Genomic DNA, 52,658 nt, shown 5'->3' with positions numbered 1-52,658 from the left:
GGACAGCCCCGCCGGGTAAAGGATCGGCGCATGCTGGCTCAGCCACGCAAGCATCAATGCCCAGGTGTCTGGCTTATCTGGCATGTTCGGCATCTCAGGTTCCTCCCTTTCGGGGAGTGAATAGATCAGCTCCAGCAACACTCCCAGCTCGGAGCAATGCGGTGGTGGAGCTGAAAACGAAAAAGCCCCGGCAATTGCCGAGGCTCTGGTGTTTGGTTGACTCGCTCTTCAGTTATGCAGTGACTTCAATTTTTCCTTACCTGACTGGGTCAACCCATTCATAAGGTAATGCGGATGAGGAAACCCGTCCTCCTCCCCAACCGAGCCTGCTGCGTCGATGTAACCGGCTTTAACCAGATAATCAACGGTCAGCAGGTAATGCGCTGTCAAGCCGAACTTGACGCCTCTGGCCTTGAGCTCATTGTACAAGCCGCCGGAGTCAATATCCTGCCTTGTGCCAGGGACTAAATCGTTTAGCCCGGAGAGAATCGTCCTACTCAACGCCCAATCAATTTCCATTTTCGCCCCTCAAGATAGCAAACATGCTAAGTGCTGAAGATACACACCTCGTCGCATGATTAGGAGCGATGGAACACAGCCTGTTAGCAGAAAGCAAAAAGCCCAACTCTAAGGTCGGGCTTTGCTCGCGGAAAAACCGCAAAGTAACTGAAATCTATATGAAGGGACCGGGGCTGTCAAGCTGCCTGACGCCGGATATCTAAAGCCCCATCAATCCAGGCAATACCGGCCTTCCAAAGTCCACGCGTCTTCTCTTCGCCGAAGCCCATTTTCTTGCCAACCTCCATCAGCGAACTGTCGCGGGTGGTGTAGTACTTCATCAACACCTGGCCGCATTCGGGATAGCGCTTGAGCAGACGGCCCATCAGCCCATCAATCAGCAGCGCGTCGTCATCAGTGATCATCGGTGACAGGACGGTGTTCTCGCGTGACCCGCAGCAAGACACGCCCGATCCAAGGACCACCCAGCGGCCCCAATGCTCCAGCAGATCCTCGGCGGTGCGCTCTTTAAATGTCGGTGTGAAGGCCATGGTTCAATCCCCTGTGAAGTTGGTGCCGCCGGCGCCGCAGCGGTTGTTCGCGTTGTATTGCGCTTCAGCACTGGCAGGCTTGAAGCAGTTGAATTGCGCGATCTGGTGCTCAGCGGCCTGGAGACGAATGCTCAACTGCGTCACCAGCACCTCCAGCGGCAGAGCCTCACCGGTTTCGGCGGTGACCCAGCCCGATGCGTTGCACTGCACGCAGGCCAGTTCATGGAAGACGCCCTTGATCACCGCGCGACCACGGCATGCCGGGCACTTGGCCAGGTCGAGCTGGGCGGCGCGGAATGCTGGGCCGAGGGACTTTTTAACCTGATCTTTCATGACGGCTCACCGCTGCCCATGGCGGTGTCGATACCGGCATCCACATCTTCTTTCCGAAAGCGGATACCAGAAAGCCACAAAGGGACGCTCAGATAGAAGCTGTGCCCGGATTCGCTTTTATCTCTAAGCCAGCGATACCTATCGGCCTCCTTGCGCAGAGCCTGGATTTCGGAGATCAGGGCCAGCACCGCGGTCGAGTTAGCGACGTCCATGAATTCCAACTCTGCCTTATCCCAGGCCTCTGCAAGTTCGTCTCCGCCAGATTTGCACAGCTCAGCAAACGTGTTCTCGGCGGCCTCGGCCACGCGCTTAAGGTTGGCCAGGTCGGGAATTTGCGCTTGATTTACCATTTTTAAACCTCGCCTTTTATGGTTTCTGGATTTGGCTAGAGGCCTCGCCATTCAAGGCCTCGGCGTCATTGTGCGAATTTCCGCTTCTAGTCATGGTCGAGCGGTGAATGAGGTTAAAACCCTTCCCGTCTAACCAGTCGTGCCACTTCACCAATGCCTCGCGCTTGAGCAACTCAGCCGAGGTGTGGATGTAGGTCTGCACGTTGCGGGTCAATGTGTGGTTCACCAGCATCTCGCCGATGAGGAAGTCGACGCCCAGGTCAGTCCACCCGGTCCGGGCCACTTTGCGCAGGTCATGGCTCGTCCACTCACCCTTGCCCAGCCTGGTGAACACTGCGCAGGCCTGGCTGTCACTGATCGGCCCACGGCCCCGCGCCGGGAACACGTAGGTGCCCTTGTAGCCTTTGGCTGACTGCCAGTCCCGATACCGCTCCAGCAGCGCGCATACCTGATGGGTCAACGGCAAGTGATGCTCGCAGCGGGTCTTGGTGTTCTCGGTGGGAATGAACCACTCGCCCTGCTCACCCAAGGTGAAGTGGGACCACTGCGCTTGCCTTGTCTCGCCGGCGCGGGTCCCGTGGCACAACATCATCAGGGCCAGCATGCAGTCCTGTGGATGCTGGTCGAAGCCGGTGGCCAGTTCGCAGATCACTTCCTCGAGCTGCACGGCACGCAACCGTGACGGCTTGGGCTGGATTCGGGCCTTGGTGAAGTCAGTGAACTTGAAGCCGGCGATGGGGTTGGCGGTGATCAGCCGCAGCTTCTCGGCCTGGCGGAACGCGACTACCAGCACTCCCCACATCAGACGGACGTAGGACAGGGACATTTCAGCCTGCATCGGCCACATCACCAGCTTGTCGAGCGTCGACCGGTCAACGTCCTCCACCACTAGGGTGCCGAGTCGTGGTTTCAGGTGGCACGAGATGATCGAGGTGTTAGTTGATCGGCGCTTGGACGATAGACTGCGGTCAACGGCTTGGCGGGCGGTGAACCAGTCGAGCAGCTCGCCAACGGTCTGCAACGTGCCGGCGGCGGCTGATGCTTTGGGGTCGGCGGCCAAACGCTCGCGGATCTTCGGCAACGCGACGATCAACCCCTTCGCAGGCAGCTGAGGAAACGCGGCGATCTTGTCCCACTTGCCGCCCGACACCAGGTACCAAGTGCCGCGATCGCGGTTTCGATGGAAGCGGAAGTACACGCCGGGATATCGCGCGTCACGCAAGTCGCGGACTGCTGCGTTGCTGGCCTGGCGGCGAATCTCCGCATCGCTGAATGAAGTGAGCATTGTCTGGGTCATGCAGCCGCCCTGGTTTGAGGTTGAAGTAGGTAGGCCCTGATGGCCTCAATGGCGTCGACGTGCCCACGGCAGACGATGGCCAGGTATCCCTGCTCGGTAAGCGCCTGAAGGTATGCGTCCTGGGCCGGTGACACGGCAGCGTCATACGGCGCCCGGGCCTTGAATTCGATGTACAGCCCGAAGTACCCGCCGCGCGCCATCGGCAATACCAGATCGGGAACACCGGCCTTCACACCCTGCTCTTTCAGCTTGATCGCTACCAGCTTGTGCCGGTGCCCACCGTTCGGGACGTGGTAGATCAGCTTCGCCGCCGCCGGGTAGCGCAGGCCGATCTCTTTCATCAGCGCTGCCTGCTCCAGGCCTTCTCGGTCGACAGCTTTGGCCCGCTTCGGCGCGGGGTTGAATGGCTGCACGGCGAACGGCTTCAAATTTTCACCTTCCCTTCACGGATCAGGATGTCCTGGGTGCGCATGACGCCCTCGGCGAGATACAGCCGGACCTCTTCACGGGTCAGTTGTATCGGGGCTCTGAGTCGGCCATCCGCAATGTCGTGGCAGTAGCCGCAGGCCCATGCACCCTGAAAATCATTTGGTTTCATGCCTACGCCGCAGGTACCGGCCAGCCGGTAGTGAGCGAGGACGGTTGTCGATGGCTCGCAGGAACAGCCAGGGAAGCGCACTTGGCAATCACGGTCACGCGCTGCGTTGGTGAGCTTGCTCATCGCGGGACTCCTGCACGCCGTGCTCGCAATTCCGCCAGTGCCCTGTTCCCGACATCCGGGGTCATTTTTGGCGAGGGACGTGGCAACTCAGCCACCGGGACAGCTTCGAGTTGCTCGCCCTTCCAGATGCGGCGGCACTGGTTCAGGTACTGCTTTTCAAAGCTGGCCAGGCCAAGTTCGCGCGACAGAAGCGGTAGGCTGTGGAAGCCCGCAGCGGCGGTCGCGTGATAGACGGCCGGGTGATACCACTTCGAGCAGTTGCGCATGGCGGGATGACAGTTGCGCAGCGCTTGGGCGTAGGCAGACTCGACGCTGGGCAGCCCAAGCCCCTCTGGCGCAAAGCACCAACTGACGAATACCCCAGGAGCTGGCACGAACGCGGATTTGCTCGCGCTCACAACCCGCATTCCGTGGTCAATCTGCTCCATCCGGGTAATGCCAGAGCGCATGAACTCGCCGAGCCATTCAAGCTTTGAGGCGTTCATGACGGCTTCGGTTGGCCAGGACTGGCGCCAAGCGCCACAGGCACCGCGAAGACGCAGGAACAGATCGTCGATTACCGCTTGGGTCGATGGGTCAACGGCGACCACCGCCGGCGATTTGTCAGGTCCTTCGTAGGACGGATCGGCGCGGCGGCGTGCGACGAGCTCACTGGCGGCCACCGGTTTGCTTGAACGGTTCACAGGCGAACTCCTTTCGATGCCCAGTCATTGCCGCCCGACTCACCTTCTGGCTCAGCACTCGACGCTGCGGCGGCGCGCTCCCGCTTGATCCAGCCGGCGAGCTTGAAGCACCAACCAGCGGCGGTATCGAGTACGGATGTTTTGGCGACGAAGAAACCCTTGAAGCCCGACAGCAGTTCAGCGGTCAGGGAGTCAGCCGGCAGTCCGGCGATTTTCAGTTGAGTCTGCAGCGCGTCTTCCGGCGGCACGAAGTCGGCAAACATGGCGAAGCGCTGCCGATCATCTTGCTGATCCAGCGCTTGGCGATCCTGCTCAGCGATCAAATCGGCAAGCTCGCGCTGCTGCTGCTCTTCGGTTCCTTGATGGTTAAGTGATGGATTGGGTGCAGCCGCTGCACCCCGTTCTGTTCCAGGCTGCACCCCGCTCTGTTGTGAATTGCACCCCGTTGCGTCATCTGCACCCCGCTTTGTACGGGGTGCAGGATTTGCACCCCGCAATATTTGAAGGTCATAAACGACTGGGCGGCGGTCATGGCGATCAATGTGCACCGCTGCGATAGCCTGATTGCCCTTCTTGATCAGGCCGGACTGCTCCAAATCGTCAAGCTTGTAACGGACTGTGCGCTCGGAAAGCCCGGTGTCTTGGGCCAGGGTAGATGCGGACGGAAAGGCCCCAGCACCGTTTGAACCGGCGTAGTTGGCCAGGCACAGCAGCACATGGCGCGCGCTGGAGTCTTTGAGGGTTTGCACAGGCAAAGAAAGCGCCCATGACATAGCTTGAACGCTCACAGCGAGTTTCCTTGGAGTTGTTCGGCGAGAGTGGTGATGCCTTTACGGGTGACCATGACCTGCTCCACCACCTTCAGGTCTACCTCGGCGCCCTTCCCTACCGTGACCAGCTTGTGTTCGAGCAGGCCCGCAGTCAGCCTTGGCTGGTAGGCCGACCAAGCGGCAAAGGATGCGCGGCGGTAGATCCAGCGGTTGTCGCTGAGCCACTTGAAGAGCTTTAGCGGGCCGATGCCAAGTTGCTTGGCAGCGGAGGTTATGCAGATCGAGCCTTGGGTGGCGGATAGGCGCTCAAGCGCTTGAACCTTCGGCGCCTGCTGCTCAATGACCTGGTGCAGCGAAGCATTCTGCTTGGCCTGATCGGCGGCTAGCTGGAGAGCTTCGGCGAAGTTGGAAGGTATCGATACAGCGTGTCGCGACACCTTTTCGAGCTCTCCGAGTCGTGTCACGACACGATGACGAAGTGGAATGCTGTAACCTGTCAGAAGCGTCTCAGTGAGTACGCGGTCAAGGAGGAATTCGGCGGTGTAACCCCTCCCGTCCTTCTGTTCCTGAAGATGGCGCAAATCTGCGCCATCCTTGAGCAGAGCCTCGCGCATCACCCGGATATCACGAATGACGTCCTTGTGCTGTTTACCGGTGAGATCGGCGATCTCCCTACTAGACATGCTGACCGTATTGCTTGGAGCAACAAGTGTGTTCATAATGGCCCCACAGTGTTTTACGTTTTGTTGAAAGGACCGCCCTGCCAGGCGGTTTTTTTATGTCTGCGATTTGAGTGCTGGATGAATCAACAGCTAATCCAAATCACTTTTGCCGATTTCTGAATCAGGGGAAAATTCACCCAACCAGAGCACTGCTTTGCGATGGAAAAGGTCGTATCTCCTCAGCAGTGAATGTGCCGTCCGAGTGCTCTTGAACCTGAATATCTCGTTCGGCTCGGAGTGCTTTTGAGATGGCAGGAGAGCTGACGCCGAGTGCTTTGGCGACAGCGGTCTGCCCGATCCTCTCTACCAGCTCTGGCAATGGCGTCTTCTTCATTTCTTGGTCCAACAAGGATGATGTGTGCTTGCGATATTAACCGGCGGTTAGGTTTCAGGCAATACCGGCGGTTAGCGCAAATAACTTAACCAACGGTTAAATTTCACGAATGACCAAAAAGAAAGAGCTGTCCCCAGAACTCAAGGCTGAGTGTGAAGCGGCAAAATCCCTCTTCGTCTCGAAGAAGAATGCGCTAGGCCTAACTCAGGCCAGCTTGGCAGAGGCGGCTGATATATCGGCCGCAGCAGTAGCTATGTATTTGAACGGAACGAACCCGCTCAACGCGAAATTCGCAGCCGTCCTATCTAGGCTGCTCGGTGTGCCAGTAGAGCGTTTCAGTAAGCGCCTAGCAGCTGAGATTGCTGGGTTGACGAGTATCAATCATCAAGATTCCGGCCTGTCAGCATCCGAAATGGTTCGCCAGATGCTCGCAGCAAAAGGAAAAGGTCTTTCAGAAGTCGCTCGCGCAAACCTCCTAGCGGCTGCCGAGCAAAGCGATTTGGGGAGCGTGGTCCCCGTCGACTTCTCTCGCCCTGGCCAAGTTGGTGACGAGGTTTGGATTGCGCACTACGACGTACGCGCTGCGATGGGCGGCGGACAGATCCCGCACGAATATCCAGAAATGCTCCAAGACATCAGGGTCAGCCCAAAGCATCTACGCGACCTGGGCGTCACCTTCAAAGAGCACTTCCATCTCAAGATGATCACCGGGTGGGGTCAGTCCATGGCGCCGACGATCAAGGATCGCGACCCGCTGCTCGTGGACATCACGATCCGGGAGTTCACCGGGGACGGGATCTACCTCTTCTCCCACGACGAAATGTTGTACGTGAAGCGCCTGCAGAAGAAAGGCAGGGACCGATTCAAGATGATCTCGGACAACAAGCACCATGATCCCGAGGATATTCGTGTTGATGACACCCATATCCTTGCCCGGGTGCTCTACGTGTGGAACGGACAACCGGTGTGACGCTATGTCCCTGAACAAGCCAAACCAAGACCTCAAGCGCGACCTGCAGGGCGTCGCCTCAGACCTCAAGTGGTCCGCCGTGGAGCTAATGAGGATTGCGGAGCGGCTGAGCCTGGCAGGTAACGAGGCGGACGCCCAGGCCGTGCTGAAGATGTGCACGGTGCTTCATGCGGGCGAGGATCGGCTGGCCGGGTATGCGGATGAGGTTAAGGCGGGAGGGATTGTGCGGGGCAAGATTGAATAGTTGGCCGCGCCGGGTTAGATGGTCGTGATGCGCTTATAGGAATCAAACAAGGAAAGATGATGAGCGACGATGTAGAACACCTGAATGTTGGAAGCATCCACGATCTCGATTACTGGTGCGAGCCAAAAGTAATTTTTCAGTACCTGGACATGGTTTCACCTGGAACGGGCTCTAAATTCAAGTGCTCGGTTTGCGCAAACGATCAGTGGGGGTGCGCTGCGTCAGACATGGTCCTTCCTGATGGGACCACGCGCAATAATGTAGTCGCGCCATGCGATATGCCCTCGATGGCTCCCGATGGGAGCAGATTGATGATGGGGGATAGGCCTTACCCAAATTACCATTACGCAGTCGTGTGTCTGACGTGCGCAAATACAGTTTTCTTGAACGCCGCGATGGTTCAAGGGCGCCTTAAGGTCGTCCAAGGCATAAAGCATGGCGAGTGAAAAACTATTCCATGATTGGCACCTGCCGGAAGGCATGACCCTGGTACCAAACGCCAAAGACGAGTTCGATTCGCTCGCAAAACTCGCAGAGGAAATTCTTCGGCGGGATCTAAAATCTTACGAGGTGCCTGAAGACCTAGACTATCTTGATGTGCCAAAATTTCTAAGGCGGCAGCAAGAGAGCGCAGGTGACAAGCCCAAGAAGGCTGTCCATACTGAACCCATGAACGACATTACTCGCGAAGAATTCAACGCAAAGCTCGAGACCATCGAAGTCAAGATGGATGCTCGCGTAGAATCCGTGTCTGCGAAAATTGAGAGCTTCCTAGCATCGCAGGCAGAGCGAGATAAAGCACAGCTTGAGCGTGATAAACGCTTCGAGCTACTTGCTGAGCGCGTCACAAAGGCAGCTGAAGGCGCCGAAGACGCAGCCAAGCAGGCAGCTACAGTGAAGTCTAATTACTGGGCGGCAGTAATTGTCCAGCTTTTAGCCGTGGTGGCAATTTTGGTTGGCGCGTATTACGCCAACCAAGCCAACGTCTTAGGCGCCATGCAGACGACCATGTCCGCGTTCCAGGCTGGGAAATCCGAGTCCACAGACGCCCAGCCGCCCACCGCTCCGTCGAAGTAAGAAAAATTAGGCCCGGCCCAGCGCCGGGCTTCTTGTATCTGGAAAGCGTACTCTCATAGTCTATCGATCAGCGGTTGTGCCCCACTCCGCTCTACTTGACTAAAATCAGGCCAAGCTATGGAGCGATCGCCTATGGATATGCCGAAGAGCGCTGAAGAGATCCGGGAGCTGCTACTCAGTCAGCACCCAGATCTGAAAGATGATCTTGCGAAGATTTCAGACTTTGAGCTGCTGCAGTGCTTGCTATGTGCCTACGAGTGCGCGATTGAAATCAAAGAAGCTGAGCTGATGGAGGCAGACGCCCAACTGGACGCAGCCGCCCGGGCGATCTTCTCTCCTGTGCCCCACTGACTTCATCGGAGTTATTCATCAATACGGTTACGTGTTTCTGATCTGCCCGATCTGAAGACATAGCCCGCCAATGGTGGCTGTACGCCACGAATGGTAAAGTGCTGACTCAATTACGGGAGGGATACCATGCGCTTGAAAACCTGCACTCTGCTTGCTGTTTTAACGATGACGTTGGCTGGCTGTGTGGCGCCACAACAAAAGACGTCGGCCTCTTCGCCTGCACCCAAGGCTCCGCACGTGTTTAAGCCCATTGATTTCAAGTACGACCCGAAATCTCCAGAGGCTATTAACTTTTCTCGCCAGCTAGACCTCCCGGCATGGCAGTGCGACCTTGAGGCAACGACAGGTAGCTATGCGGTTCGGTACAGCAATCGCCCACTGATTGCCGAGTACAGCAATTCGCTTATGGAGTGCTTCAAGCACGCCAGGGCCCAGGGCGACGAGGCTGTGACTCGGCTTAAAGCAGCCAAAGTGCCGGCGAAACAAGCAGAGTTGAGCAAGGACCTATACGCGAAATGGTCAGCCTATCTCACTACGATGAGTCCGTATCGCACTACAGACCAGCAAGCTAAATCTGCGTACCAGGCGGCAAAAGAAGCACTGACTACCGAGGTGAAATTTTCTAACTAGGTCTGCCGCCGATATGTAGCCCGCCCAGCGCGGGCTTTTTCTTGCCAGTCAGAAAGGCGCCGCCTCTTCTTCTGGCTCAAAAGCGACCTCCCCCCTTCCCGCCGCCTCGACTTCCTGCTGCTCCCACCTCACCGTCACGCTGCCGTCGTCATTGAGTGTCAGCTCAAGTTCGTCGGTATCAGCGATCACGCTCAGCACCTCCTCCCACTCCCGATCCCCATCCGTGTCAAGGCGATGAATCGTAACCCAGCGCTGCGCCTGGGCGACGGGGTGATTGATCATCGATGAGACCCGCAGCGCCAGGCGCTCCATGCCGCTCATTTCTGTTTTTTGTTCTTGATTCTTCTGTGCGCTGACCATCTTAACCCTCCATCAAGCACTGTATGTACATACAGCATACAAAGATCTTACCCCACCAGCACGCAAAATAAATTAACCGGCGGTATTGACTGATACATAAACCGCCGGTTAACTTAAGTCATCGCCGGATAACAACCGGCCAGATGGAAGGCAGCGATGAACCGGCCTCAACGGTTCAGAGGGTTGGCAACTGACCCGGGCGTGCAGCGTAAAGCGCCAAGAACAGTTATCCAGCGGGAGAACAAGCCGAAAGGCCCGCGGCTGGAGAAACATTTGATTCAAGCCGGTGACCGACGCCAGTAGCGGGTCAAGGCACGCTCCATAAGATTTGAATTAGCGGGCCCGATAGCTTCGGCTGGGCGCGCCGGACCTCATGCACCCTGCCCCACTCAATCAGGGCACTCAGAGCTGTAGCGTGCATGTTGTAAGGACCTGTGATCCACGGCGAACAAATGCTGTTTGACGCTGTGAGTAGGAAGCTCGAAGCCCACCCACGAAGACGAACGGCCAGCCCTGCAATCAGCAGCGGGCAACGGGCCACACCGCTGACGCAACAACCCCGGCCTGTCGCCAGTAGCGAGGCCGGGGGTTTCACCGATAGGCCTTGGAAACAGGGCCTGACGGGAAACCAACCGGGAGTCAAAGCGATGGACGAAATCATCAGCGGCGTATGGAAGGGTCACCTCGGACGTGGCCTTGCGCCAAAAGAACTGCATTACCTGCTGGGCGCCGCCCAGGGCATGACGGCAAAGGAGATTGCCCGTCAGTTCGACGTGGCAGCCTGCACCGTGGCCAAGCGTCTTTCCTGCGCGATGTTCAAGCTCGGCGTGACCCGCCAGACAGCGATGATCGCCGAGGCCATGCGCCGCCAGATCATCTCGCCGATGTGCTTTGTCCTGGCAGCGCTGATCGCCATGCACGCAATGATCGGTGATGAGTCGATGCGTCGTGATCGCCGGGTGCCGGAACGTCGCACTGCACAAGTCAGGATGGTGCGCCGCGCCGAACAGCCGGTGTTGCTCGCCTGATCAAACAACTGCCAGAGCGAGTCGCCGCAATTGCAACCCTGCACGGAGGATTGGCAGCCATGTAAAAACAAAGATACCTGCACGGCCCCAAAGGGCTCTGCTGACCTGTCACGCACGGAGGCGTTTGTGACAGAACGAAAAGCCCGGTTCCGATCGGGCTTTTTTACGCCTCGCCTTTACCCGTCAGCACCCTCCCCTGCGCCCAACGGCAAACAGCAGGCGGTCAGGTTGCTGACGAATAAACGCAACCCACTGAGGTATTCGCCATGCACGCATCAATTCAACAGCGCGTTGACGGGGTTGCGGCCCTGCACTTGCGCTCCCGCATTGCCACCGACAAGTTCTACGCCCTGATTGGCAAGGAGCAGCCCGTGCAGAAGATCCGCTTCCAGATCAAGAACGTCGGCAACGCGTACCACATCGTGGAGCTCTCCACCGGCAAGGTGAAGGGCTTCCGCTGGAACTGGAAGGAAGCCAGCAACCTGGCCCAGGCGCTGGAATCTCGTGCCGATGGCGTGAAGGTGACGCTCTCAGGCTGTGCCCAATGATCGGCGAGCCAATGCCCAACCCGCGTGACTCGATCATCGACACCTTGAACCAGCAGCTGGATGCCTTCTTTGGCGCCGGGCGCAGGGTGCAGGAAGTCGCCCAAGGCGTAAGCGGCGTGAAGGACGGCACCTATGGCGGCGGGCACAGCAGCAAGTTGCGCGCCGAACGCGACAGGCTGGCACCGGGGCTCAAGCAACGGGCCGAGAGCGGCATGTCGATCAACAAGGCAGCCGCTACGCTCGGCATCGACCACAAGCGCGCCCGGCTCATTGCCAGAGAGAACGGCTTCAAGTTCGCTGAAACCCCATGAGGCGAATCAGCAAGATAAGCGCCGCGCGGCGCAGACCAGCATGCTTGGCACTGCCGGCCAGCGGAATAGAAGAGGTAGGCCATGGCCAAGACTGTTCAGGAACGATCGGCCAAGGCAGCGCAGAAGCGTCTGGCGGTCGCCGAGAAGGAATTGCGGCACAAGGTCAGGCCTGGCATAGAGCAGGCCATGGAGCGTATTCGGCTGCGCGGCCAGGTGCCGATCATCAGCGAGGTCCTGCAGATCGCCATCATGAAAATGGATCTGATGGGCGACGACGAGCTTGCGGACTTCTTGAGCTATCCGCGCCACGAAATCGTGATTAGCGCAAACGTGGCGCGAGCCTTTCATAGCGAAAGTCTGCGAGAATTACGCAACGATCCAGGCGACGAATATTTTTCGCCAGCCTGAGCTCATAAGCGGATCATTTCGTTATTTTGAACCCCGGGTTACTGCTAGGGTCGTGATTTATAAAGGGCGAGACGCCCCGTCAGGCCTAGAGCCATAGAATCTTGTGCGTGCGGAGTGGACGATGACCAGTGACAGTTTCGACTTGCCGGTCGCAGCGCTGGGGGCTGCTGAAAAAATTCTCAGAGAGATCGAGACTGCTGGATCAATGATCCTCGCAGTGAAGTACGGCGCGAAAGCTCACGGCTTTGTAATCGGCCTGACTTGCGCAGGCATGATTACTGAGGATCAAGCTGACACCGCTCAGACAAAATTCGATTGGGCCACGGAGCGGAAACTCAAAGAGTTGTCGCTGTTCGGCTAATCCAACTTAGTTTCTCAACCAGCAGCTCTGCAGACGTCGCTGCTCTGCGACTTGCTCATGGCCGCGTAACCCACCCTACTCGCTGCATCCGGTAACGGAGGGCGACAGCTGTGTGAAATTGTCACTTTGGGATGTAGCTAGACCTTCACTGCGCTCTTGATAATCCAAACACCAACCAGAACAAACACTGCTGATTTAGCCACGGCGAACAGAGAGTCTCTTCCCGCAAATAACTCGAATGCCGAAAATAGTAGTGAGATCGTTCCTACTACCACCAAACCATAGCCAACCGGACGCACGTACTTGGGGAACATCTATTCATCTCCATGATAAAACAGAAATTGTAAATTTCCCCACCCAGTAACGCTATCAATCATTCCGCCTCCATCCGATATCACGGAGGGCGGCGCCTGACTGGAGATAATCCATGAGCAACATTCCTCCACGCCCGAAGGCTGATAAAGCAATGATCCTCGCGGCTTGCACCGTTGTTGCTGAAAAGATAAATGGAGATGCCGACACCATCGCCCAGCACTACCGCCGCCACATGGACGGTTTTGAGCTGGCAAAGGAACTCGATAAGTATGCGTCCTGGGACACTACGCGGGATGACATGGAAGCGCTGGACGAGGTCGACTATCTCGTAGATCGGGCCGAGGACCTGGCGGTTAAGGCGTGGGCTGAAGAGTTCAAGCCCGAGCCGCCGCTGCCTATCGGCACCAGGGTCAAACAAGGCGTTATCACACGGATCTACGAACACACCCCGGCCACGTACTGCGTCAAAGAAGACGGCTGCACCAACGACACTCGCAGCCTGCTGATCAAATTCGAAGACGCCGTAGCCGCCTGATCCGACTCCATGCCGGTCACCCGTAATACCCCATATCAACAAACTGTGCCAGCAGGCTCGGTAGTCGATAAGGTCACGCCACCGGGCCAGGTCAGCGATCAGCTTGAGCCCCAGGCGCACCTCGGCCTCAAGCCTTTCCTCTGGAAGGCTGAGCAGCCGCACTACCTCATCGTCGATAAGGCGTATCGCTTCCACATCGGTTTTCGCGCTCATAGCTGCCACCGTTTGGCTGTGTCGGGTGCAAATCAATAGACCAAACTAACGAATCACGCCAGCCGGCGAAACATGCGCACAGATAACGCATGAGCCACTTAGATCTCTACTGCCTCAATCTGATATCCGTCCAAGGCCCTCATAAATCGGAAGTAATAGAAGCTTGCTTCTGCGTCTGACTTTGTCTGAAAGGCTTCCGCTTGAGCCGGAGTGGCACAACGATATCGAATGCCATCGCGATCGATAGCTTCACCATAAAATCTGTCGCCGCCGGGACTTGTAAGCACAACTACCCAGGCCATATCAGTTCCCCTAACGGGCCGAATGTCCGAAGTACATCAATACCCCCTTTAAACGAATCACGCCAGCCGGCGAGGCAGGCGCACGCTTGGAGATAACCCATGCAAGCAGTCATCTACGCTGGCCTGCGCAACGGCGAGCGCGATCAGCGAATACACGACGCCTTGGTCTATAAGCACGTCGTTGAGGTCGCCAAGGAATTCCAACTGGCCCCGAACACCATCCGCGCGGCAGCAAAACGCATTCAAAACGCTGCTGTGTTCGATCTCTGTCTGCTAGGGGGGGGGGCAGCCAATGCCTATTGGCAAAGTTGTCGCGGACTGTTTCAGGAAAGCGGCGCTCGGCGCCTACCGCAATTACCACGGCACCTTCCGAAATCTTGAACTGCCGTGCTGGGTGATCACCGACGGCACCAACCGCATCGAGGTTACAGAGCTCCGCAAGATCGACACCGGCGAAGCATCGCTTTAACTCTCCACTCCACAGCCCGGGCATGGCCCGGCAAGGACTCCCCGTGATCAACTTGCTCTGGCGCATTGTCGCCAAGCTGCTTGCGCGCCCGGCGGTTGCCGCCTGGATCATCAAACGCGCCCAGCAAACCCCGTACCTGCACATCATGTCCGCCGACTGCGCCGAGATGTACATGAGGCGCTGGTGGCTTTTCAGCGCCTGCTGCTGCCGAACATTCGAGGCAACGCCGCTCGCTAGGGTGATTCAGCAATAAGACGACGCTTGGCATCTAATGAAAGGAGTATGAAAAATGCCGTGTGGGCAACTGCGAAGTAGATAATGCCAGTTGGGCTAATTGCATGGCTTCCCGCAACGCCCTCTCCCAGAAGAGGAAGAATGACCGCGGCATTGATGATCCAAACAAATGTTGCTGCGATAAGGCCCGCAGACCAGGCATATCGCTCTAAATATCCACCCGCGAATTTCACGAACACCACTGCCATGAGTAAGCCCACAACAAAATGAAAAGCAGCCTGAAAAACAGGTGTGCCGGTGAAATCTATCAGCCATGAAGCAGCCTGAGCTTCCCCGTATTGACTCATTTGCGCGACCAGAAAATTCGACGCCAACTTGAGAAGGCCGCCTCGAGCGGTGACTAGTCCAAACTTATCAGCCACTGCCAGCATGGCCATATTTACAATGATTGCTATGGACCCAGCCCTCAACGCAATCGCAAGAACCTGAGCATTGCGAAGACTCAAGAAAATTGGCTTCCTCATAAAGACTTCCTACCACTACCGGCTATGAAAATATTGCGTATGACGCAGCTGAGCAGCCGTTATTCCATCGCAAACAAGCGTTACGCACTGAAACACGTCAATCCCTCGCTGTAGCCCTCCCCCTTCAAAGTCAGCCGCTATAGCGGCAAGGACGAAGTCATGCCTGAAGAAATCAAATTGATCCAGTCAGCCCCGGTCGTGCGCGATGAATACGGCATGTTCGCTCACCCAGATATGCCGCCCTTCGACGAGGGCGACGGTGATAAGGTCAAAGCCTGGGTTGCCGAGCAGTCGTTGGAGGTGCAGATGGTGAGCCTCGAATACCACAGCGACGAAGCGGTCTCTGAGCGCTATTTCGAAGCTGGCGACCCGGACTGCAGCTACTGGGAACCAGATCGCCCAGATGGTGAAGGCTGGTTCTGCCTCGCTATTCATGACACTGACGACGGCCCGGTCTGCTGGTGGGCGCGCCGGGAGGTGGCACCGTGAACGTCAAGGAGCGTCCCATCCTGTTCTCGGCGCCGATGGTGCGCGCCATCCAGGAAGGCCGGAAGACGGTCACGCGGCGGCCAGTGAAAGCGACCAAGGCGCACGCCTACGGCTTCAGCATGCTTGACCACGGCAACGACTGGTGGCCATACAACGCATTTGGCGACTTCACGTCTGACCATGAGGGCATGGAATACCCAATTGCCTGCCCCTACGGCAAGCCCGGCGACCGGCTGTGGGTGCGCGAGACTCACGCCGATATCGGCTGCCGGCTGACGTATCGCGCCGACACCGACGACGGCGCGCACTGCCAAGTGAAGAAGTGGACACCTGCCATTCACATGTTCCGGCGGCACAGCCGCATCCTGCTGGAGATCACCGACGTGCGCGTCGAGCGGTTGCAGGATGGCGATGGGGAGACCGCGTTCGAAAGCCGCTACATCGCCGAGGGCATCAACCGAATCCACCAGGGTGACGGTGATTACGCTTTCCATCCCTTCAAATCTGAACCAGGCCCGGGCAGATGGACTGACCCTTTCGACGCTTGGCGCGAGTTGTGGGTGGGGATCAACGGCGCCGAGTCGTGGAACGCCAACCCGTGGGTCTGGGTGGTCGAGTTCAAACGGGTGACGCCATGATCGCCACCCTTATTACCTAATCGCCCTATCGCTTTTGAACTAACCAAACACCATAAAGAGAGCTAGGCCTCTTTAAGAATAATCGATAATGAAATAACTCAGATAGAAAAGCGAACACTATACCACCGGCAACCACCCATATAGTTGATCTCGCACCTAGATCAAACAACCAAATAATAAATATTAAGGAATACATATTTATGGAATTTGTGTATCCGTGGCGAACAAACCAATCCACAGGCGTACCCCAAAGCTCCGAAAGCTCAGGGCGTGAATCTGAAATCAACCTGTACATCAGCGCAGTGGTAACGAACTGAATTAAAAATGTTGGTAAACACACAGCTACAGAAAGCATTAGCAACTTGAAAAAATCTAGCCGCTCGAAAAGCGCAGGGCTGTGCAAGTACCAAAGTAAAAAACCCGGAACGATAAAGCCTATCAATATAATCGTAAGATTTGACGCTATTGAAAAATTTATCTTTTCGATGTTCTGAATATCCATATTGTTCTTGCCTTTCTGATGTGGATTCCTATTGGAATAGTAAACCCTGCTTGATAGACATTACAGGTCTATCGCCTCAATCCCCCCCTACATGCCGGCCGGTGAGCGGCGGGCGAGGTATTCCTATGCGCGAGAAATCACCTATCCAAGACCTGAACGGCGCCGACTTGGCTCTCTGGGCGGCACGCGCCCAGGGAATAGAGGAACGCCGGAAGATCAAACTCTATGCCTCGGGGCCTTGCTTGTACCGGGATACCGGACCAGGAGGTGAGCCCTTCCCTTTTCGACCGGACTCGCACCTCGGTGACGCAGCGATTCTCATCCAAGAGATGACGCAGGCAGGAATCTTGACCATCTTCGCGCACGGCGCGCAGTTCGAGGCCAAAGGGTTTGGACACGTTGGTTTTACCGGCTCGCCCTCCGAAGCGCTGACCCGCTGCTACCTCGCCTGGAAGCTCGGCATGCAATTCATGGCCACGCCAACCAACTGAACCCACCTTCTGCCGCCCAGCGCGGCAAGGACACCATCATGGAAATGCAGAGCGAAACACTTGCCGAGGAAGAGCTAGCGGCAATCACTGGCTACATGATCCCTTCGGGCCAGATCGCTTGGCTCAACCGAAACGGTTGGAAGTACGTATTGACCCGGGCGCGTCGGCCAGTTGTTGGCCGGGTTTATGCCCGGATGAAGCTGGCAGGCGTGAAGCCGTCAGCAGAAAACGTTGCGGCTGAAGCCTGGTCGCTGGATCTATCAAAAGTAGGGTAAGTCGATGCGAGCAAAAAAGGCGGCAAACAGGGACCTGCCGCCGCGAATGATTCGGCGTGTACGCACGCTGAAAGGCGGTAAAGAGTGGGTTGGTTACTACTACGACGGGAGGAATGAGGACGGGAAGCGGGTGGAGATCCCGCTCGGGGGTGATTTAGATATCGCCAAGGCGGAGTGGGCAAAGCTCGATTGCAAGCCGGTGCCGAAGAAGAACGCCCTACTGGGCCAAGTGTTTGATCGGTACGAGCGCGAAATCATTCCAGGCAAGGCCCCCAAGACACAGAGCGACAACCGCTTGAGCCTGAAACAGCTGCGTAAAGCGTTCAGTGATGCGCCTATCGATGCGGTGACTCCACAGATCATTGCGCAGTATCGCGACAGCCGTACCGCCAAGGTGCGCGCCAACCGAGAAATCTCTCTGCTGTCACACATCTACAACATCGCACGCGAGTGGGGACTAACTGAAGCCAACCCGGCCGCCGGTGTGCGCAAGAACAAAGAGGCGCCGCGCGACTTCTACGCCAACGAGGAAATCTGGGGGGCTGTATATGCGGTGGCAGCCCCAGAACTGCGCGACGCGATGGACCTGGCTTACCTGACCGCTCAGCGCCCAGCCGACACGCTCTCGATGCGGGAGGCCGACGCGGTTAACGAATTCCTGCAGGTATCCCAGGGCAAGACGTCCAAAAAGCTGAGAATCCGCCTGACGGCCGCCGGCACACTGAATGATTTGGGCGTACTGGTTGAGCGCCTGATTGCACAGAGGCGCGCCCGCGGAGTTCGAAACCCGTATCTGATCGTCACCGAGGATGGGAGGCAGGTGACCAAACACATGCTGAGATTGCGTTTTGACGATGCGCGAGACAAGGCAATTGTCATCGCCAGAGAGTCAGGCGACGGCGTGCTGGCAGCAAGCATCCGACAGTTCCAGTTCCGTGACATACGACCAAAAGCCGCCAGTGAAATCCTGGACCTGGGCGATGCCAGCCGCCTGCTGGGGCACACAGACAAGCGGATAACCGAGACTGTTTACAGGCGTGTTGGGGAGATCGTGAAACCGACCCGCTGACATCGAGTTGCGGAAACGGCCTGAAATCATGCGGAAACGATCAGGCCCCAAGTTGATCGACGCACCAATCCCCAGAAACGCAAAAGCCCCGCAATCGCGGGGCTTTTGTGTAAATCTTGGCGGGAAACCAGGGATTCGAACCCTGGAGACGCTATTAACGTCCGCCGGTTTTCAAGACCGGTGCATTCAACCACTCTGCCAATTTCCCTTCTGCTTCACAGGATTATAGTAGCCTATCCCGTCTCAGCGGGCGCCATAATACCCGAATGAAACACACTGTCAAACTCTCGCCATAGCTTGTTACAGAGCGTCTGTTATGATCTTTGCGACTGAACGTTTCAAAACTGAAGGAGTGTCGCCATGCGCGAACAGAATTACGCAGTGAATGGCAACGCGCAGGCTGAGCAGCTTGAAGTCAGCCGCGTGTTGCGCAACACCTATGGCCTGCTCGCCCTGACCCTCGCATTCAGCGGCGTGATGGCGTTCATGGCTCAGCAGATGCACGTGCGCTACCCGAATATCTTTGTTGTGCTGATCGGTTTCTACGGTCTGTTCTTCCTCACCAACAAGCTGCGCGACTCGGTATGGGGTTTGGTGTCGGCGTTTGCACTGACCGGCTTCATGGGCTTCATCCTCGGCCCGATCCTTAACCGTTACCTCGGCATGGCTGGCGGCGCGGAAGTGGTCAGCTCCGCATTCGCCATGACGGCCCTGGTGTTTGGTGGTTTGTCGGCCTACGTGCTGATCAGCCGCAAGGACATGAGCTTCCTGAGTGGCTTCATCACCGTGGGCTTCTTCGTGCTGCTGGCCGCAGTGGTTGCCAGCATGTTCTTCCAGATCAGTGGCCTGCAGTTGGCGATCAGCGCTGGCTTCGTGCTGTTTTCCTCCGTCTGCATCCTGTTCCAGACCAGCGCCATCATCCACGGTGGTGAGCGTAACTACATCATGGCGACCATCAGCCTGTATGTATCGATCTACAACCTGTTCATCAGCCTGTTGCAGATCTTCGGCATCATGGGTCGTGATGACTGATTGTCAGCGGCATAAAAAATGCCCCGTATCGCAAGATACGGGGCATTTTTATTGGTGGGGATTCAGTACCGGTTGGGTTCCATTTCCAGATCAACCTTGAAGCGCTCTGCAATGTCCTGCTGGATACGCTGCGCCAGATTGGCGATGTCGTGCCCGGTGGCGGCGCCATAGTTGACCAGCACCAGCGCCTGAAGCTTGTGCACCCCCGCGTCGCCCTCACGGAAGCCCTTCCAGCCAGCCTTTTCGATCAGCCAGCCGGCAGCGAGTTTCATCTGCCCGTCGGATTGTGGATACGCCACCAGGTCCGGATACAAGGCTTGCAACTCACTCGCCAGCCCTTGCGACACCAACGGGTTTTTGAAGAAACTCCCCGCATTGCCCAATTCGGCAGGGTCCGGCAGCTTTTCCCGGCGAATGCTGCAGATGGCGCGGCTGACATCACTGGGCGTTGGCTCGGTGATCCCTTGAGCGGCCAGGCGCTGCTGCACCGGGCCATAGTCGAGTTTCAGCTGGCTGGCCCGGCTCAAGGCGAAACGCACGCGCAGTATCAACCAGCGCCCGGTTTCGTGTTTGAACAGGCTGTCGCGGTAAGCGAACTTGCATTCCTCCAGGCTGAACTCACGCAGTTCACCGGTCTGGCGATCCAGGGCGGTCAAACCGGAAAACACATCCTTGATTTCTACACCATAGGCACCGATGTTCTGCATGGGGGCAGCGCCGACGGTGCCGGGGATCAGGCTGAGGTTTTCCAGGCCGCAAAAGCCGTTTTCCAGGGTCCACAGCACGAATGGATGCCAGGCCTCGCCCGCTTCGGCTTCGACCACTGCGTGCACGCCGTCATCCTTCAGTACACGAATACCCCGGGTCGCCATGCGTAGCACCAAGGCAGGGACATCCTGAGTCAGTAACAGGTTGCTGCCGCCTCCGATCACCAGCAGCGGTAGCGCCTTTGCCGCCGAATAAGCCAGCGCTTCACGCACATCGGCGTCGCTGTGGGCCTCAGCGAACTGCTGCGCGCGCACGTCAATGCCAAAGCTGTTGAATGGCTTGAGCGAAACCTGCGCAAGCACCTGCAAGGTCATAACCGCCCCTTCAATTCGATCACCAATAAATCACAGGCCTGCTCGATCAGGTCCAAAACCCGTTCGAAACCCTGCTCGCCTTCGTAGTAAGGGTCCGGCACCTCATCCACTTCTGCGCCAAAACGGCGCAGGAACAGGTCCAGCTCTGCCTTGCCCTGCGCAGGCTGGAGGGCCTTGAGGTTGCGCAGGTTGCTGTGGTCCATCGCCAGGATCAGGTCATAACGCGCAAAATCGGCACGGGAAACCTGCTGTGCACGCTGGACCGACAAGTCATATCCCCGTGCCAACGCAGCCTGCTGGCTGCGCCGATCGGGAGGGTTGCCGATATGCCATTCGCCCGTTCCGGCAGACGCCACTTCAATCTGGCTGGAAAGGCCCGCTTCGCGCAGCTTGTGGCGCAATACGCCCTCAGCCGTCGGCGAGCGGCAGATATTGCCCAGGCAGACGAACAGAACCTCCATCAAACCCCCAGCAGGCGACGGACGCGCTCAAGGTCTTCCGGGGTGTCGACACCCGCCGGCGGTGCCTCCAGCGCATCCCCCACGTGGATCCGTACGCCGTGCCACAAGGCCCGCAGTTGTTCCAGGGATTCGGTGTTTTCCAGCCAGCACGGGCCCCAACTGACGAAGTCATGCAGGAAACCCGCACGGTAGGCATAGATGCCGATGTGCCGGCGATACGGCACGCCCTCCGGCAACACGTCGCGGCTGTTGGCGAAGGCGTCTCGCGCCCACGGCAAGGTCGAACGGCTGAACGTCAGCGCCAGACCATTGATGTCGCTGACCACCTTCACCACGTTGGGATTGAACAGGGTGTCGATGTCCTCGATAGGCTCGGCCAGGGTCGCCATGCGCGCTTCGCCATGAGCGGCGAGGTTGGCGGCGACCTGGTCGATCACGCTTGGCGGAATCAGAGGCTCATCGCCCTGCACATTGACCACAATGGCATCCGGCGCCAGGCCCAGTTGCGTAGCGACTTCCGCCAGGCGATCGGTGCCGGAATTATGGTCTTCACGGGTCAGCACCGCTTCGGCGCCGAAGCCCTTGCAGGCTTCAATGATGCGCGGATCATCGGTGGCCACCACGACCCGCTCGGCGCTGCTCTTGCTGGCCTGTTCCCACACCAGCTGGATCATCGGCTTGTTGCCGATCAGTTGCAGCGGTTTGCCCGGCAAGCGGGTCGATGCGTAGCGCGAGGGAATGACAACGGTAAAGGCGGTGGTCATTTATCCAGGCGCTCGTCGGTAGTCAGGGTACGGGCTTCGCTTTCCAGCATGACCGGGATGCCGTCGCGGATTGGATACGCCAGGCCGGCGCCCTTGCTGATCAGCTCGGTTTTGTCGGCGCTGAGCTTGAGCGGGCCTTTGCAGATCGGGCAAGCGAGGATGTCGAGCAGTTTGGTGTCCATGAATGTTTCCTGGAAAAAACGTTTTAAGGCAAAAGACGGGCGGGCAACAGGCGCATCAGCTGTGTGTCGAACCAGGCGACAAACGCCGGCGACGGCACCGCATCCACCGCAAGGTACCACCAGTCGGGCTGGGCGAAGGCGCGGCACTTCACCGCGTCCTTTTCGGTCATGACCAGCGGCAATGACGGTGTAAAACTCAGGACCTCGGCGCTGTAGGGCGCGTGATCGGCAAAAGCATGGGGTATGGGCTGCCAGTGTAGCGTTTCAAGGGTGTTGAAGAAACGTTGCGGGTTACCGATACCGGCGACGGCGTGGACCTGCTGGCCGACCTGAAAATAATCCACGGGCTGGCGCTCGGCGGACCTCAGGTTGACCAACGCCGTGGGCATCAAGCGAAACGCGAAGCCATCCTCACGATCGGACCCGGCGCCGTTGTAAAGCAGCGCATCGACACTCTGCAAACGCTCCATCGGCTCACGCAGCGGCCCGGCAGGCAGGCAGCGCCGGTTGCCCAAACCGCGTGCCGCATCGATCAGCACCAGTTCAAGGTCACGCGCCAGGCGATAATGCTGCAAACCGTCGTCGGACAGGATCAGGTCCAGAGGCTCGCTGGCCAGCAACGCTTTCACGGCGCGGCTGCGATCAGGGTCGATCATCAAGGGCACGCCACAGCGTTGAACAATCAGTAACGGCTCATCACCGGCCACCTCGGCGCTGTGGCTGGCTTCCACCCGCCATGGGAACTGCGGCGGCTTCGCGCCGTAGCCTCGGCTGACAACCCCCACGCGCAAGCCACGACGGCGACAGTGCTCGATCAACCACAGAATCAACGGCGTCTTGCCGGTGCCGCCCACCGTGATATTGCCGACCACCACCACCGGCACCGGTGATTGATAAATGCCGCCCTCACCCGCCAAAAAACGCGCGCGCTTGCACTGCACGACCCGGCGATACAACGATTCCAGCGGCCGCAGGAGCGTGAGCGCAGGATGGCCTTCGTACCAGGCTTTGAGCAAACGATCGGACATGGCCATCAGGGTGGGCCCGCCGCCTCGACGGTGGTCATGCGCAGATGGGTGAAGCCCAGCTTGCCGGCGGCGTCCATTGCGGTGATCACGGCTTGATGTTGGGTCTTGCCGTCAGCACTGATGGATAGCGGCAAGTTGACATCACCGCCGGATTCTTTCTGCAAGGCATCCATCAGGCTCGTGAGGTCATTCTTCTCAAGTAATTGGTTGTTGACCGAAAACACCCCGTCGGCGCTGATGGCGATGTCCAGTTGCTTGGTTTCCTGATCTTCGGCCGGCGAGCCGCTGACCGCTTCGGGAAGGTCCACACGAAGCTGGGTTTGCCGGGTAAACGTGGTGGTCACGACAAAAAACAGCAGCAGGATAAACACCACGTCGATCAGCGACGCGAGGTTGATATCAACGTTTTCCCGTTGCTTGCGGCGAAATTTCACGCTCGGCCCTCAACGAAATCGACATCCCGATCGCCCTGCACCACTTCCACCAGCTTGATGGCTTCCTGCTCCATGCCGACCACCAGTTCATCGATGCGGCGCTGCAGGAAACGGTGGAAAAATACCGACGGAATACCGACCATCAGGCCCGCCGCCGTGGTGATCAATGCTTTGGAAATACCACCCGCCAGCACCGCGGCGTTGGTGGTCATGCCCGAGCCCATGAAAGAGCTGAAAATATCGATCATGCCCAGCACCGTGCCCAGCAAACCGAGCAATGGAGCCATGGCGGCGATGGTGCCGAGCGCATTGATATAACGCTCCATTTCATGGATGACCCGCGCGGCGGCTTCTTCAATGCACTCTTTCATGATCTCGCGACCATGCTTGGAGTTGGCCAGGCCCGCAGCGAGGATTTCACCCAGGGGCGAATTGGCGCGCAGCTCCTTGAGTTTTTCCTTGTCCAGCTGCTTGTTCTTGATCCAGCCCCAGACCTGGCCCAGCAGATGCTCAGGCGTGATACGGCTGGCGCGCAGGGTCCACAGGCGTTCGGCGACGATGCCGAGTGCGGCAATGGAACTCAAGATGATCGGCAACATCATCCAGCCGCCGGATTTGACCAATTCCCACACAGTGAATGTCCCCTCGAAAAAGTGCGCCACTTTACCATATAGGTTCAGTCGCGGGGTTTGCCGGGCGTAGACCCGTCCGTCGCCCCCCCGGCCTTTGGTAACGCTGGATTACGGTAACGCTTCGCGCCAGAAACGACGTTGACTGCGCGCAGTAGTCGGTGGTTTGAACGCCCCCAGTAGTACACGCACGGCGCCCTGCTCGGCGCTGTCATGAATTTGGCTGCCCAGTGCCTGATAGCGCGCCAACACTTGCGGATGGGGATGGCCGAACGCATTGCCGCGCCCCCGTGAAATCAACACCGAGTCGGGGGCAAGCTGTTGCAGGAAAGCGTCGGATGAAGAACTGCGACTGCCATGATGAGGCGCTTGCAGCCAATCGGTGCGAATGGCCAGCGGTGAAGCCAGAAACGCCTGTTCGGCAGCGCGATCGATATCACCCGTCAGCAGCAGACCTTCGCCATTGGCCTCGATGCGCAACACACAAGACCTCGGGTTGCTGCTAGTAGCCCCAGGCCACTGCCACAACTCAAATGTCACCCCGTCCCACACCCACCGCTCGCCACTGGAGCAGGTTTGAGTGTCGAGAAACGCCGGCAAACCCTCGGTTTCACCACCGATGACCCGCTTGACCGGCAGCCCGCGGGCGACTGCCGCCGCTCCTCCAGCGTGATCGGCGTGGGCATGGCTGAGTACCATCAGGTCCAGCGCCCCTGCCCCGAGTTTTCTCAACGATGGCAGTACCACGCGCGCGCCCAGGTCAATCGCCCCCGAGCGCGGCCCCGTGTCGTACAGCACGGTGTGGTGGCGGGTGCGCACAATCACGGCCTGCCCCTGACCGACATCCAGCTGCACCACCTCGGCCTGCCCATGGGGCACCTGCTCTCGGGGTGGAAAAACAGACAGCAACAGCATCGGCCAGCCCAGCAATCGAAACGGCACGCCCTTGGGCAGCAGCAACAACACCGCGCCTGCCAGACTTACCCACCAGTACCCCAAGGGCACCTCGGCCGGAACCCAGGCCGGCGAGCGCTCGGCCAAGAGCGCCAGCAGCGCGAACAGCCCATCCAGCGCCCCGCCGGCCAACCACAGCAAGCCTTCACCCAGCCACGGCACGGCAAGCAGAGCGGTACCCATCAACGCCAGAGGCAACACCACCAGGCTGATCCACGGCACGGCAAACAAATTGGCCAGCGGCGCGCTGAGACTGACGGGCAGCCCCAACACCAGCAGGACCGGGAATAGACCGATCGCGATCAGCCACTGTGGCCGGGTCCAGACCTGCCAGATGCTCCACGGCCCCAGCCGCCCGCCGAAAGCCAGTACCAGCACCGCGACCGCCGCGAACGACAACCAGAACCCCGGCTGCAAGCTGGCCAATGGCTCAAGCAGCAATACCCCGTTGAGCGCCAGCAACCACGGCAGCCAGACGCCCAGGTGCCGAAAACGCAGGCGCCAGAGCAACACCAGCCCGACCATCACACACGCCCGCTGCACCGGCACGCCAAACCCTGCCAACAGGCCATAGCTCAATGCTGCAGCAAACGCGAGCCCACACGCCCACGGCAGCCAGGGCAACGTGCGAGGCCAACAGCCATACCGTGCAAGCCCTGCGACCACCCCGTAGATCAGTCCCGCCAGCAGCCCGATATGCTGGCCGGAAATCACCAGCAGGTGCACCGTGCCGGTGTCTTGCAGGATTTGCCACTCGTCGGTTCCCAGCCCGGAGCCGTCCCCCAGCACCAAGGCCGCCAGTGCGACTTCACGCCCTTGCGCATCCACGGCCATCAAGCGCTGACGAATCGGGTCGCGCCAGGCATTTCGGGCGCTTGCCAGTCGCTCGCCATCTTTCACCGAAGCCGTTGCACCGATGCGCTGGGCCAGCAACCACGCCTCATAGTCAAAGCCATGAAAATTGAGCAACCCCAGCGGCCGCTTAAACGTCAGCGCCAGGCGCCAGCGCTCGCCGCTTTGCACGGGCGGGCCTGCATGCCAGGACACCCGGATACGCTTGGGTAAAACAGCGTTGCGAGACCGGCTGTCCGCCAATTCAAAGCGCACGCCCGTCCCCGTTTGCTGCGGTAACCCGACCACGCGCCCTTCCACCCAGCGTGTCTGCCCCTCCAGTGCCGGGTTGAGCCGCTCCTCCAGCGCCGATTGCGCACTGGCACACGCCCAGCTCAAACCCAGCAGGAAAAACGCCAGCGGATGGGTGCGAAAAGGCAACAGCATCAATGCCAGCACCGGCATGGCCAGCAGCCAGCCCAACGGCGGCAGTGCGGGCAAGAATCGCAGCGAAAGCAAGCCAAGTCCGAGCGCGAACAACCCTGTTCTCATGAATCATCCTTTTCCAGTGATCCACTCAGTCTTAGCCGGACGTCACAGGCGGCCTATGATGTTTTGTCACAAAGTCTGAATTTTCTGTTTATAGAATGCGGGCATACTTGCCCCTCGAATTGACCTGGACCCCTTATGCCCCGGCGCTTATTCAAACGGTACATGCCCGATCCCAGCAGCATCCGGGAACACAAGTCATTACAGTTTCTCGGCACGTTGCTGCACGACCCCAACCTCTGGCACCTGAACCGGCACTCGGTCGCACGCGCCATGGCGGTGGGTTTGTTCGCGGCATTCATTCCCATTCCATTGCAAATGCTGTTGGCGGCCGTGCTGGCAATCACCGTGCGTGCCAATATGCCCATCGCCGTCAGCCTGGTCTGGCTGACCAACCCGATCACCATGCCGTTCGTGTTTGTGGGCACCTACCTGACCGGTGCGTGGTTGATGAATGTACCGCCTCGCAGCCTGCCCGACGACCTGACCTGGGAATGGATCAGCGGGCAGTTGAGCACACTGTGGCAGCCCTTCCTGCTGGGCTCTGTGGTGCTGGGGTTGGTGTTGGGTGCACTGGCCTATTGCCTGACCATGGGTTACTGGCGCTGGTGGGTTGCCCACCAATGGAAAAAACGCAAGCAGCGCCGCGCCTGAGCGCTAACGGGCCAACAGTTGCAGGTGCACCCGCAGGCCCTGGCCGGTGTTTTCCGCCCAGAGGCGGCCACCCTGACGCTGCACGGCGTTGCGGGCGATACTCAAGCCAAGACCGAAACCGCCGTCTCCGGGCCGCGATCCTTCCAGGCGGGTAAACGGTGCGAAGATCCGTTCCAGGTCCTGCTCATCAATGCCGCCGCCCCGATCCTCCAGCCAAAGGTGCCAATAATCACCTTCGCGGCATCCGTCCAGCTTCACCAGCCCGTGCGCGGGAGAATGGCGAATGGCATTGCGCAGGATATTTTCCAGAGCCTGGGCCAACGCATTCAGGTTGCCGCGTACCCAGCAATCGGCCGATAACAGACAAGGCAGGCGCGATGCCGGCCAGTCACTTTCATAGCAGGCGTTTTCCCGCAGCATGTCCCACAGAGCCAGTACCTGAATATCCTCGCTGGGCAGCGGCGCACGCTCGCTATCGAGCCAGGCCAGTTGCAGGCTGTCTTCCACGAGGCGTTGCATGGCGTCTATTTCACGACTTAAACGCTCGCGCAACTGCGCAAGATCTTGCTCGCTGTCACACGCCACACGCAGGCGACTCAACGGCGTACGCAGTTCATGGGACATATCGCGCAACAGTTGTTGCTGCAACACCACCGTCCCCTGCAAGCGCTCGGACATATGGTCAAACGCCCGCCCCAACTCGCCCAGCTCATCCTTGCGGCTGATGGCCTCGCGAGACATGCGCGCATTCAAGTGGTCGGCGCGCCAGGCATTGGCCTGCTCGCGCAACTGGTTGAGCGGCATGATCAGCAACCGATACAGGCCGATACACAAAAACAGAGTGAACAGGCCGGGAATCACGCCGTTGGTGACCATTCGCCAGAACAGTTGATAACGCCCCGGCATAAAGCGTTTTGGCAGTTCGATCACTAGTGAGCCGGCACTCGGGTCCATGGGGAACGGGATTTTCAGCCACGGCAGGCCTTTGGCATGCCGGCTGACCGGCCACTCAAGGCCGCGCAGGAAAGTCAGGCGCTGGCTCTCCCTGTCACTCAGCGGCGCACTGCTGAGGGATTGCAGGTCATTGCCGATCACGCCGACCCAGGTGGTTTCGCGCTGGGCCATCACGTGCAACCACGCGTCCACCCCGGCGCTGCCCTGGGTATTCCAGGCCAGTTCGGCCCCGGCGGCGTAACCGCGCAGGGTCTCCCGCGCCTCTTCAGAGAGGTAGGCATTCTGCTCTTCCATGTACCGGCCCCAGGACCAACTGAGCCAGACCATCAGCAAGCAAAAGGCGATCAACAGACAGGCCAGCTTCCAGAACAACGAATGCCTGCCGGGCAGTCGTTTAAAGCCCTTCATCATGACCGCTCAGCACATACCCCTTGCCCCATACCGTCCGGACCTCGCGTTCGGTGTAGCCGATGGCCTTGAGTTTGCGGCGGATCTGGCTGATGTGCATGTCCAGGCTGCGGTCATGCAGGGCATAACCGCGCTGCAATACATGCTGATAAAGAAAGGCTTTGCTGAGCACTTCGTCCGTATGGCGGTGCAGGGTTTCCAGCAGGCGGTATTCGCTGCGAGTGAACCCGGCGCAGTGCTCCTGATAGAACACATCACACAATGGGTCGTCAAAACGCAGTGCGCGGGCTTCATCGCGTACCGGTGAACGGTTCGGCAACGGCCGGCGGTCCAGGGCCACGCGGCGCAGGATGGCTTCGATGCGCACCCGCAACTCGATCATGCTGAACGGTTTGGGCAGGTAATCGTCGGCCCCGAGGCGAAACCCGCTGATACGGTCCGCTTCAGCCCCGAGGGCGGACATCAGAATGACCGGGATCGAATGGCTCTGGCGCAAATGGGTCAGGATCGACAGACCGTCCAGCCCCGGCAGCAGAATGTCCATCAACACCACGTCGAATGCCTGGTCGCGGGCCATTTGCAGGCCCTGCTGGCCGTTCTGGCACCAGGTGACCTGAAAGCCGCAACGTCCCAGATGCTCATGGACATAGGCGCCCAGCACAGGGTCATCTTCGATGGTCAGGATACTGGGCAAGCCAACTGCTGCGGGATTCATTAGCGTCTGCAAGTCATTCTCAATCGCTGATTATTCAAGATTAAGCCGTGCCAGGCAATCGCCAGCCGGCGGCTAATGGCCCGAAGATTGCCCCGTGTCATTAATTTGCAAGATTCCGCACCGCGCAAATGGCTACACTGCGCAGGTGGCGCGGGCCGGATGCCCGCGCGGGTCATTGAAAACAATGTGGTAGCAGGAGAGTGGCGTGCTTAGAAGAATGGGGATAAAAGGCCGCGTACTGTTGCTGACCTTATTACCGACCAGCCTGATGGCCTTGTTGTTGGGGGGCTATTTCACCTGGATGCAGCTCTCGGAGTTGCAGACCCAGTTGCTGCAGCGCGGCGAAATGATTGCCGAGCAGTTGGCGCCGTTGGTGGCTCCTGCCCTGAGCACGCGTAACACCGACCTGCTCGAACGCATCGCCACCCAGTCCCTTGAGCAACCGGACGTGCGCGCCGTTTCGTTCCTCGCACCTGACCGTTCGCCCCTGGCCCACGCGGGCCCGACCATGCTCAACCAGCCGCCGGTGGGCAACAGTTCGCATTTGTTGCAGCGTAGCGGCAATGACGCCACCCGCTATCTGCTGCCGGTCTTTGGCCGCCACCGTAATCTTGCCGGCGAGCTGATTCCCGATGAGGCCGACCGCCTGCTGGGCTGGGTCGAGGTGGAGCTTTCCCACAACGGCATGTTGCTGCGCGGCTACCGCAGCCTGTTCGCCAGCCTGCTGCTGATCGCCATCGGCCTGATCTGCACCGCAGCCCTGGCGCTGCGCATCAGTCGCACCATCAACTCGCCGATTGGCCAGATCAAGCAGGCCGTGGCCCAGCTCAAGGACGGCAACCTCGAAACGCGCCTGCCGCCCCTCGGCAGCCAGGAACTGGATCAATTGGCCTCGGGCATCAACCGCATGGCCGAAACCCTGCAAAATGCCCAGGAAGAATTGCAACACAGCATCGACCAGGCCACCGAAGACGTGCGCCAGAACCTGGAAACCATTGAAATCCAGAACATCGAGCTGGACCTGGCGCGCAAGGAGGCCCTGGAGGCCAGCCGTATCAAGTCGGAATTCCTGGCCAACATGAGCCACGAAATCCGCACTCCGCTCAATGGCATCCTCGGCTTTACCCACCTGCTGCAGAAAAGCGAGCTGTCGCCGCGTCAGCTGGATTACCTGGGCACCATCGAAAAGTCCGCCGACAACCTGCTGGGCATCATCAACGAGATTCTCGACTTCTCGAAAATCGAAGCCGGCAAGCTGGTGCTCGACAGCGTGCCGTTCAACCTGCGCGATTTGCTGCAGGACACCCTGACCATCCTCGCCCCCGCCGCCCATGCCAAGCAGCTCGAACTGGTCAGCCTGGTGTACCGCGACACGCCGCTGGCGCTGGTGGGCGACCCGCTGCGCCTCAAGCAGATCCTGACCAACCTGATCAGCAACGCGATCAAGTTCACCCGCGAAGGCACCATCGTCGCCCGCGCAATGGTTGAGGACGAAGAAGAAGACAGCGTACAACTGCGCATCAGTGTGCAAGACACCGGCATAGGCCTTTCCAATCAGGACGTGCGCGCGCTGTTCCAGGCGTTCAGCCAGGCCGACAACTCGCTGTCGCGCCAACCCGGCGGCACCGGTTTGGGTCTGGTGATTTCCAAACGCCTGATCGAGCAGATGGGCGGCGAGATTGGCGTCGACAGCACGCCAGGCGAAGGCTCGGAGTTCTGGATCAGCCTGAACCTGCCCAAAACCCGCGATGACGTTGACGATTTGCCTTCTGCGCCGCTGCTGGGCCGTCGTGTGGCGGTGCTGGAAAACCACGAGCTGGCGCGTCAGGCCTTGCAACATCAGTTGGAAGACTGCGGCCTGGAAGTCACGCCGTTCAACACCCTCGAAAGCCTGACCAACGGCATCACCAGCACCCATCAGACCGAACAGGCGATTGACCTGGCGGTACTCGGCGTCACGGCCAACGACATCCCGCCCGAACGCCTCAACCAACACTTGTGGGACCTCGAACACCTGGGCTGCAAGGTCCTGGTGTTATGCCCGACCACCGAGCAAATGCTGTTCAACCAGTCGGTGCCGAACCCCAACAGCCAATTGCAGGCCAAACCCGCGTGTACGCGTAAATTGCGTCGCGCCCTGGCTGACCTGATCAGCCCGCGCCCGTTGCGCAGCGAACCCGGCGAGCCACTGTCCAGCCGGGCACCGCGCGTGCTGTGCGTGGACGACAACCCGGCCAACCTGCTGCTGGTGCAAACCCTGCTCGAAGACATGGGCGCCAAGGTGCTCGCCGTCGAAAGTGGCTATGCGGCCATTGATGCGGTGAAGCAGGAAACCTTCGATCTGGTGCTGATGGACGTGCAAATGCCCGGCATGGACGGCCGCCAAAGTACCGAGGCGATTCGCCAGTGGGAGAGCGAGCGCCACGGCACGCCACTGCCGGTGGTCGCCCTCACCGCCCACGCCATGGCCAACGAAAAACGCGCGCTGCTGCAAAGCGGCATGGACGACTACCTGACCAAGCCCATCAGCGAACGGCAACTGGCCCAGGTGGTGCTGAAATGGACCGGCCTGGCCCTGCGTAACCAGGGCCCCGAGCGCGGCAATGACAACCTCGGCCACGGCGTGCAACTGCTGGTGCTGGACCACGAGGAAGGCCTGCGCCTGGCGGCGAACAAGGCGGATCTCGCCGCCGATATGCTCGCCATGCTGCTGGCCTCCCTTGAAGCCGACCGCTTGGCGATTACTGTCGCCCGCGAAGCCAAGGACAACAATGCGCTGATCGAACGCGTCCACCGCTTGCACGGCGCTACCCGCTACTGCGGCGTGCCGCAATTGCGCGCCGCCTGCCAGCGTGCCGAAACCTTGCTCAAGCAGGATGACGCCAAGGCCATGGCCGCGTTGGATGAGCTGGACATGGCGATTGCGCGGCTGGCCAGTGAGGCTCGCGTCAACGCGTAGCTTTTCTGTGGGAGCTGGTTTTTCTGTAGGGAACTGCGTTCCTGTGGGAGCTGGCTTGCCTGCGATGCAGGCGACTCGGTATGCCTGCCAGACCGAGGAGAGGCCATCGCAGGCAAGCCAGCTCCCACACAAACCAGCTTCCACAGGGGTACACGATCACCTTTAACCGTGCAGGGAGCCTTTCAATGCGCGTCATTCTTTTCAGCAGCCAGACCTACGACCGCGACAGCTTCCTCGGCGCGCCGCAGCCCGCTGGCGTAGAGCTGCAATTCCAGCCCGCCCGGCTCAACCTCGACACCGTGGCCCTGGCCGAACACCACGACGTGGTCTGCGCCTTTATCAACGACGACCTCAGCGCACCGGTGCTGGAACAATTGGCCAAAGGCGGCACGCGCCTGATCGCGTTGCGCTCGGCCGGTTACAACCATGTCGACCTCGCCGCCGCCAGGCGCCTGGGCCTGACCATCGTGCGGGTTCCGGCCTACTCGCCCCACGCGGTGGCCGAACACGCTGTTGCGCTGATCCTGGCCCTTAACCGCCGCCTGCACCGTGCCTATAACCGCACCCGCGATGGCGACTTCAGCCTGCACGGGCTTACCGGTTTCGACTTGGTGGGCAAAACCGTCGGCGTGGTGGGCACCGGGCAGATCGGCGCCACGTTCGCCAAAATCATGGCCGGTTTCGGCTGCCAGTTGCTCGCTTATGACCCCTTCCCCAACCCGCAGGTCCAGGCCCTCGGCGCACGTTACGTAAGCCTGCCGGAGCTGCTGGCCCAGGCGCAGATCATCAGCCTGCATTGCCCGCTGACCGCCGACAGCAAACACCTGATCAACGCCGCCTCCCTGGCCCGCATGCAACCGGGCGCAATGCTGATCAACACCGGGCGTGGCGGGTTGGTCGATACGCCGGCGCTGATCGAAGCCCTCAAGGACGGCCAGCTCGGCTACCTGGGCCTGGATGTGTATGAAGAAGAAGCCCAGCTGTTTTTCGAGGACCGCTCCGACCTGCCCTTGCAGGATGACGTGCTGGCGCGGCTGTTGACCTTCCCGAACGTGATCATCACTGCGCACCAGGCCTTTTTGACGCGCGAGGCCCTGGCAGCCATCGCCGACACCACCCTGGCCAACATTGTCGCGTGGGCCGAAGGCCAGCCGCAGAACCTGGTCGAAGGATGATCAGCGGTCATATACCAGGCTCATGATGAGCCGGCACCCGTGATAGGATGCCGCGCCTATTTGGAGGACCCATGGCCGAACACGATTTCCGCTTCAGCTTGCTGAGCCCGCAACACACCCTGATCGAATGCCGCGCCCTGGTGCCGGGCCGTTACCAGATCACCGGCAACGGTGGTTCGATCAAGCACGGCGACGTACTGATCGTCACCCTGCGCGGCAGTAAAACCCTGTCGATGCGCCTCACCGTCGAAGGTGACGCACGCTACTCCATCCGCCCGGCGGGCCAATGGGTCGCCATGGCCCAGGGGCCGAAATTCGGCGAGCTGGAGATTCACACCTGGAAGGTCAACTGCGACAGCTGCGACACCGTGCTCGAATTTGAATTCGCGGTGGAAACCAAGCTGACCAAAGAGCCCCTGCAACCGGCCGCCAACGCGCGTATCCAGGAGCTGGGCTGGGCCAACATGGGCGACCAGCACCGCTGCCCTAAATGCCAGCAGGCCGCGCAATGAAAGGCGCGCTTTTGCTCGCCGCCCTCGGCGTCGGCCTGACCGGCTGCGCAGGTGACGCGGTGAAGCTCAAGCAGGACCACAGCTACGTGGTGGAATGGATCGGTGAGCGGCCGTTGATGGACTACGCCCACCTGACCGTCACCCTCGGCGCCGATGGTCGCGCCTATGGCAATGGCGGCTGCAATCACTGGTTCGCCCCCTACACCGTCGAGGGCGACAAGCTCAGCTTCGGCAAGGTGGGCAGCACCCGCAAGCTCTGCGCCGAAGCCCTGATGGAGCAGGAACACCGCTTCTTCCAGGCGCTGCAAGGCGTCGAGCGCTGGGACATCTCGCCGATCGAGCAAACGCGTTTCTGGCCCGCCGAAGGCAAGCCGATTCGCCTGTGGCTTGAAGAAGGCTGATGGCTTTTCTTGGGAGCTGGCTTGCCTGCGATGCTGCTGACTCGGTGTGTCAGGTACATCGCAGTGATGCCATCGCAGGCAAGCCAGCTCCCACACTAGCCAACCCTCACAGGTTCAACCGCGCAAGGCCTTGAGCTTGGCCAACACCCCTTCCGCCGTCTGCTCGCCCATCAACTGCTCGCGCACCTTGCCCTTGTCATCGATGATGTAGGTCACCGGCAACGCCTCGCTGCGCGGAATATCGAAAGTCTCTTCCGGGTTTTGCGCCAGCACGGTGAACTTGATGCCCAGCTTTTCACTGGCGGCCTTCAATTCTTCACCCTGCACGTTATCGAAGTTGACCCCGAATACCCCCACGTTCTGCCCCTTCAGTTGCTCGGCCAGGGCATTGAGCTCGGGGATTTCCGTGCGGCAAGGGCCACACCATTCGGCCCAGTAATTAAGTACAACCCACTGTTTATCCAGGCGCTCGGCCGCTACTTTCTTGCCATATTGGTCAACGCCGTAATCGTTACCGCAGCCGCTGAGCAGCAGGGTTGTGATGATCGCCAATGCACCGATCAGTCGCCTTGTCATGGGGTAATCCTTCGTAAAAATGAACATCGGCTGCGACCTATCGCCTCTTACGGTTTAAGGACGCGCCACAGCCCGGGTAGAATACCCGCCACCTTACGCAAGATGCGACCCGCACATGACCGATCTGACGCTTTATCACAACCCGCGCTGCTCGAAATCCCGTGGTGCGCTGGAACTGCTCGAAGCCCGTGGCCTCACGCCCACCGTGGTGCGCTACCTGGAAACCCCGCTGAACGCTGCGCAACTCAAGGCCCTGCTCGGCAAACTCGGCATCGGCGCGCGCCAGCTGCTGCGTACCGGCGAGGACGAATACAAAACCCTCAACCTGGCCGACGCCAGCCTCAGCGAAGCGCAACTCATCGCCGCCATCGCTGAGCATCCCAAGCTGATGGAGCGCCCGATCCTGGAAACCGCCACCCAAGCCATCATCGGCCGCCCGCCGGAAAACGTCCTGGAGATTCTGCCGTGAGCGCACCCTATGTGCTGGTGTTGTATTACAGCCGCAACGGCTCGGTGAGCGAAATGGCCCGGCAGATTGCCCGGGGCATCGAGCAGGCCGGGCTGGAGGCGCGCCTGCGCACCGTTCCGGCGATCTCCACCGAGTGCGAAGCCGTGGCGCCCAGCATTCCGGACGAAGGCGCGCTGTACGCCAGCCTTGATGACCTGAAAAACTGCTCCGCCCTGGCCCTCGGCAGCCCGACGCGCTTCGGCAACATGGCCGCGCCGCTCAAATACTTCCTCGACGGCACCAGCAACCTGTGGCTCACCGGCGCCCTCGTCGGCAAGCCGGCCGGTGTATTCACCTCCACCGCCAGCCTGCACGGCGGCCAGGAAACCACGTTGATGTCGATGCTGCTGCCGTTGCTGCACCACGGCATGTTGATCACCGGCCTGCCCTACAGCGAACAGGCCTTGCTCGACACCCAGGGCGGCGGCACGCCGTATGGCGCCAGCCACCACTCGGGGCCGGACGGCAAGCGCATGCTCGATCCACATGAAATCAGCCTGTGCCGCGCCCTCGGCCTGCGCCTGGCGAAAACCGCGAGCCTGCTGGAGAACGGCCGTGGCCAGGAAGCCTAAGGTCCTGCCACCAACGGCTTGGCTCGCGCCACGGGTCAAGACCGCGCGGGCGCTGAGCCTGCTGGCGTTTTTTGGCCTGGTGGGCTTGCTGAGCGGTTACTACCTGTTCGTGGCCGACCTGCACGGCGCGCGCCCGTGGGTGATCCTGCTGATCGAACTGGTGCCGCTGCTGATACTCGCGCCGGGAATGCTGATGGGCAGCGCGCGCGGGCATTCGTGGATGTGCTTTGTGGTGAACCTGTATTTCATCAAGGGCGCGCTGGCGGCGTATGACCCCAACCGGCAGTGGTTCGGAGTGCTGGAGATGCTGGCGAGTCTGGCGGTGTTTTGTACGGCGCTGCTGTATGTGCGGTGGCGGCATCAGCTCAATCGGCGGCTTGCTGAGGCCTGATAGACCTGTAGTGCCTGTCAGGCACCCTTCGCGGGCCAGCCCGCTCCCACATTTGGTTGCATTCCAAAGTTGGAACTCGGTCAAATGTGGGAGCTGGCTTGCCTGCGAAGGCATCACCTCGATTTCAATGATTCACCGTGTACGCCAACATCATCGACAACTGGCACATCGGCCGCCCGCTCTCGGCATGCCACTGATTGAAAGCATCCTGCACAATCGCCAAATCCCGCAGGCTGGTCGGCACCTTATCGACGATCTTCTGCGCATTCAGCGCCGCCACCACGTCATCACTCGGCACAAAGGTATCCTTGCCGACCATGCGCAAAAAGCGTGGTGCCGACAGCCCGCCCAACTGGTGGCCGTGCTTGCTCAGGTACTTCCACAGGCCGACGATTTCCGTCACCGGCCAGTCGGCGATGAACGCGCCGAAACTGCCCTTCTCCTGCTCGATATCCAGAATCATCTGCGCATTGCGCGGCACGCTCTTGAGCTTGCCCAGGTGGCGGATGATGCGCGTGTCCTGCATCAGGCGCTCCAGGTGCTCGGCGCCCATCAGCACAACTTTCTCCGGGTTGAAGCCGAAGAAGACTTCTTCGAATGCCGGCCATTTGGCGTCCACCACGCTGTGCTTGAGCCCGGCGCGAAACACTCGCAGCGCCAGGGTCGACAGGTAGCGATCATCGCTGATCCTGCGCAGTTGCGCCGGGGTCTTGGGTACAGCCAGGTGGGCGTCCAGTTTGGCAGCCGAACCGAAACGGTTCAGACAGTATTCGTGCAGCCACTTGTAATCGCGCATGCCCTCTCCTGGCAATTGAATGGAAAACGGCGCCCGCAAGCGCCGTGTGTCAGAGCATTGAAGTCGCTTAGAGGTTCACAACGTTGACGAAGCGCGACGCGGCCGTCTCGTCGATCTTCAAGCTGGTGAAATCGAACAGGTTGCGATCCGCCAGCTGCGACGGCTGTACGTTCTGCAACGCGCGGAAGATGCTTTCGGTACGGCCCGGCGTTTTGCGCTCCCAGTCCACCAGCATTTCCTTGACCACCTGGCGCTGCAGGTTTTCCTGGGAGCCGCACAGGTTGCAGGGGATGATCGGGAATTGCTTGAAGTCGGAGTAGGCCTGGATGTCTTTCTCGTTGCAATACGCCAGCGGGCGGATCACCACGTTGCGGCCATCATCGGCGCGCAGCTTGGGCGGCATGGCCTTGAGGGAGCCGTTGAAGAACATATTCAGGAAGAAGGTCTCGACGATATCGTCGCGGTGATGCCCCAGGGCCATCTTGGTCGCGCCGATTTCGTCGGCAAAGGTGTAGAGCGTGCCACGGCGCAGGCGCGAGCACAGCGAGCAGGTGGTCTTGCCTTCCGGAACCAGCTCCTTGACCACCGAATAGGTGTCTTTTTCGACGATGTGATATTCCACGCCCAACTCTTTGAGGTAGGCCGGCAGCACATGCTCGGGAAAGCCCGGTTGTTTCTGGTCCATGTTGACGGCGACGATCTCGAACGTGATCGGTGCGACCTTCTGCAGGTGCAGCAGCACATCGAGCATGGTGTAGCTGTCTTTGCCGCCGGAGAGGCAGACCATGACCTTGTCGCCGTCCTCGATCATGTTGAAATCGGCGACCGCTTCACCGGCCAGGCGACGCAGGCGTTTTTGCAGTTTGTTCTGGTTGACCGTAAGAGTGCCCATGGCGCTTGGATCCGCTAGAGGTGTGTGACGAAAAGCGCAGCATTTTACGCAAAAATACTTCAATGGGCGACGCCGATCCAATGTGGGAGCTGGCTTGCCTGCGAAAGCAGTGGGTCAGCCAGCTGATTCGTTTCTGACCCGCCGCTATCGCAGGCAAGCCAGCTCCCACATCGACCGTGGCAGTCCAGACAGACCTCGCCGCGATTAAGCCCGCTGTTTACAGCGCAATTTGCTCTAAAGCCCTACAGTTTTTCAGGTCATCACTTCCTATACTGCGATTTGAGGTCCCACATCACTATCCAGGACCTTTGAGGCCAATTGGCCCGTGGGCGCTCCGATGGGGGGCGATGGTAATAACGACAGGAGTGACTGGCATGATCCATCACGTCGTGGGGCTGTTTACCCATCCCGACCAGGAATGGCGGGAAATCCGTGGCGATAAGGAAGAAAGCATCGGCCACATGTACCTCACTCACACCCTGATTCTCGCGGCGATCCCCGCCGTTTCCGCCTTTATCGGCACCACACAGGTCGGATGGGTTATCGGCAGCCGTGCTCCGGTGATGCTCACCCAGGAAAGCGCCTTGTGGATGACCCTCATGTCGTATGCCGCCATGCTTGGCGGCGTGGCGGTGATGGGTGCGTTCATTCACTGGATGGCCCGCACTTACGACGCCAACCCCAGCATGGCGCGTTGCGTGGCCTTTGCCACTTACACCGCCACACCACTGTTTATCGGCGGGCTGGCGGCACTCTACCCGCACATGTGGTTGGGCATGATCGTGGGCACGGCGGCCATCTGTTACACGGTCTACCTGCTGTATGTGGGGCTACCGACCTTTATGAACATCGACCCGGACGAGGGTTTCCTGTTTTCCAGCTCGGTACTCGCCGTGGGGCTAGTGGTGCTGGTGGCGATCATGGCCTTCACCGTGATCGTCTGGGGCCTTGGCGTGGGGCCGATTTACACCAACTAGCCGCTTTCAGATCGCAAGCAAGGCCACCGCAAGGTGGCTTTGTGCGTTATGCATGACCATTCGGCGCCTGACAGATTCGGAAACACTCGGCTTTGCGGCATACTGGTGCTCTCTGGAGATATGTACAGCATGCCCGAGCAACTCAATACCCGCGTCGAAGATTGTTTCCTGCAAGCCGAATCCTTTTTCAAACGAAGCTTCAAACGCCCCCAAGTCAGCCTCAAGCTGCGGGGTCAGAAAGCCGGTGTCGCGCATTTGCACGAGAACCTGCTGCGTTTCAACCCACAGTTGTACCGAGAAAACACCCAACACTTCCTGAAACAAACCGTTGCCCACGAAGTGGCGCACCTGATTGCCCACCAGTTGTTTGGCGAACGCATCCAGCCCCATGGCGAGGAATGGCAATTGATCATGCGCGGGGTATACGAACTGCCGCCGGATCGCTGCCACACCTATGAAGTGAAACGCCGGCAGGTGACCCGCTATATCTACCGCTGCCCGTGTGCGGACAGTGATTTTCCGTTTTCGTCACAGCGCCATGCGCTGGTGGCTCAGGGAAGGCGGTATTTGTGCAGGCGGTGCCGGCAGACGTTGGTATTTACCGGCGAAACCCGGGTGGAGTGAAAGCCTCATCACAGGCAAGCCAGCTCCCACATTTTGATAACCGCCGCGTTCAAAATGTGGGAGTGGGCTTGCCCGCGATAGCGCCCGATCAGTCACCCCACTACTCCAGCCTGCCGCAAATCTGCAATTCGCTGAACACTAAACCCCAACTCCGCCAGCACTTCATCACTGTGCGCCCCCACCGCCGCCCCAATGTGCCGAGGCGGCGGCAACCCTTCTGAAAACTTCAACGGGCAGGCCAGTTGCGCCTGCGTTGAACCATCCCCCCGTGGCACCTGGCTGACCAGCGCCCGCGCCTTGAGCTGTGGATGCTCCACCGCTTCACTCAGGCTCAGCACCGGCTCCACGCACGCATCGACTGAGGCGAACAGCTCGCACAACTCGTCAAAGCTGCGCTTCTCGAATTCAACCTGCAACGCCGCCTTGAGCGCGGGGGACAAGCCCAACGCCGCCAGCTCCGGCCGCCCCAATGCCTCGCAGAGTTGCTGCATAAACCCGGGCTCCAGGCTGCCGACCGACATCCAGCGCCCATCCCGCGTACGGTAATAATCATAAAAACTGCCGCCATTGAGCACATGGTTTTCCCACGCCGGCTCCACACCGCAGGCCAGGTAACCCGCGCCCGCCATGGCATTCAAGCTGAACGAGCAATCGGTCATGCTCACATCCAGGTATTGGCCGACGCCGCTTTGCTGGCGGGCGATAACCGCGGCGAGCAACCCGACTACCGCATGCAGCGAGCCGCCGCCCACATCCGCCAATTGCACACCCAGCGGCAACGGTCCGCTGTCCTGCCGCCCGGTATGGCTGGCCACGCCGGCCAGCGCCAGGTAGTTGATGTCATGCCCGGCGCGGTCTTTATAAGGCCCGGTCTGGCCGTAACCGGTGATCGACACATAAATCAGCCGGGGGTTGATCGCTTTCAGCGCCTCATACCCCAGCCCCAGACGCTCCATCACGCCGGGGCGGAACTGTTCGAGGACAATGTCGTAGTCCTTCACCAATTCACGCACGATCTCCAGCGCCTCGGCCTTTTTGAGGTCCAGGGCCAAACTGCGTTTATTGCGATTGAGGTAGGCGTGGCTGGCCGACGTGCCGCGGTCGTGGGGCGGCAGCACCCGCAGCAGGTCCCTGCGCGTAGACGATTCGATGCGCAGCACCTCGGCGCCCATGTCCGCGAGCAGCAACGAGGCAAACGGGCCGGGCAGCAAGGTGGAAAAATCCAGCACTTTGAGGGACGCCAAGGGACCAGACATGGAGACTCCGTTTCCGATTCGAGTGCCCACAGACTAGGCAGCTCCGTGCCCGCCCGCAATCGCCGGAACGGTCACCGGCACTGACCGTTTTGATCACGGCGGGCTTTTTCGCGGCGGCGGCTTTATCATTGGCCCAGGTTTGCTTGCAGAGTGTTCCATGAAGTTTGCGATTGCAGTGTTTTCCGCCGCCCACGCGCCCTCCTCGCGCCGTGCCCTGCTGTTTGCCCAGGCGGCATTGGCCGGCGGGCATGAAATTGTGCGGCTGTTTTTCTATCAGGACGGTGTGTACAACGCCGCCGATAACCTCGTGACGCCCCAGGACGAGCAGGACACCGCCCGCCAATGGCGCGAATGGGTCAGCGCGCACCAGCTCGACGGCGTGGTGTGTATCGCCGCCGCCTTGCGCCGTGGCGTGCTCAACAACGAAGAAGCTACACGCTATCAGCGCAGTGCGGTCAACCTGAGCGCGCCGTGGGCGTTATCGGGTTTGGGGCAGTTGCACGATGCCGTGCAGGCCGCCGACCGCCTGATCTGCTTTGGAGGGCCGTGACATGGCCAAATCCCTGTTAATCATCAGCCGCCAGGCGCCGTGGTCCGGGCCGGGCGCGCGGGAAGCGCTGGATATCGTGTTGGCCGGTGGCGCGTTTGACCTGCCGATCGGTTTGCTGTTTATGGATGACGGCGTGTTTCAGCTCGCCGCCAACCAGGCGCCCAAAGCCTTGCAGCAAAAAGACCTCAGCGCCAACCTGCAGGCGCTGGAACTGTTTGGCGTCGAAGACGTATTCGCCTGCCGCCACAGCCTCGACGAACGCGGGCTGGTGGCGCCGACCAGTGCCCAACCGCTGAACAGCGAAGACATCGCCACGCTGATTGACCGTTACGACCAGGTGGTGACCCTCTGATGTCGACTTTACATGTGGTGTCCCACTCCCCGTTTACCGACAGCCGCTTCGCCAGCTGCCTGCGTGTGTGTGGCGTCAATGACGCCATTCTGCTGTGCGGCGATGGCGCCTACGGGCTGCACAACCCGGCCCTGCAAACCAAAGGGGTAAAAGTCTTCGTACTGGCCGAAGACCTGCAGGCGCGCAGCATCTGCCTGCCGGACTGGGCCGACAGCGTGGACTATGCCGGTTTTGTGCAGCTATCACTCGACTACGACAAGGTCAACAGCTGGCTATGAACACCCTGACCGTAGGCGCATGCACCCTCGAGCTGGACAAGGACGGTTACCTGGTTGACCTGGACCAATGGTCGGCCGAGGTTGCGGACGCCCTGGCGGCGGCCGTGCCCCTGGAACTGACCGCCGATCACTGGGAAATCCTCGAACTGCTCCGCCAGTTCTACGCCGAATTCCAACTGTCGCCGGCCACCCGCCCGCTGATCAAGTACACCGCCTTGAAGCTGGGCCCGGAAAAGGGCAACAGCCTGCACCTCAACAAACTGTTCAACGGCACTCCCGCCAAACTCGCCGCCAAGCTGGCGGGCCTGCCCAGGCCGACGAATTGCTTATGACCGACTTTGCCCCGCTGACCCTCGAAACCCCCGCCGAGCACCCGTTTGCACAGTTCGTGCGCATCCTGGGCAAAGGCAAGCGCGGCGCGCGCAACCTCACCCGCGAGGAAGCCCGCGATGCCATGGGCATGTTGCTCGACGAAAAGGTCGAAGACACCCAGCTCGGCGCGTTCCTGATGCTGCTGCGCCACAAGGAGGAAAGCCCGGAAGAACTCGCCGGCTTCACCGAGGCCGTGCGCGAGCGCCTGAATGCCCCGGCGCTGAACGTGGATGTCGATTGGCCGACCTACGCCGGCAAGAAGCGCCACCTGCCGTGGTACCTGCTAGCCGCCAAGTGCCTGGCGCAAAACGGCGTGCGCATTCTGATGCACGGCGGCGGCGCGCACACGGCCGGGCGGCTGTACACCGAGCAACTGCTGGAAGGCCTGCAGATCCCGTTGTGTCGCAATTGGCAGCACGTCGAAGCTGCCTATGCACAGGGCAACCTGGCGTTTATCCCGCTGGGTGACTGGGCGCCCCAGCTGCAACGCATGATTGATCTGCGCAACACGCTGGGGCTGCGTTCACCGATTCACTCGCTCGCGCGGCTGCTCAACCCATTGAACGCGCGCCTCGGCCTGCAAAGCATTTTCCATCCGGGCTATCAGGGCGTGCACCGCGATGCCAGCGGCCTGCTCGGCGACAACGTGATTGTGGTAAAGGGCGACGGCGGCGAAATCGAGATCAACCCCGACTCCGCCAGCCACCTGTACGGCACCACCGGCGGCCAGAGCTGGGACGAAGAATGGCCCGCCCTCTCCGCCCAGCGCCACGTCAAGCCGGCCAGCCTGGAGCCGGAACATTTGAAGGCGCTATGGCGTGGGGAGGTCGAAGACAGCTACCCGCAGCTCGCGCTGATCGCCACCATGGCACTGGCCTTGCGCGGCCTCGGTCATTCACGGGAACAGGCATTTGCAGTGGCCCAGCAATACTGGGACGCGCGGGACAAATCGATTTAATCGATGATTGAGCCCCGGTCTTTGCGCTTTTAGTTCGAACTCATCCCTTTAGACTGGGCTCCAACGCTTATTAGCCGAGGAGCCAGTCATGGGTTTGCTGATCGAAGGACACTGGAAAGACCAGTGGTACGAAAGTAGCGCAGATGGCGCATTCCAGCGCGAACAGGCACAGCGCCGCCACTGGGTCACCGCCGATGGTGCTCCCGGCCCGAGCGGCGAAGGCGGCTTCAAGGCCGAGGCCGGCCGCTATCATCTTTATGTATCCCTTGCGTGCCCTTGGGCCCACCGCACCCTGATCCTGCGCAAACTCAAAGGCCTGGAAGGCCTGATCGACGTGTCCGTCGTCAGCTGGCTGATGCTGGAAAACGGCTGGACCTTCGACAAGGCCCACGGCTCGACCGGCGATGCGCTGGATCATTTCGACTTCATGCACCAGCGCTACACCGCCGACACGGCCGACTACACCGGGCGCGTTACCGTGCCGGTGCTGTGGGACAAACAGCTCAAGCGCATTGTGAGCAATGAGTCGGCGGAGATCATCCGTATGTTCAACAGTGCGTTTAACGGGCTGACCGGCAACACGCTGGATTTCTACCCCGAAACACTGCGCCCGACCATCGACGCCTTGAACGCGCGCATTTACCCCGCCGTGAACAACGGCGTATACCGCGCAGGCTTCGCTACGTCGCAGCAGGCCTATGACAGTGCGTTTGATGACGTGTTTGCCGAGCTGGATCACCTGGAACAGCATTTGGGCAAACATCGGTACCTCGCCGGTGAATACCTGACCGAAGCCGACGTGCGCCTGTTCACCACGCTGATTCGTTTTGATGCGGTGTATTACAGCCACTTCAAATGCAACCTGCGCAGGATTGCGGATTATCCGAATTTGTCGAATTGGCTACGGGAGTTGTATCAGTGGCCGGGCGTGGCCGAGACGGTGGATTTTGCGCATATCAAGGGGCATTACTACGGGAGCCACCGCACGATCAATCCAACCGGGATTGTGCCCAAGGGGCCCTGGCAGGGGTTTGATGCCGGACATGATAGAGCGCGATTGAGTGGAAAAGGTATCCGGGATTTATCCACATCATGAGTTAGCTTTGAAGACGCCATCGCGGGCAAGCCCGCTCCCACAGGTTGGAATGCATTCCACTGTGGGAGCGGGCTTGCCCGCGATGCTTTTGAGGCTTAAACCTCAGACTGCGCGCCCTCAAACCACTTGAGCTTCTCGCGCAACACCACCACTTCGCCGACGATCACCAGGGTCGGCGCATGCACTTCATGCTCCGCCACCAGGCGCGGCAAGTCCGCCAGGGTGCCTGTGAACACGCGCTGGTTGGAGGTCGTTCCCTGCTGAATCAGCGCCGCCGGGGTATCGGCGGCGCGGCCATGCCGGATCAGTTGTTCACAGATAATCGGCAAACCGATCAGGCCCATGTAGAACACCAGCGTCTGCGAAGGGCCCACCAGGTCATGCCAGGGCAGGTCCGAGGTGCCGTCCTTCAAATGGCCGGTGATAAACCGCACCGATTGCGCGTAGTCACGGTGGGTCAGCGGAATCCCCGCATACGCCGCGCAGCCGCTGGCCGCTGTAATGCCCGGCACCACCTGGAACGGAATGCCATGGGCCGCCAGTTCCTCGATCTCTTCACCCCCGCGCCCGAAGATGAACGGGTCGCCGCCCTTGAGGCGCAACACGCGCTTGCCTTGTTTGGCCAGGTCTACCAGTTGCTGGTTGATCTGGTCTTGCGGCACCGCGTGATCGGCGCGGCGTTTGCCGACGTACACGCGCTCGGCGTCGCGACGGCACAACTCCAGAATAGCCGGGGCCACGAGGCGGTCATACAGCACCACATCGGCCTGTTGCATCAGGCGCAGTGCGCGGAACGTCAGCAGGTCCGGGTCACCTGGCCCTGCGCCAACCAGGTAAACCTCACCCGGTGCATAGGGTGGCGCGCCGTTGACCTTTTCGACCAGCAGGCGCTCAGCCTCGGCGCCCTGCCCGGCCAACTGGCGGTCGGCAATCGGGCCTTGAAACACGTCTTCCCAGAACGCACGGCGTTGCTGCACATCCGGGTACAAACTTTTGACCTGGGCACGAAAACGCGCCGCCAACCCCGCCAGTTGGCCGTAAGTGGACGGAATCCAGGTTTCCAGCTTGGCGCGGATCAAGCGCGCCAGCACCGGCGCATCGCCGCCGCTGGACACTGCAATCACCAGGGGCGAACGGTCGACAATCGCCGGGAAGATCACGCTGCACAAGGCTGGCGCATCCACCACGTTAACCGGCACGCAACGGCGCTTGGCATCACTGGACACTTGCGCGTTCAGTGACTCGTCGTCGGTGGCCGCGATGATCAGGGTGCAACCGTCAAGGTCGGCCTCCTGATAACCGCGCAAAATCAGTTCCCCGCCACTGCCCAGTACCAGTTCACGCAACTGGTCTTCGATCTGGGGAGCAACCACCCGCAGCAACGCACCGGCATCGGCCAGGAGCCGGGATTTGCGCAAGGCAATCTCCCCGCCACCGACGACCAACACACGACTGCCGCGCAGGTTATGAAACAGCGGCAGAAATTCCATTTAGCGGATGACCTCAACGCCCGCCATGTACGGCTTGAGCACTTTCGGTACACGGATCGAACCGTCCGCCTGCTGATAGTTTTCCAGCACGGCCACCAGGGTACGGCCTACGGCCAGGCCCGAACCGTTGAGGGTGTGCACCAGTTCCGGCTTGCCGGTTTCCGGGTTGCGGAAACGCGCCTGCATGCGACGGGCCTGGAAATCACCGCAGTTGGAGCACGACGAAATCTCGCGGTATTTGTCCTGGCTCGGCACCCACACTTCCAGATCGTAGGTTTTCACTGCGCTGAAACCCATGTCGCCGGTGCACAGCGCCAATACGCGGTACGGCAGCTCCAACAGTTGCAGAACGCGCTCGGCGTTGGCGGTCAGGCCTTCCAGCGCTTCCATGGAAGTCGACGGCTCGACCACCTGCACCATCTCGACCTTGTCGAACTGGTGCTGGCGGATCATGCCGCGGGTGTCACGCCCCGACGCACCGGCTTCACTGCGAAAGCATGGGCTGTGGGCCACGAACTTGATCGGCAGTTCCTTGGCGTCGAGGATCTCGCCGGCCACGATGTTGGTCAGCGACACTTCGGCGGTCGGGATCAGGTACAGGTCGGCTTCGCCGTCGCGGCTGATCTTGAACAGATCTTCTTCGAATTTCGGCAGCTGGCTGGTGCCCATCAGCGCCGGAGCCTGCACCAGATAGGGGGTGTAAGCCTCTTCGTAACCGTGCTCGCCGGTGTGCAGGTTGATCATGAACTGCGCCAGGGCGCGGTGCATGCGCGCGATCGGACCGCGCAGCAAGGCAAAGCGCGCGCCGGACATTTTGGCGGCGGTTTCGAAATCCAGGCCGCCGGTCAATTCGCCCAGGGCAACGTGGTCCTTGATCTCGAAATCAAAGGCGGTTGGCGTGCCCCAGCGACGCACTTCGACGTTGCCGTCTTCGTCTGCGCCAATCGGCACGGATTCGTGAGGGATGTTGGGGATGCCCAGCAGGATCGAGTCCAGCTCGGTCTGGATCTTGTCCAGCTCGAATTTGCCGTCTGACAGCTCGGTGCCCATGCGCTCAACGTCGGCCATCAACGGCGCGATGTCTTCGCCGCGCTGCTTGGCCTGACCGATGGATTTGGAACGGGCATTGCGTTCAGCCTGCAGTGCTTCGGTGCGGGTCTGGACGGTCTTGCGCTGTTCTTCCAGCGCTTCGATGCGCGCGACATCCAGGGCAAAGCCACGGGAAGCCAGGCGGTCCGCTACGTCCTGAAGGTTGCTACGTAACAGTTTGGAATCGAGCATGTCGGTCTCTCGTTTATCAAAGTTTGGTCAGGGACAGGCCGGCCCAGGTGGCGAGCAGCCCGCCGAACACGCTGATGCCCAGGTAGCCGAAGGCTGTCAGGGCCTGCCCGCTTTCCAGCAGGCGCAGCGTATCCAGTGAAAAGGATGAAAAGGTCGTCAGACCGCCTACAAAACCGACAATCAAGCCGGCGCGAATTTCAATCGGCACTTCCGGGCGCAACAGGAACCAGCCGTACAGCACACCGATGATCAGGCAGCCCACCAGGTTGACCGCCAGGGTCGCGGCATAAAAATGCTTCGGCCAATGGGCGCTGACCCAGGTACCGGCGGCGAAACGCAATAATGTACCAGCGATGCCCGCTGCGGACACGGCAAGAATCGTCTTGAGCACTACTTTCTCCGCTGTTTCGGGCTGAGTCGGTCAAGTTGCGCCAGATGGTTGAGCTTTTCACCGATTTTCAGCTCCAGGCCACGGGGCACGGGCTGGTAGAACGGCTGCGGCTCAAGGTCATCGGGAAAGTAATCCTCGCCAGCGGCGTAGGCGTCCGGCTCATCGTGAGCGTAGCGGTATTCGTCGCCGTAGCCCAATTGCTTCATCAATTTGGTCGGCGCGTTGCGCAGGTGCAGCGGCACTTCGAGGGAGCCGTATTCGGCGGCCGCGCGCAGGGCGGATTTGAAGCCCATGTACACCGCGTTGCTTTTCGGCGCGCAGGCCAGGTAAGTGATGGCTTGCGCCACCGCCAGCTCGCCTTCCGGGCTGCCGAGGCGCTCCTGCACTTCCCACGCGGCGAGGCACAGGCTCAGGGCGCGCGGGTCGGCGTTGCCGATGTCTTCGCTGGCCATGCGCACCACGCGGCGCGCCAGGTACAGCGGGTCGCAGCCGCCGTCGATCATCCGTGCAAACCAGTACAGCGCACCATCGGGGTTGGAACCGCGCACGGACTTGTGCAGCGCGGATATCTGGTCGTAGAAGGCCTCGCCGCCCTTGTCGAAGCGCCGGCGTGTATCGCCGAGCAGGCTTTGCAGCAGGTCGACGCCAATCTCGCCACCGTCCTCGGCCAGGTCGGAGGCATTTTCCAGCAAGTTGAGAAAGCGGCGCCCGTCACCGTCGGCGGCGCTCATCAGAATCTTGAAGCCTTCATCACTGAGGCTCAGTTGGCGTTTGCCCAAGCCCTTGTCTTCGCTCAACGCGCGATGCAACAGCTTGCGCATCGCCGCCTCATCGAGGCTTTTGAGCACATAGACCCGCGCCCGCGACAGCAACGCGTTGTTGAGTTCGAAAGAAGGGTTTTCGGTGGTGGCGCCGATAAAAATCAGCGTGCCGTCTTCCACGTACGGCAAAAACGCATCCTGTTGCGACTTGTTGAAGCGATGCACTTCGTCGACAAACAGGATGGTGCGCTTGCCGTATTGTCCGGCCTGCTGCTTGGCAACCTCAACGGCCTGACGAATCTCCTTGACCCCCGCCAGTACCGCCGAAACCGTTTCAAAGTGTGCATCCGAGACTTTCGCCAGCAGCCGCGCCAGGGTGGTTTTACCCACGCCCGGCGGCCCCCAGAAAATCATCGAGTGCAGCGCACCCTGCTCCAGGGCTTCGCGCAACGGCTTGCCGCGAGCGAGCAGGTGTTCCTGGCCGACGTACTCATCCAGATTGGTCGAACGCAAACGCGCGGCCAGGGGTTGAGCAATCGGGTCACTTCGAAACAGGTCCATGGGCAGCGTTTGAAACCTCTAAACAGTTTATTCCTGGATCACGTCGGCACCCTTGGGGATGTCGAACTTGAACTTGGACGCCGGCACCGGCTCGTTGGCCTTGACCCCGGAGAACAGGATGTCGGTGCGCTGGCCGACGCTGTCGATCAGCCGCATGTTGTTGATAACGCCGTTGCCAAAAGACAGGTTCAGGGTGTCGAACAGCGTGTCCTTGGATTTGGGCTTGAGCGTGAACTCGATGACGTTGCTGGTTTGCTTTGAGGTGATCTCGAAGCTGTCGTTGATCTTCGACACATCACCCGACAACAGCAGCGCCGGCGTCTGGTTCAGGCGCGGGTCGAGCTTCTTGATGGTCGCCTGTTCGAGGTCCGGGTCCCACAGGGTGACTTTCTGGCCGTCGGAAACGATGGTCTGCTCGGACTTGCCTTCGGTGTGCCAGTAGAACAGGCCCGGGCGCTGTACGGCCATTTCGCCTTCGGTTTGCTGCAGCTGGGTACCGCCGGCGTCCAGAGTCAGCTGGGAGAAGCGCGCGGTCAGGGTCTTGGATTTGTCCAGCAGGTTGGTCAGGCTGGCAACGGAGGCCGGGTCGGCGTGCGCCGAAACAGCGGTCAGGGCCAGTGCCGGCAACAACAGCATGCGGATAAGACGCATGGGAATCCTCATTGAGTAGTCAGAGCGAGCCGCGTGTTGCCACGCGGCGCGGGGTCAGTCGCGCATCTGCCCGGGGGCGATGACTTCACGCGAGCCGTTGGTGTTCATTGCGGTCACGACGCCCGCCATTTCCATGGCTTCGATCATGCGGGCGGCGCGGTTGTAGCCGATTTTCAGCTTGCGCTGCACGGCGGAAATGGACGCGCGGCGGCTTTCCAGCACGAAGGCCACGGCCTCGTCGTAGAGTGCGTCGGTTTCGGCATCGTCTTCACCGCCGCCGCCGCCATTTTCAAAGCCGCTGCCGGCTTCTTCGACGCCGTTGAGGATGTCGTCGTTGTATTCAGGTGCGCCACGCAGTTTCCAGGCTTCCACCACACGGTGCACTTCATCGTCGGACACAAACGCACCGTGAACCCGGATCGGCAGGCTGGTGCCGGGCGGCATGTAAAGCATGTCACCGTGGCCCAGCAGTTGTTCGGCGCCACCCTGGTCGATGATGGTCCGCGAGTCGATCTTGCTCGACACCTGGAACGCCATGCGCGTCGGGATGTTGGCCTTGATCAGACCGGTGATCACGTCCACCGACGGCCGCTGGGTCGCCAGGATCAAGTGAATACCTGCCGCCCGCGCCTTCTGGGCGATACGCGCGATCAGTTCCTCAACCTTCTTGCCGACGATCATCATCATGTCGGCGAATTCGTCGACCACCACCACGATGGTCGGCAGCTTGGTCAGCTTCGGCGCTTCATCGTGAATGCTTTCGCGCTTGTACAACGGATCATCAATGGTCTCGCCGCGGTCGTGGGCTTCCTTGATCTTGGCATTGAAGCCCGACAGGTTACGCACGCCCATCTTCGCCATCAGCTTGTAGCGACGCTCCATCTCGGCGACGCTCCAGCGCAAGGCGTTGGCGGCGTCCTTCATGTCAGTCACCACCGGGCACAGCAGGTGCGGAATGCCTTCGTAGATCGACAGCTCAAGCATTTTCGGGTCGATCATGATCAGCTTGGCGTCTTCCGGGCCGGACTTGAACAGGATCGACAGGATCATCGCGTTCACACCCACCGACTTACCGGAACCGGTGGTACCGGCAACCAGCAAGTGCGGCATTTTCGCCAGGTCCGTAATCACCGGCTTGCCGCCGATGTCGTGACCCAGGGCCAGGGTGACCGGCGATTTGAAGTTGTCGTATTCCGGCGTCGACAGCACTTCGGAGAAGCGCACGATCTGGCGGTCTTCGTTGGGAATTTCGATACCCACCGTGGTCTTGCCGGGAATCACTTCCACCACGCGCACGCTGGTCACGGCCAGGGAACGCGCCAGGTCTTTGGCCAGGTTGGCGATGCGGCTGACCTTGACGCCAGCGGCCGGCTGGATTTCGTAACGGGTAATCACCGGGCCTGGATGGATCGAGTCCACCGCCACTTCGACACCGAACTCCTTGAGCTTGATTTCCAGCAGGTGGCCGACGGCAGCCAGGGATTCCGGGGAGTAATTGAGTTGTTTCTTTTCCGCCGGGTCGAGAATCGAGATCGGCGGCAAGGTGCCTTCGACGGCGCTGTCGATGAACAACGGCGCCTGTTTCTCTTTCTGCACCCGGGCACTCGGCTCGGGCGCCTTGGCGGGCGCAGGGGCGATCACCGGCGGCACCTGTTTTTCGCGGTCCGACATGTGCTTGCTCAGGGCCTGTTCACGTTCGATCAAGCGCTCCTTGACCTTGGCCTGCTCGCGGCGGTCCGGCGTGCTCGGCGCCACGACCTCATTGACGCGGGTGTCGACCTCGCGCAACTGCGCCACCATGCGCTTGCGGTCGACACGGGCCGACCACCAGCGGTTGGCGGCGCCCTGGAACAGTTCCAGCAGGTCGAGGGTGATCTTGCCGGTCACGTCCATCACCTTGAACCACGACAGGTCGGTGAACACGGTGAGGCCGAACAGGAACAACGCGATAAACATCAGCGTGCTGCCCTGGATGTTCAGGGTTCTGCGCGCCAGGTCGCCCAGGCTCTCGCCCAACGCGCCGCCTGCGCCCGCCGGCAGGCCGGTGGGGGCGTGGAAATGGATATGGGCCAACGCGGCGCCGGACAGTACGAGGAACACCAAACCGATCAGGCGCCACGAAAACAGCCAGCCGCTCCATTGCCACGGCTCGTGGCGCTGGCGGAAGATCTGCCAGGTCTTGATCGCCAGCAGCAACGGGAAGATGTAGGCGAAATAGCCCAGCACCATGAACAGGATGTCGGCGCTGTAGGAACCGGCCGGACCGCCGAAGTTCTGCACGTCTTCGATCTTGCTGTTGTGGCTCCAGCCCGGATCGTCCTTGCCGTAGGTGAGCAAGGCCATCATCAGGAACAGGCACAGTGCGCCGATTGCGATCAGCGCACCTTCCTTGAGTCGGTAATGCAGGTGCTGGCGCCAGGCCGGCACGACTGCTGCTTTGGGTGTTGCGGCGGATTTCTTCAAAACGGGTCTATTCCTGCGCCTTTAGCGCGTCCATCTGTTGAATGACTGTAAATACCGCCCAGTCCGGGCAGCTGAAAAATGAACGAGCGTCGTTGAATCTACTTTTAACACCGGGCGATGGATCGGTGAAATGGCGATAACGCCACAATGCCCGCATTGTACGGGTTTGCGCCGACGATGCCACGTCCTTGCCCTTCACCCGGTAGCATAGACAATTGAAGTGTCACAGCCTGTTCAATTTGAGCATGCATTGTCTTTGCTGACAAAGGCTTATGGGGTGTTTTTATCAATCCAGGCAAGCTTGGCAAATGGCCTGCATCGCTCGGGTCCGATTACGACCACACCTCAGGCACAGAGTTGCAGAAACACCCGCTCACGCTATTGCAGGCAAAGGCCCGATTCGGGCTGGCCCCCTGGCGCCGTGTCGACAATAATCCCTGCAGTACGGCAGGCGACCTCCCTGCCACTCCCCTCCCCTACCGTAAGCCCGGATGCCATGCTGACCTGGTTGCAACGCGATTCCCTGACATTTCCG

Annotated in this window: 71 protein-coding genes and 1 tRNA gene (2 of these 72 running past the window's edge); 37 read left to right on the top strand and 35 right to left on the bottom strand. The window is 60.1% G+C overall.

All coding sequences use genetic code 11. From position 1 onward, the window contains the following. The 12 genes from ATI14_RS19775 to ATI14_RS19720 form a co-directional block, all read right to left on the bottom strand. Positions 1-93, bottom strand: the 5' end (the start) of a protein-coding gene (locus ATI14_RS19775) for a phage holin, lambda family (RefSeq protein WP_080519858.1). It extends 237 nt beyond the left edge of the window; only the first 93 of its 330 coding nucleotides appear in the window; it begins with the start codon at positions 91-93; its stop codon lies beyond the left edge, outside the window. A gap of 135 nt (positions 94-228) precedes the next feature. After that, a complete protein-coding gene (locus ATI14_RS19770) occupies positions 229-519 on the bottom strand; it encodes a hypothetical protein (protein WP_080519857.1) in 291 nt (96 codons plus the stop codon). A gap of 176 nt (positions 520-695) precedes the next feature. After that, on the bottom strand, positions 696-1,049 hold the full coding sequence (locus tag ATI14_RS19765) for an antiterminator Q family protein (RefSeq protein WP_080519856.1): 354 nt from the start codon (positions 1,047-1,049) through the stop codon (positions 696-698). 3 nt (positions 1,050-1,052) lie between these two features. Then, complete coding sequence (locus ATI14_RS19760) at positions 1,053-1,382, bottom strand: hypothetical protein (protein ID WP_080519855.1); 330 nt, start codon at positions 1,380-1,382, stop codon at positions 1,053-1,055. Then, positions 1,379-1,732 (bottom strand): hypothetical protein, encoded by a 354-nt coding sequence (locus ATI14_RS19755; protein WP_080519854.1) that lies wholly within the window; start codon positions 1,730-1,732, stop codon positions 1,379-1,381. The genes ATI14_RS19760 and ATI14_RS19755 overlap by 4 nt, the downstream gene beginning before the upstream one ends. 16 nt (positions 1,733-1,748) lie before the next feature. Beyond that, entirely contained in the window at positions 1,749-3,029 is a 1,281-nt protein-coding gene (locus tag ATI14_RS19750; protein ID WP_080519853.1) for a tyrosine-type recombinase/integrase, read from the bottom strand. Next, the gene (locus tag ATI14_RS19745; RefSeq protein WP_080519852.1) at positions 3,026-3,457 is read right to left on the bottom strand and encodes a VRR-NUC domain-containing protein; all 432 of its coding nucleotides are present in this window, start codon (positions 3,455-3,457) and stop codon (positions 3,026-3,028) included. The genes ATI14_RS19750 and ATI14_RS19745 overlap by 4 nt, the downstream gene beginning before the upstream one ends. Continuing rightward, positions 3,454-3,750 carry a DUF1364 domain-containing protein gene (locus ATI14_RS19740; protein WP_080519851.1) on the bottom strand — a complete coding sequence of 99 codons (297 nt, stop codon included), beginning with the start codon at positions 3,748-3,750 and terminating at the stop codon, positions 3,454-3,456. The genes ATI14_RS19745 and ATI14_RS19740 overlap by 4 nt, the downstream gene beginning before the upstream one ends. Continuing rightward, positions 3,747-4,433 carry a replication protein P gene (locus tag ATI14_RS19735; protein ID WP_080519850.1) on the bottom strand — a complete coding sequence of 229 codons (687 nt, stop codon included), beginning with the start codon at positions 4,431-4,433 and terminating at the stop codon, positions 3,747-3,749. The genes ATI14_RS19740 and ATI14_RS19735 overlap by 4 nt, the downstream gene beginning before the upstream one ends. Then, a complete protein-coding gene (locus ATI14_RS19730; RefSeq protein WP_080519849.1) occupies positions 4,430-5,206 on the bottom strand; it encodes a helix-turn-helix domain-containing protein in 777 nt (258 codons plus the stop codon). Before ATI14_RS19730 ends, ATI14_RS19735 begins: the two co-directional genes overlap by 4 nt. An 11-nt stretch (positions 5,207-5,217) precedes the next feature. After that, entirely contained in the window at positions 5,218-5,922 is a 705-nt protein-coding gene (locus tag ATI14_RS19725) for a phage antirepressor KilAC domain-containing protein (RefSeq protein WP_080519848.1), read from the bottom strand. Between the two features lie 136 nt (positions 5,923-6,058). Continuing rightward, positions 6,059-6,259, bottom strand: coding sequence for a Cro/CI family transcriptional regulator (locus ATI14_RS19720; RefSeq protein ID WP_080519847.1), 201 nt, complete (start codon positions 6,257-6,259; stop codon positions 6,059-6,061). 109 nt (positions 6,260-6,368) lie between these two features. On the opposite strand from ATI14_RS19720, the gene ATI14_RS19715 reads away from it, so the two are divergent. The 5 genes from ATI14_RS19715 (at position 6,369) to ATI14_RS19690 (ending at position 9,531) form a co-directional block, all read left to right on the top strand. Further along, entirely contained in the window at positions 6,369-7,229 is an 861-nt protein-coding gene (locus ATI14_RS19715) for a S24 family peptidase (protein WP_080519846.1), read from the top strand. A gap of 4 nt (positions 7,230-7,233) precedes the next feature. Further along, positions 7,234-7,473 (top strand): hypothetical protein, encoded by a 240-nt coding sequence (locus tag ATI14_RS19710; protein WP_080519845.1) that lies wholly within the window; start codon positions 7,234-7,236, stop codon positions 7,471-7,473. A 435-nt stretch (positions 7,474-7,908) separates the two neighbouring features. After that, complete coding sequence (locus ATI14_RS31675) at positions 7,909-8,550, top strand: hypothetical protein (RefSeq protein WP_231124385.1); 642 nt, start codon at positions 7,909-7,911, stop codon at positions 8,548-8,550. A 132-nt stretch (positions 8,551-8,682) separates the two neighbouring features. Beyond that, positions 8,683-8,901, top strand: coding sequence for a hypothetical protein (locus ATI14_RS19695; RefSeq protein ID WP_080519843.1), 219 nt, complete (start codon positions 8,683-8,685; stop codon positions 8,899-8,901). A 126-nt stretch (positions 8,902-9,027) separates the two neighbouring features. Next, a complete protein-coding gene (locus ATI14_RS19690; RefSeq protein WP_080519842.1) occupies positions 9,028-9,531 on the top strand; it encodes a hypothetical protein in 504 nt (167 codons plus the stop codon). A 48-nt stretch (positions 9,532-9,579) separates the two neighbouring features. Here the strand turns inward: ATI14_RS19690 and ATI14_RS19685 are convergent, their stop codons facing one another. Continuing rightward, positions 9,580-9,891, bottom strand: a complete 312-nt coding sequence (locus ATI14_RS19685) for a DUF1654 domain-containing protein (RefSeq protein WP_080519841.1) — start codon at positions 9,889-9,891, stop codon at positions 9,580-9,582. Positions 9,892-10,538: 647 nt separating this feature from the next. On the opposite strand from ATI14_RS19685, the gene ATI14_RS19680 reads away from it, so the two are divergent. From ATI14_RS19680 to ATI14_RS19650, 9 genes are all read left to right on the top strand, one after another. Further along, positions 10,539-10,919: a LuxR C-terminal-related transcriptional regulator gene (locus ATI14_RS19680; protein WP_080519840.1), complete on the top strand. Its 381-nt coding sequence runs from the start codon at positions 10,539-10,541 to the stop codon at positions 10,917-10,919. A gap of 266 nt (positions 10,920-11,185) precedes the next feature. Next, complete coding sequence (locus ATI14_RS19675) at positions 11,186-11,467, top strand: hypothetical protein (protein WP_080519839.1); 282 nt, start codon at positions 11,186-11,188, stop codon at positions 11,465-11,467. Further along, complete coding sequence (locus tag ATI14_RS19670; RefSeq protein WP_080519838.1) at positions 11,464-11,778, top strand: hypothetical protein; 315 nt, start codon at positions 11,464-11,466, stop codon at positions 11,776-11,778. The genes ATI14_RS19675 and ATI14_RS19670 overlap by 4 nt, the downstream gene beginning before the upstream one ends. A gap of 81 nt (positions 11,779-11,859) precedes the next feature. Continuing rightward, complete coding sequence (locus ATI14_RS19665; RefSeq protein WP_017254544.1) at positions 11,860-12,186, top strand: hypothetical protein; 327 nt, start codon at positions 11,860-11,862, stop codon at positions 12,184-12,186. Positions 12,187-12,307: 121 nt separating this feature from the next. Then, complete coding sequence (locus ATI14_RS19660) at positions 12,308-12,547, top strand: hypothetical protein (RefSeq protein WP_080519837.1); 240 nt, start codon at positions 12,308-12,310, stop codon at positions 12,545-12,547. Positions 12,548-12,974: 427 nt separating this feature from the next. Beyond that, entirely contained in the window at positions 12,975-13,397 is a 423-nt protein-coding gene (locus ATI14_RS19655; RefSeq protein WP_080519836.1) for a hypothetical protein, read from the top strand. A 9-nt stretch (positions 13,398-13,406) separates the two neighbouring features. Next, the gene (locus ATI14_RS31200) at positions 13,407-13,649 is read left to right on the top strand and encodes a hypothetical protein (RefSeq protein ID WP_155773647.1); all 243 of its coding nucleotides are present in this window, start codon (positions 13,407-13,409) and stop codon (positions 13,647-13,649) included. A gap of 555 nt (positions 13,650-14,204) precedes the next feature. Beyond that, entirely contained in the window at positions 14,205-14,381 is a 177-nt protein-coding gene (locus tag ATI14_RS31195) for a hypothetical protein (RefSeq protein ID WP_155773646.1), read from the top strand. 43 nt (positions 14,382-14,424) lie between these two features. After that, the gene (locus ATI14_RS19650) at positions 14,425-14,634 is read left to right on the top strand and encodes a hypothetical protein (RefSeq protein ID WP_080519835.1); all 210 of its coding nucleotides are present in this window, start codon (positions 14,425-14,427) and stop codon (positions 14,632-14,634) included. Here ATI14_RS19650 and ATI14_RS19645 read toward each other — a convergent pair. Beyond that, positions 14,615-15,139, bottom strand: coding sequence for a hypothetical protein (locus tag ATI14_RS19645; protein ID WP_080519834.1), 525 nt, complete (start codon positions 15,137-15,139; stop codon positions 14,615-14,617). The genes ATI14_RS19650 and ATI14_RS19645 overlap by 20 nt on opposite strands. Positions 15,140-15,298: 159 nt before the next feature. Here ATI14_RS19645 and ATI14_RS19640 point away from each other — a divergent pair, with 159 nt between their 5' ends. The 5 genes from ATI14_RS19640 to ATI14_RS19620 all read left to right on the top strand — a co-directional run bounded on the left by ATI14_RS19640 (position 15,299) and on the right by ATI14_RS19620 (position 18,603). Continuing rightward, the gene (locus tag ATI14_RS19640) at positions 15,299-15,628 is read left to right on the top strand and encodes a hypothetical protein (protein ID WP_080519833.1); all 330 of its coding nucleotides are present in this window, start codon (positions 15,299-15,301) and stop codon (positions 15,626-15,628) included. A gap of 35 nt (positions 15,629-15,663) precedes the next feature. Next, positions 15,664-16,266 carry a hypothetical protein gene (locus ATI14_RS19635; RefSeq protein WP_080520756.1) on the top strand — a complete coding sequence of 201 codons (603 nt, stop codon included), beginning with the start codon at positions 15,664-15,666 and terminating at the stop codon, positions 16,264-16,266. An 849-nt stretch (positions 16,267-17,115) separates the two neighbouring features. After that, on the top strand, positions 17,116-17,259 hold the full coding sequence (locus ATI14_RS31190; RefSeq protein ID WP_155773645.1) for a hypothetical protein: 144 nt from the start codon (positions 17,116-17,118) through the stop codon (positions 17,257-17,259). A 38-nt stretch (positions 17,260-17,297) separates the two neighbouring features. Further along, entirely contained in the window at positions 17,298-17,534 is a 237-nt protein-coding gene (locus tag ATI14_RS19625; protein ID WP_017254529.1) for a DUF4224 domain-containing protein, read from the top strand. A gap of 4 nt (positions 17,535-17,538) precedes the next feature. Further along, positions 17,539-18,603 (top strand): tyrosine-type recombinase/integrase, encoded by a 1,065-nt coding sequence (locus ATI14_RS19620; protein WP_080519831.1) that lies wholly within the window; start codon positions 17,539-17,541, stop codon positions 18,601-18,603. Between the two features lie 117 nt (positions 18,604-18,720). Here ATI14_RS19620 and ATI14_RS19615 read toward each other — a convergent pair. Next, a tRNA-Ser gene (locus ATI14_RS19615) sits at positions 18,721-18,811 on the bottom strand. 152 nt (positions 18,812-18,963) lie between these two features. Here ATI14_RS19615 and ATI14_RS19610 point away from each other — a divergent pair. Continuing rightward, on the top strand, positions 18,964-19,635 hold the full coding sequence (locus ATI14_RS19610) for a Bax inhibitor-1/YccA family protein (RefSeq protein WP_016969299.1): 672 nt from the start codon (positions 18,964-18,966) through the stop codon (positions 19,633-19,635). 62 nt (positions 19,636-19,697) lie between these two features. Here ATI14_RS19610 and murB read toward each other — a convergent pair whose 3' ends face one another. From murB to ATI14_RS19570, 8 genes are all read right to left on the bottom strand, one after another. Next, positions 19,698-20,717: a UDP-N-acetylmuramate dehydrogenase gene (murB, locus tag ATI14_RS19605; RefSeq protein WP_016969298.1), complete on the bottom strand. Its 1,020-nt coding sequence runs from the start codon at positions 20,715-20,717 to the stop codon at positions 19,698-19,700. Continuing rightward, positions 20,714-21,178 carry a low molecular weight protein-tyrosine-phosphatase gene (locus tag ATI14_RS19600; protein WP_016969297.1) on the bottom strand — a complete coding sequence of 155 codons (465 nt, stop codon included), beginning with the start codon at positions 21,176-21,178 and terminating at the stop codon, positions 20,714-20,716. The genes murB and ATI14_RS19600 overlap by 4 nt, the downstream gene beginning before the upstream one ends. Further along, positions 21,178-21,942, bottom strand: a complete 765-nt coding sequence (kdsB, locus tag ATI14_RS19595) for a 3-deoxy-manno-octulosonate cytidylyltransferase (protein WP_016969296.1) — start codon at positions 21,940-21,942, stop codon at positions 21,178-21,180. Before kdsB ends, ATI14_RS19600 begins: the two co-directional genes overlap by 1 nt. Further along, positions 21,939-22,124 (bottom strand): Trm112 family protein, encoded by a 186-nt coding sequence (locus ATI14_RS19590; protein ID WP_003174668.1) that lies wholly within the window; start codon positions 22,122-22,124, stop codon positions 21,939-21,941. The genes kdsB and ATI14_RS19590 overlap by 4 nt, the downstream gene beginning before the upstream one ends. A gap of 23 nt (positions 22,125-22,147) precedes the next feature. Continuing rightward, entirely contained in the window at positions 22,148-23,158 is a 1,011-nt protein-coding gene (lpxK, locus tag ATI14_RS19585; protein ID WP_016969295.1) for a tetraacyldisaccharide 4'-kinase, read from the bottom strand. Then, on the bottom strand, positions 23,158-23,586 hold the full coding sequence (locus ATI14_RS19580) for an ExbD/TolR family protein (protein ID WP_016969294.1): 429 nt from the start codon (positions 23,584-23,586) through the stop codon (positions 23,158-23,160). The genes lpxK and ATI14_RS19580 overlap by 1 nt, the downstream gene beginning before the upstream one ends. Further along, positions 23,583-24,218, bottom strand: coding sequence for a MotA/TolQ/ExbB proton channel family protein (locus ATI14_RS19575; protein ID WP_016969293.1), 636 nt, complete (start codon positions 24,216-24,218; stop codon positions 23,583-23,585). Before ATI14_RS19575 ends, ATI14_RS19580 begins: the two co-directional genes overlap by 4 nt. A gap of 108 nt (positions 24,219-24,326) precedes the next feature. Further along, positions 24,327-26,552 carry a DNA internalization-related competence protein ComEC/Rec2 gene (locus ATI14_RS19570; protein WP_016969292.1) on the bottom strand — a complete coding sequence of 742 codons (2,226 nt, stop codon included), beginning with the start codon at positions 26,550-26,552 and terminating at the stop codon, positions 24,327-24,329. 135 nt (positions 26,553-26,687) lie between these two features. On the opposite strand from ATI14_RS19570, the gene ATI14_RS19565 reads away from it, so the two are divergent. Continuing rightward, entirely contained in the window at positions 26,688-27,203 is a 516-nt protein-coding gene (locus tag ATI14_RS19565; RefSeq protein WP_016969291.1) for a DUF2062 domain-containing protein, read from the top strand. Positions 27,204-27,206: 3 nt separating this feature from the next. Here ATI14_RS19565 and ATI14_RS19560 read toward each other — a convergent pair whose 3' ends face one another. Next, on the bottom strand, positions 27,207-28,565 hold the full coding sequence (locus tag ATI14_RS19560) for a sensor histidine kinase (protein ID WP_016969290.1): 1,359 nt from the start codon (positions 28,563-28,565) through the stop codon (positions 27,207-27,209). After that, positions 28,552-29,280 (bottom strand): response regulator transcription factor, encoded by a 729-nt coding sequence (locus ATI14_RS19555; RefSeq protein WP_016969289.1) that lies wholly within the window; start codon positions 29,278-29,280, stop codon positions 28,552-28,554. The genes ATI14_RS19560 and ATI14_RS19555 overlap by 14 nt, the downstream gene beginning before the upstream one ends. A 205-nt stretch (positions 29,281-29,485) precedes the next feature. Between ATI14_RS19555 and ATI14_RS19550 the strand changes: the two genes are divergently transcribed. The 4 genes from ATI14_RS19550 to ATI14_RS19535 all read left to right on the top strand — a co-directional run bounded on the left by ATI14_RS19550 (position 29,486) and on the right by ATI14_RS19535 (position 34,327). After that, positions 29,486-32,239: a response regulator gene (locus ATI14_RS19550; protein WP_016969288.1), complete on the top strand. Its 2,754-nt coding sequence runs from the start codon at positions 29,486-29,488 to the stop codon at positions 32,237-32,239. A 185-nt stretch (positions 32,240-32,424) separates the two neighbouring features. Continuing rightward, positions 32,425-33,414 (top strand): 2-hydroxyacid dehydrogenase, encoded by a 990-nt coding sequence (locus tag ATI14_RS19545; protein WP_016969287.1) that lies wholly within the window; start codon positions 32,425-32,427, stop codon positions 33,412-33,414. Positions 33,415-33,485: 71 nt separating this feature from the next. After that, complete coding sequence (locus ATI14_RS19540) at positions 33,486-33,926, top strand: hypothetical protein (RefSeq protein ID WP_016969286.1); 441 nt, start codon at positions 33,486-33,488, stop codon at positions 33,924-33,926. Next, positions 33,923-34,327 (top strand): META domain-containing protein, encoded by a 405-nt coding sequence (locus ATI14_RS19535; protein WP_016969285.1) that lies wholly within the window; start codon positions 33,923-33,925, stop codon positions 34,325-34,327. Before ATI14_RS19540 ends, ATI14_RS19535 begins: the two co-directional genes overlap by 4 nt. Positions 34,328-34,441: 114 nt before the next feature. Here the strand turns inward: ATI14_RS19535 and ATI14_RS19530 are convergent, their stop codons facing one another. Further along, positions 34,442-34,903: a TlpA family protein disulfide reductase gene (locus ATI14_RS19530; RefSeq protein ID WP_016969284.1), complete on the bottom strand. Its 462-nt coding sequence runs from the start codon at positions 34,901-34,903 to the stop codon at positions 34,442-34,444. Positions 34,904-35,018: 115 nt separating this feature from the next. Here ATI14_RS19530 and arsC point away from each other — a divergent pair, with 115 nt between their 5' ends. From arsC to ATI14_RS19515, 3 genes are read left to right on the top strand one after another with little or no spacing between them, the layout of a single operon-like run. Next, the gene (gene arsC, locus ATI14_RS19525; protein ID WP_016969283.1) at positions 35,019-35,372 is read left to right on the top strand and encodes an arsenate reductase (glutaredoxin); all 354 of its coding nucleotides are present in this window, start codon (positions 35,019-35,021) and stop codon (positions 35,370-35,372) included. Further along, positions 35,369-35,983, top strand: coding sequence for an NAD(P)H:quinone oxidoreductase (gene wrbA, locus ATI14_RS19520; protein ID WP_016969282.1), 615 nt, complete (start codon positions 35,369-35,371; stop codon positions 35,981-35,983). The genes arsC and wrbA overlap by 4 nt, the downstream gene beginning before the upstream one ends. Beyond that, on the top strand, positions 35,967-36,374 hold the full coding sequence (locus ATI14_RS19515; protein ID WP_016969281.1) for a DUF2069 domain-containing protein: 408 nt from the start codon (positions 35,967-35,969) through the stop codon (positions 36,372-36,374). Before wrbA ends, ATI14_RS19515 begins: the two co-directional genes overlap by 17 nt. A 124-nt stretch (positions 36,375-36,498) precedes the next feature. On the opposite strand, the gene ATI14_RS19510 is transcribed toward ATI14_RS19515, so the two are convergent. Beyond that, positions 36,499-37,170 carry a DNA-3-methyladenine glycosylase I gene (locus ATI14_RS19510; RefSeq protein WP_016969280.1) on the bottom strand — a complete coding sequence of 224 codons (672 nt, stop codon included), beginning with the start codon at positions 37,168-37,170 and terminating at the stop codon, positions 36,499-36,501. Positions 37,171-37,237: 67 nt separating this feature from the next. Beyond that, positions 37,238-38,062: a tRNA 2-thiocytidine(32) synthetase TtcA gene (gene ttcA / locus ATI14_RS19505; protein ID WP_016969279.1), complete on the bottom strand. Its 825-nt coding sequence runs from the start codon at positions 38,060-38,062 to the stop codon at positions 37,238-37,240. Positions 38,063-38,436: 374 nt separating this feature from the next. On the opposite strand from ttcA, the gene ATI14_RS19500 reads away from it, so the two are divergent. Beyond that, positions 38,437-39,039, top strand: coding sequence for a Yip1 family protein (locus ATI14_RS19500; RefSeq protein ID WP_016969278.1), 603 nt, complete (start codon positions 38,437-38,439; stop codon positions 39,037-39,039). Between the two features lie 129 nt (positions 39,040-39,168). Then, the gene (locus ATI14_RS19495; RefSeq protein ID WP_026083097.1) at positions 39,169-39,663 is read left to right on the top strand and encodes a SprT family zinc-dependent metalloprotease; all 495 of its coding nucleotides are present in this window, start codon (positions 39,169-39,171) and stop codon (positions 39,661-39,663) included. Between the two features lie 92 nt (positions 39,664-39,755). Here ATI14_RS19495 and ATI14_RS19490 read toward each other — a convergent pair whose 3' ends face one another. Next, on the bottom strand, positions 39,756-40,919 hold the full coding sequence (locus ATI14_RS19490) for a CaiB/BaiF CoA transferase family protein (RefSeq protein ID WP_016969276.1): 1,164 nt from the start codon (positions 40,917-40,919) through the stop codon (positions 39,756-39,758). 157 nt (positions 40,920-41,076) lie between these two features. Here ATI14_RS19490 and tusD point away from each other — a divergent pair, with 157 nt between their 5' ends. The 6 genes from tusD (at position 41,077) to ATI14_RS19460 (ending at position 44,525) form a co-directional block, all read left to right on the top strand. Then, positions 41,077-41,469, top strand: a complete 393-nt coding sequence (tusD, locus tag ATI14_RS19485; RefSeq protein ID WP_016969275.1) for a sulfurtransferase complex subunit TusD — start codon at positions 41,077-41,079, stop codon at positions 41,467-41,469. 1 nt (position 41,470) lies between these two features. Continuing rightward, entirely contained in the window at positions 41,471-41,821 is a 351-nt protein-coding gene (gene tusC, locus ATI14_RS19480) for a sulfurtransferase complex subunit TusC (RefSeq protein WP_016969274.1), read from the top strand. Further along, positions 41,821-42,099 carry a sulfurtransferase complex subunit TusB gene (gene tusB, locus ATI14_RS19475; RefSeq protein WP_016969273.1) on the top strand — a complete coding sequence of 93 codons (279 nt, stop codon included), beginning with the start codon at positions 41,821-41,823 and terminating at the stop codon, positions 42,097-42,099. The genes tusC and tusB overlap by 1 nt, the downstream gene beginning before the upstream one ends. Continuing rightward, positions 42,096-42,431 carry a TusE/DsrC/DsvC family sulfur relay protein gene (locus ATI14_RS19470; protein WP_016969272.1) on the top strand — a complete coding sequence of 112 codons (336 nt, stop codon included), beginning with the start codon at positions 42,096-42,098 and terminating at the stop codon, positions 42,429-42,431. The genes tusB and ATI14_RS19470 overlap by 4 nt, the downstream gene beginning before the upstream one ends. After that, positions 42,428-43,429, top strand: a complete 1,002-nt coding sequence (locus ATI14_RS19465) for a glycosyl transferase family protein (RefSeq protein ID WP_016969271.1) — start codon at positions 42,428-42,430, stop codon at positions 43,427-43,429. Before ATI14_RS19470 ends, ATI14_RS19465 begins: the two co-directional genes overlap by 4 nt. 88 nt (positions 43,430-43,517) lie before the next feature. Then, on the top strand, positions 43,518-44,525 hold the full coding sequence (locus ATI14_RS19460) for a glutathione S-transferase family protein (protein ID WP_017256465.1): 1,008 nt from the start codon (positions 43,518-43,520) through the stop codon (positions 44,523-44,525). A gap of 95 nt (positions 44,526-44,620) precedes the next feature. On the opposite strand, the gene cysG is transcribed toward ATI14_RS19460, so the two are convergent. The 6 genes from cysG to ATI14_RS19430 are packed head-to-tail and all read right to left on the bottom strand — an operon-like array spanning position 44,621 to position 52,123. Then, complete coding sequence (cysG, locus tag ATI14_RS19455; RefSeq protein ID WP_016969268.1) at positions 44,621-46,015, bottom strand: siroheme synthase CysG; 1,395 nt, start codon at positions 46,013-46,015, stop codon at positions 44,621-44,623. After that, positions 46,016-47,296: a serine--tRNA ligase gene (gene serS, locus ATI14_RS19450; RefSeq protein ID WP_080519830.1), complete on the bottom strand. Its 1,281-nt coding sequence runs from the start codon at positions 47,294-47,296 to the stop codon at positions 46,016-46,018. A 16-nt stretch (positions 47,297-47,312) separates the two neighbouring features. Continuing rightward, entirely contained in the window at positions 47,313-47,687 is a 375-nt protein-coding gene (gene crcB, locus ATI14_RS19445; RefSeq protein ID WP_016969266.1) for a fluoride efflux transporter CrcB, read from the bottom strand. Continuing rightward, positions 47,687-49,009 carry a replication-associated recombination protein A gene (locus ATI14_RS19440; protein ID WP_016969265.1) on the bottom strand — a complete coding sequence of 441 codons (1,323 nt, stop codon included), beginning with the start codon at positions 49,007-49,009 and terminating at the stop codon, positions 47,687-47,689. The genes crcB and ATI14_RS19440 overlap by 1 nt, the downstream gene beginning before the upstream one ends. A gap of 27 nt (positions 49,010-49,036) precedes the next feature. Further along, positions 49,037-49,660, bottom strand: coding sequence for an outer membrane lipoprotein periplasmic chaperone LolA (gene lolA, locus ATI14_RS19435; RefSeq protein WP_016969264.1), 624 nt, complete (start codon positions 49,658-49,660; stop codon positions 49,037-49,039). 54 nt (positions 49,661-49,714) lie between these two features. Then, a complete protein-coding gene (locus ATI14_RS19430; protein WP_016969263.1) occupies positions 49,715-52,123 on the bottom strand; it encodes a DNA translocase FtsK in 2,409 nt (802 codons plus the stop codon). A 496-nt stretch (positions 52,124-52,619) separates the two neighbouring features. Here ATI14_RS19430 and aat point away from each other — a divergent pair, with 496 nt between their 5' ends. Further along, positions 52,620-52,658, top strand: the 5' portion of a protein-coding gene (gene aat, locus ATI14_RS19425; RefSeq protein ID WP_016969262.1) for a leucyl/phenylalanyl-tRNA--protein transferase. The gene runs 642 nt beyond the window's last position; only the first 39 of its 681 coding nucleotides appear in the window; its start codon is at positions 52,620-52,622; its stop codon lies beyond the right edge, outside the window.

It is taken from the genome of Pseudomonas tolaasii NCPPB 2192 (genome assembly GCF_002813445.1).
GTDB classification, from domain to species: domain Bacteria; phylum Pseudomonadota; class Gammaproteobacteria; order Pseudomonadales; family Pseudomonadaceae; genus Aquipseudomonas; species Aquipseudomonas tolaasii.
This window is presented reverse-complemented; position numbering and strand designations above follow the sequence as displayed.

Excerpts from the sequence above, each read along its gene's own strand:
- ATI14_RS19770 (WP_080519857.1), bottom strand. The coding sequence starts at position 519 with ATGGAAATTGATTGGGCGTTGAGTAGGACGATTCTCTCCGGGCTAAAC.
- ATI14_RS19765 (WP_080519856.1), bottom strand. The coding sequence starts at position 1,049 with ATGGCCTTCACACCGACATTTAAAGAGCGCACCGCCGAGGATCTGCTG.
- ATI14_RS19760 (WP_080519855.1), bottom strand. The coding sequence starts at position 1,382 with ATGAAAGATCAGGTTAAAAAGTCCCTCGGCCCAGCATTCCGCGCCGCC.
- ATI14_RS19755 (WP_080519854.1), bottom strand. The coding sequence starts at position 1,732 with ATGGTAAATCAAGCGCAAATTCCCGACCTGGCCAACCTTAAGCGCGTG.
- ATI14_RS19750 (WP_080519853.1), bottom strand. The coding sequence starts at position 3,029 with ATGACCCAGACAATGCTCACTTCATTCAGCGATGCGGAGATTCGCCGC.
- ATI14_RS19740 (WP_080519851.1), bottom strand. The coding sequence starts at position 3,750 with ATGAGCAAGCTCACCAACGCAGCGCGTGACCGTGATTGCCAAGTGCGC.
- ATI14_RS19730 (WP_080519849.1), bottom strand. The coding sequence starts at position 5,206 with ATGTCATGGGCGCTTTCTTTGCCTGTGCAAACCCTCAAAGACTCCAGC.
- ATI14_RS19725 (WP_080519848.1), bottom strand. The coding sequence starts at position 5,922 with ATGAACACACTTGTTGCTCCAAGCAATACGGTCAGCATGTCTAGTAGG.
- ATI14_RS19720 (WP_080519847.1), bottom strand. The coding sequence starts at position 6,259 with ATGAAGAAGACGCCATTGCCAGAGCTGGTAGAGAGGATCGGGCAGACC.
- ATI14_RS19715 (WP_080519846.1), top strand. The coding sequence starts at position 6,369 with ATGACCAAAAAGAAAGAGCTGTCCCCAGAACTCAAGGCTGAGTGTGAA.
- ATI14_RS19710 (WP_080519845.1), top strand. The coding sequence starts at position 7,234 with ATGTCCCTGAACAAGCCAAACCAAGACCTCAAGCGCGACCTGCAGGGC.
- ATI14_RS31675 (WP_231124385.1), top strand. The coding sequence starts at position 7,909 with ATGGCGAGTGAAAAACTATTCCATGATTGGCACCTGCCGGAAGGCATG.
- ATI14_RS19695 (WP_080519843.1), top strand. The coding sequence starts at position 8,683 with ATGGATATGCCGAAGAGCGCTGAAGAGATCCGGGAGCTGCTACTCAGT.
- ATI14_RS19690 (WP_080519842.1), top strand. The coding sequence starts at position 9,028 with ATGCGCTTGAAAACCTGCACTCTGCTTGCTGTTTTAACGATGACGTTG.
- ATI14_RS19685 (WP_080519841.1), bottom strand. The coding sequence starts at position 9,891 with ATGGTCAGCGCACAGAAGAATCAAGAACAAAAAACAGAAATGAGCGGC.
- ATI14_RS19680 (WP_080519840.1), top strand. The coding sequence starts at position 10,539 with ATGGACGAAATCATCAGCGGCGTATGGAAGGGTCACCTCGGACGTGGC.
- ATI14_RS19675 (WP_080519839.1), top strand. The coding sequence starts at position 11,186 with ATGCACGCATCAATTCAACAGCGCGTTGACGGGGTTGCGGCCCTGCAC.
- ATI14_RS19670 (WP_080519838.1), top strand. The coding sequence starts at position 11,464 with ATGATCGGCGAGCCAATGCCCAACCCGCGTGACTCGATCATCGACACC.
- ATI14_RS19665 (WP_017254544.1), top strand. The coding sequence starts at position 11,860 with ATGGCCAAGACTGTTCAGGAACGATCGGCCAAGGCAGCGCAGAAGCGT.
- ATI14_RS19660 (WP_080519837.1), top strand. The coding sequence starts at position 12,308 with ATGACCAGTGACAGTTTCGACTTGCCGGTCGCAGCGCTGGGGGCTGCT.
- ATI14_RS19655 (WP_080519836.1), top strand. The coding sequence starts at position 12,975 with ATGAGCAACATTCCTCCACGCCCGAAGGCTGATAAAGCAATGATCCTC.
- ATI14_RS31200 (WP_155773647.1), top strand. The coding sequence starts at position 13,407 with ATGCCGGTCACCCGTAATACCCCATATCAACAAACTGTGCCAGCAGGC.
- ATI14_RS31195 (WP_155773646.1), top strand. The coding sequence starts at position 14,205 with ATGCCTATTGGCAAAGTTGTCGCGGACTGTTTCAGGAAAGCGGCGCTC.
- ATI14_RS19645 (WP_080519834.1), bottom strand. The coding sequence starts at position 15,139 with ATGAGGAAGCCAATTTTCTTGAGTCTTCGCAATGCTCAGGTTCTTGCG.
- ATI14_RS19640 (WP_080519833.1), top strand. The coding sequence starts at position 15,299 with ATGCCTGAAGAAATCAAATTGATCCAGTCAGCCCCGGTCGTGCGCGAT.
- ATI14_RS19635 (WP_080520756.1), top strand. The coding sequence starts at position 15,664 with ATGGTGCGCGCCATCCAGGAAGGCCGGAAGACGGTCACGCGGCGGCCA.
- ATI14_RS19625 (WP_017254529.1), top strand. The coding sequence starts at position 17,298 with ATGGAAATGCAGAGCGAAACACTTGCCGAGGAAGAGCTAGCGGCAATC.
- ATI14_RS19620 (WP_080519831.1), top strand. The coding sequence starts at position 17,539 with ATGCGAGCAAAAAAGGCGGCAAACAGGGACCTGCCGCCGCGAATGATT.
- ATI14_RS19610 (WP_016969299.1), top strand. The coding sequence starts at position 18,964 with ATGCGCGAACAGAATTACGCAGTGAATGGCAACGCGCAGGCTGAGCAG.
- murB (WP_016969298.1), bottom strand. The coding sequence starts at position 20,717 with ATGACCTTGCAGGTGCTTGCGCAGGTTTCGCTCAAGCCATTCAACAGC.
- ATI14_RS19600 (WP_016969297.1), bottom strand. The coding sequence starts at position 21,178 with ATGGAGGTTCTGTTCGTCTGCCTGGGCAATATCTGCCGCTCGCCGACG.
- kdsB (WP_016969296.1), bottom strand. The coding sequence starts at position 21,942 with ATGACCACCGCCTTTACCGTTGTCATTCCCTCGCGCTACGCATCGACC.
- ATI14_RS19590 (WP_003174668.1), bottom strand. The coding sequence starts at position 22,124 with ATGGACACCAAACTGCTCGACATCCTCGCTTGCCCGATCTGCAAAGGC.
- lpxK (WP_016969295.1), bottom strand. The coding sequence starts at position 23,158 with ATGGCCATGTCCGATCGTTTGCTCAAAGCCTGGTACGAAGGCCATCCT.
- ATI14_RS19570 (WP_016969292.1), bottom strand. The coding sequence starts at position 26,552 with ATGAGAACAGGGTTGTTCGCGCTCGGACTTGGCTTGCTTTCGCTGCGA.
- ATI14_RS19565 (WP_016969291.1), top strand. The coding sequence starts at position 26,688 with ATGCCCCGGCGCTTATTCAAACGGTACATGCCCGATCCCAGCAGCATC.
- ATI14_RS19560 (WP_016969290.1), bottom strand. The coding sequence starts at position 28,565 with ATGAAGGGCTTTAAACGACTGCCCGGCAGGCATTCGTTGTTCTGGAAG.
- ATI14_RS19555 (WP_016969289.1), bottom strand. The coding sequence starts at position 29,280 with ATGAATCCCGCAGCAGTTGGCTTGCCCAGTATCCTGACCATCGAAGAT.
- ATI14_RS19545 (WP_016969287.1), top strand. The coding sequence starts at position 32,425 with ATGCGCGTCATTCTTTTCAGCAGCCAGACCTACGACCGCGACAGCTTC.
- ATI14_RS19540 (WP_016969286.1), top strand. The coding sequence starts at position 33,486 with ATGGCCGAACACGATTTCCGCTTCAGCTTGCTGAGCCCGCAACACACC.
- ATI14_RS19535 (WP_016969285.1), top strand. The coding sequence starts at position 33,923 with ATGAAAGGCGCGCTTTTGCTCGCCGCCCTCGGCGTCGGCCTGACCGGC.
- ATI14_RS19530 (WP_016969284.1), bottom strand. The coding sequence starts at position 34,903 with ATGACAAGGCGACTGATCGGTGCATTGGCGATCATCACAACCCTGCTG.
- arsC (WP_016969283.1), top strand. The coding sequence starts at position 35,019 with ATGACCGATCTGACGCTTTATCACAACCCGCGCTGCTCGAAATCCCGT.
- ATI14_RS19510 (WP_016969280.1), bottom strand. The coding sequence starts at position 37,170 with ATGCGCGATTACAAGTGGCTGCACGAATACTGTCTGAACCGTTTCGGT.
- ttcA (WP_016969279.1), bottom strand. The coding sequence starts at position 38,062 with ATGGGCACTCTTACGGTCAACCAGAACAAACTGCAAAAACGCCTGCGT.
- ATI14_RS19500 (WP_016969278.1), top strand. The coding sequence starts at position 38,437 with ATGATCCATCACGTCGTGGGGCTGTTTACCCATCCCGACCAGGAATGG.
- ATI14_RS19495 (WP_026083097.1), top strand. The coding sequence starts at position 39,169 with ATGCCCGAGCAACTCAATACCCGCGTCGAAGATTGTTTCCTGCAAGCC.
- ATI14_RS19490 (WP_016969276.1), bottom strand. The coding sequence starts at position 40,919 with ATGTCTGGTCCCTTGGCGTCCCTCAAAGTGCTGGATTTTTCCACCTTG.
- tusD (WP_016969275.1), top strand. The coding sequence starts at position 41,077 with ATGAAGTTTGCGATTGCAGTGTTTTCCGCCGCCCACGCGCCCTCCTCG.
- tusC (WP_016969274.1), top strand. The coding sequence starts at position 41,471 with ATGGCCAAATCCCTGTTAATCATCAGCCGCCAGGCGCCGTGGTCCGGG.
- tusB (WP_016969273.1), top strand. The coding sequence starts at position 41,821 with ATGTCGACTTTACATGTGGTGTCCCACTCCCCGTTTACCGACAGCCGC.
- ATI14_RS19470 (WP_016969272.1), top strand. The coding sequence starts at position 42,096 with ATGAACACCCTGACCGTAGGCGCATGCACCCTCGAGCTGGACAAGGAC.
- ATI14_RS19465 (WP_016969271.1), top strand. The coding sequence starts at position 42,428 with ATGACCGACTTTGCCCCGCTGACCCTCGAAACCCCCGCCGAGCACCCG.
- ATI14_RS19460 (WP_017256465.1), top strand. The coding sequence starts at position 43,518 with ATGGGTTTGCTGATCGAAGGACACTGGAAAGACCAGTGGTACGAAAGT.
- cysG (WP_016969268.1), bottom strand. The coding sequence starts at position 46,015 with ATGGAATTTCTGCCGCTGTTTCATAACCTGCGCGGCAGTCGTGTGTTG.
- serS (WP_080519830.1), bottom strand. The coding sequence starts at position 47,296 with ATGCTCGATTCCAAACTGTTACGTAGCAACCTTCAGGACGTAGCGGAC.
- ATI14_RS19440 (WP_016969265.1), bottom strand. The coding sequence starts at position 49,009 with ATGGACCTGTTTCGAAGTGACCCGATTGCTCAACCCCTGGCCGCGCGT.
- lolA (WP_016969264.1), bottom strand. The coding sequence starts at position 49,660 with ATGCGTCTTATCCGCATGCTGTTGTTGCCGGCACTGGCCCTGACCGCT.